The following is a 56174-nucleotide window of genomic DNA, read 5'->3' as shown; positions in this document are numbered from 1 at the left end:
TTGAAGGACCCACACCCAAGCGATTGTCGTAATACCATATAATGCAAAGGCAAAAAATAATGTTATAAGTGTAGTTTGATCGAAAAAATTCCCGCTTTTTTGAAGGGATGATGCACTTAGTTTGAAAAGAATCTGACCTGCTGCGATGCCTAATACACAGATGAGAGCTATAAGATAAGTCATAAACTCACCGCTTGGTTTCGTTATTGTGAGTAGAGTATCGTTTTTTGATGTGTAATGGTCTCCTAGGGATGGATTGTATATCATGTCCAATGAATGCCAGAATAAGTTGTGTGCCCAGTATCACTGGTAATGCTGATAGCATTACGGTCCCTGCCGAAGTAGCAATGCCGGATTGAAATGAGCTAATCCAATGTGAAATGCCAAATAAGCTACCTAGAATAATCATGATTAAGCCAATAGGTAGTTCGAGTGAAGCCAGAGACATATCTCGGAGGTAGTAATTGTAGAAAATCCTCTTTCCCATGTTTCTCATGTGTTTTAAGAAAAATTCTCCAATAATTTTGGAAATCTTTAAGTTGCTTACCTCGTCGGCATACTTCGCATCCATGGGAATGTCGACCACCACAGCTCGCAATGTATTCAATCGAAAAAGTATGTCGGTTTCGAAAAAGTATCTGCGACTGATTTTTTTCATCGGTAAGTGTTTTGCAACATCTCTATGAATGGCTGTAAAACCATTCGTAGGATCAAATAAGTCCCAATAACCAGAAGAGAGTTTCGTCATGAACGATAATACAGCGTTGCCAAATAGACGTACCTTGGGCATCTGGCGGATTTCTTCTAAATCAAAAAAACGATTCCCTTTAGTATAGTCGGCCTCTCCATTAATGATAGGCGCTACAAAAGCTGGAATCAGGCTTGGATCCATTTGTCCATCACCGTCGACCTTTACGATGATATCCATATTTTCCAGAATAGCAGCGTTATATCCGGTCATTACTGCACCGCCCACGCCTTGATTTTCTACGCACCGTACAACAGTTACACGTTGGTCAGTGCAATTGCTTTCGACAAAGTCTCCAGAGGCTTCTGGGCAGCAGTCATCTACAACATAGATCTTATCGACCTCTTGAATCATCTCGTCTATGACGTTCAGGATATGCTTTTTCACCTTGTAGCAAGGGATTACAACCGCAATTTTCTGGTTTGAAATCATATGGTGTATACCATTAAGTTAGAGTGCTTGAGCATGATCGGTAGTATTAAATTTTTACTCTGGGGGGCCAAGCCAGTCCAAAGTCTTCATGGTCAAGTGTCAGGTTTGGGTTGTATGCATAATCATTTTGTATTTCTGGCCAGCGCGCTTGAATGTAAGTAACTTCTTTCATAAAGCGCTCTTTCTTCTCAGGCGTATCTTCGAGTCCACGTGTGGCAGATTCATGGTGATACATTTCAGCAAAAGGTGTCCACACATTGATATAGCCGGCTTCTTGTACACGTAGACAAAAATCCACATCGTTAAATGCGATTTTCAGATTTTCTTCGTCCAGACCGTTTACTTTATCAAATATTGATTTTTTAATAATTAAACAAGCGGCGGTGACTGCCGATAGTTCCTGTGTCAACGCTGCCCGGCAGAAGTAGCCGTAGTCTCCTTTAGGCAAGTATTTATGCGAGTGCCCTGCTACACCGCCAATACCCACAATAACTCCACCATGTTGCAGGCGATCATCTGGGTACCACAGACGAGCGCCTACGGCCCCTACATTCGGTTGTAGAGCAATAGACACCATCTCATCAAGCCATTCCGGTGTGATGATTTCAATGTCATTGTTGATCAGTCCGATCAGTTCTCCACGTGCTTGGCGTACAGCGCCATTATTGAGCGCCGAATAGTTGAAAGGACCGTCATCGCGTACGACGCGGATATTGTCTTCCCGATCTATTTCAGTAAAATATTTCAGAGACTCGGGGTCATCGGAACCGTTGTCGATAAGAATGATTTCGTAACTAGGATAGGTGGTCAGGGTCTTGATGCTGTCGATGCATTGCTTTACCAAGCTGTGGGCGTTACGGGTCGGTATAATCAAGCTGACCATTGGTAATTGTTCAGGCAATTGATAACGAACCCGATACATTCCCATCGGCAACAGTTCGGTTTTTCCAATGTTACCTTTGCGCTGCAAGTGCTCGTCTAGCGCTTTTACGCCAGCCAAGGCTGCATAAGGTTTCTCATCGCCAGCCATGGCTGTACTGCCAGCATGAATGCGCCAGTGATACAGCACGCGCGGGATGTGGATGATTTGCTCGCGCTCCAACTGCTCGATGCAGCGCAGTGCCAGGTCATAGTCTTGTGCGCCTTCGAACCCAGGGCGGAATTGGCCTACTTTGTCCATGAGATCTCGGCGGTAAACACCCAAGTGACAGATCATATTTTGCGACCGGAACAGGAATTCATTCCAGTCAGATTTGAAGTAGGGCGAGCTTCGCTTTCCGTCGGCGTCGATCTTGTCTTCATCGGAATAGATCAGGCCTACATCCGGATTCTCGATGATAGTTCGTGCAACCCAATAGAGTGCATGTTCAGGCAGGAGATCATCATTGTCCATTAGTGCAACATATTGCCCTGTAGCCACTTCAAGTGCAGAGTTGCTTGCGCGGGAAATATGTCCGTTTTCCTGGCGAAACACTACTTTTATGCGTTTATCATCTTTTGCCAGTGACTTAAGGTACTCAAGTACTTCCGGTTGAGTTGATGCGTCATCGGCAAGGCATAACTGCCAATTGGGATACAACTGGGACTTTACACTATCAACCGCTTCACGAAGCAAGTCGATAGGAGGGTTGTAAACTGGCATGACAATCGAAATTAAAGGCTTGTGGGCATACTTTCTAATTTCTTCACTGATGCGCCAACGACCATTGTCATCGATGGTGTCGTAGTACTCGACCCATCTCGTATAATCGTGACGATCCGGTACTTCGCGGGTTTCCTGTCCGACAAATGCAAAATCACTGGAACCATTCAACCAGCGAAGGCGAGCGATCAGTCCGGCAGTACCCTGAAGCTTCCAGACAGCCAAGGTTTTTTTGGCGGTGTTTTGAATGCCGCCGCCACGTCTGATAACAGAAGGCAGTAACCGAAGCATTTTACGCAAGCGGCGCATGATCAAGATGGATTTACGCAAAGGTGCTGTGAGCTTCCAGCTGGAAGAACTCTGCATGGCAATAATTTGTAAGTTCAGATTATGAATATGCGTATCTTTCTGAACTTGTTGTAGCGTGAGTTTGCTCTCCAGTGTTTGGATATGCAGAATCTTTTCTTTAAATACGTCTTCCGAAATGCTAGATGCTTGCTGCTTTTCTAGTTCTACGTTTTTTTGAGTTAATAATTCTAGTTGCTTTTGTGTTGATTGCTGCAGCTCTGCATATTTGACACTCACTGCTTCTAATTGTTGTTCCAATGGCTTTGTCAGTTCTGCGGCAAGCTCTTTTGATGATGTTTCACTAAGCATGGCGATCTCTTGAACGATTTGCTCGTCCATAAGTAATGTCAAGTCTATTTCCAGTGTTAGCTGTTCAAGGCTTTCCAATGTTTTAAGGTCGACAGGTAAGATAAGATACGGATCGCTGGTAATGGAGAGATACAGTACGCTCTTATCTGTACGTTTGAATTTTATAACTCCGGAGTGTGACTCGTGTTCACCTTGCCATAGCCAAACGGTTTGAGTGCCGTGGGCAATTTTCATTTGGTTGATAGAAAAAGATTGTCGAGTATCGATTGGGTCAAGTCGTATTACAGAGCTACCCAAGGCGATTTTCGCCAAGGAGAAAACTATTTTTTGGGTTCCGTTTTTTACTTCCTGGCTGATAGTTTTTTGCTCAGAGAATGTGTCTGATGCGTCACTGTAATAAAGAGTGGCGCGAGGTTGCTTCAGCTGAGATGTACCAAAGGTATAAATCGTTTTATCAGGAGACCAGTCGAGAAAGTTGTTAATATTACGGCCTGTCACTTTTTCCTGGAAGCGAGCTTCCTTAGTAATATAGCGGTCTAGGTCTTCAGGTGTAATATGTAGGTTCACGCTTTCCAGAAGTCGAATGATGAATGCTTGTCTGCTCAAGGTTGAGGCGCTGGTAGAAAGAGGGTTCGCGCACGCTAACAGAAGCAAGAGCGCGCGCATCAGTAGATGGCCAAGCTCTACACCCTCGGACATTTCCCATTCAACATCGATCAGAGAGGGATTGTCTTGATCATTAATAACAATATTATGGGGAACTGCATCGATGTACCGGCCTGGCAAGAGGTCCGTTACTTTTTCAAGGTCGTGATCGAACCCCTCTTTCGCCAGCAGTATTTTCAAGTATTTTAGATAAGATGTGATAAATAGACTGAAGCTGCTCACCGTCCAATCGGTAGTAGTGGCAATTTCCAAGAAGCCCAGGCTCAGGATTTTTCCTTTGGCATAGATATCTGTTGCCGGAAGTACGTACTTAAATGTTTTATCTTGTTCGGTGGGTGTTTCATTTCCCAAACGCCGATATTGGACTTCAATCCCTTGGTCCGTTTTTACAAATAGTGACTCCTTACAGTAAGCAGCTTTTCGGCCGGTACTGTAATGATAGGCGAGCGTTGTCTCTGCAATTGGAGTTGTTCCTGCGCAAGAAGCTGTTACCAGGAACGAGTTAGCCAGATCCATACCTAGATCATTGTCGATGACTACGGGCCAGGCCTTTTCTAGGTTGAAGTGCGTTATCTCTGGCAATTGCGGGTCTTTTTTTACGTTTTGCCATGCCAGTGCTGCGGCGTCGAATTCGTTTGACGTGAATCCTGCCTCAGTGATGATTGAGTTTGGCAGCTTGTAGTCCGGGCTTGGGGACAGGAACGTCGAGGACTTGAAGCCTGCTCGTTCGATCAACCGGATGAGCTCTTTACGGCCAAAGGTTTTAGGTTGTCCGGGAACGTATCGACCTTCGATGCCATACATTGGAACGCTGAGATGATCCTCCGGCGCCCCGGCGAAATATTTCAAACCTAGCTGGTTTTCGATGGCGATAAAAAGATGGCCATCGGGTTTGAGCAAGCTGCGAATGCGTTTGAGCATGGCATATGCTGGGTCGTCGTCAGCACTGAACATGCTGGCGTATTCCAGCACACCGATGAGTGTGATTGCATCGAATTGTTCATCGGTTTTGAAATCGTCAAAGCGTTCTGCGAGAACGGTTACGTTCTTCAGGCCACGGGTACGGCTCGCGGCAATAGCGGCACGCCGTGGGCTGCCTTCTAGGCTCAGCAGTTGGGCTCCGGATTCGCCGAGGAATCGGCTGATCGCACCACATCCTGCGCCGATTTCCAGGATCTTACCTTTGAGCAGGTGTTCGAAAGGGCGTAGGATATTTCCACGAGTGGGGCTTAGATGGTAAAGCGTCGCCCAATCGGTGCAATGTTGAGGTAGCTCTTCAGACAGGACAGACACATCCTCGGCATCGCGAATAATTGCGGAAAGTTTGTTTTCGGTAACGTCACCGTCGCTGTAAGCGATACCTTGATAATCGGAGCGTACCCATACACCGGTTTGTTCGTCGCGGGTATACCCGTAGCAATCAAGTTCAAACATTTTCAGTTACCAATTTGATTTCCATGGAGGCATCTAAATCTACCAAGCCCAGCACTTGTGGGGTGGGTGCTACGACAAAATGGATAGAGTCGTAGCGTCGATCGTGAGGCAAAATATCTTCACCGGACCTTGAGGCGACCCCTACGGAAATAAAGTAATCACCTGTTGCAAGTCGGTTAACGAACTTCAAGCAGGCTGTAGCCTGGGTACCTGCTGTACCAATCGTTTGACTCGATTCGCAATCCAGCAGATATGAATTGGTACCGTAAACCGTTACCCCTTCCTTGGTCTTTATGGTAAAGCCAAGAATCGGGCTGACGACTATATGGTTAAACTGTAACGCGAGGTTCAGTACGATTTCCTCACCCGATTCAATTGTATTTGGGTACTCGCGCCCTGCCGCACTCAAATGGAAGTCCTGCAAGATGGCGGCACCGTCTCCCCAGCGATACTCATGAGGGTTGTAACCCGCCCGACCCGCGTAAGCGTTCTCCTCGAAGCTGAGCTTTACGGCTTCAGCAGATTGGGCTGGCGTAGTCTGAGGTTCGGGTGATTCTTTTTTTTCCAGACGTTTTTCACGGCCAAAAAGAATATCCATGTAGCGATTGACCACTGGCCGAGACTCGCCGATCAGTTCGATTCTGCTTTGGTTGATCAGAATCGCACGAGAGCAGTGAGTGACTACCTGTTCGCTGGCATGGGTGACTAGCAAAATGCTGGTTCCGTTGTCTTTGAGCTGTCGCAGCCGTTCAAAGCACTTGGCCTGGAATCGGGCATCGCCAACGGAAAGGGCTTCATCCACGATCAGAATGTCTGGATCAACCTGTGCCTGCACTGCAAATGCCAGTCGCACGGCCATACCACTTGAATAAGCTTTAATGGGCTGATCGATGAATTCGCCGATATCAGCGAAGCCTGCGATCGCGTCGAAACGCTCGTTCACTTCTTCCCGAGTCAGGCCCAATACTGCTGCGTTGAGATAGATGTTCTCGCGACCTGTGAACTCTGGATTGAATCCGGAGCCAAGTTCAAGGAGTGCCGCAATACGCCCTTGGGTCTCGATCGAGCCAGTTGTAGGTGTCAGAGTGCCGCAGATGATTTGCAGGAGTGTGGATTTGCCTGAGCCGTTACGACCCACGATACCGACGGTTTCACCTTTTTTAACATCAAAGCTGATGTCACGTAGTGCCCAGAACTCCTTACCGTATGTCGTGACCTTGTCCCCCGCCCAACGTTGGAGGCGTGGCATGATGGCCTGCTTCAAGCGATCCCGGGGCTTCTCGTAGGTATAAAAACACTTGGAGATATTTTGTACGCTGATCGCGATATTGTCAGAGGACATCAGCGAATCCTTTTCGTGTTTTTTGGAAGAACCAGAAACCGATGATGGCGATTAGCGCGCCAACGACCATGGCAATGCCCAGGCTGTCCCACTGTGGTGGATGACCAAAAAGCAGAACATTACGACTCTCCTCGATTATGTACGTCAACGGATTCAGTTTGAGCCAAGGCTGATAGACCTCAGGTAGCGCAGCCACTGGGTATAGCACTGGAGACAGGAATAGTAGGACAGTGGTCAACACAGCGATCACTTGTCCTACATCCCGTAGGAAGACGCCCAACGATGCCAGCAACCAACTGAAGCCCAGAGTTGCCAAAAGCAGTGGCATAAGGACCAGGGGGAACAGCAATGCGGTCCATTGCATTGTGTGTGTAAGGATCACTTGGGCAATCAGGAGCACTACCAGGCTGATGCTGCTATGGAACAGGGCTGAGCCTAGAGCGATGATGGGTAGTATTTCTAAAGGGAAGACCACTTTTTTAACATAGTTGCCGTTTGTCAGGATTAGTGACGGGGCCCGGTTCGCACATTCGGCAAACAGGCCATGAACGATCATGCCAACAAAAAGCAAAATTGCGAAACCACCTTTGCCTGGATCCATGCCGACCCAACGAGCCTGGAAAATCTCGGAGAATACGAAGGTATATACCGCAAGCATCAAAACTGGATTGAAGAAGGACCATGCCAGGCCCATGACAGAACCACGATAACGACCGATCACCTCGCGTCTGGTCATTTGCACAATCAATTGCCGATTGTGCCAGAGGCTTTTCAGCAGGCTCAGTGGCCCGCTTGTTGGTGAGAGATGGGGGTTCATTAAGCAAACACCTCGGCGTTTTCGAGCAGGGCTGCAACCTGATCTTTTGCAGACAAAGTAGGAGGGGGTTCAAATGGCCACTCGATGCCGATGTCTGGATCGTTCCATGCCAGGCTGCGCTCATGGGTTGGGGCGTAATAGTCGGTGGTCTTGTATAGGAGTTCAGCATTTTCGGACAGCACGACAAAGCCGTGTGCGAAACCTTCCGGTACCCACAATTGATGTTTGTTTTCCGCGCTTAGGTGAGCGCCTACCCACTTGCCAAAGGTTGGTGAGCTTTGGCGTAGGTCTACAGCGACATCGAAGACTTCTCCTGCGGTTACGCGCACCAGCTTGCCTTGGGCCCGTTGTATCTGGTAGTGAAGGCCTCTGAGCACACCTTTGTCCGAGCGAGAATGATTGTCTTGAACAAATTGGATGTTGCGTCCCACTGCATCCTCAAAAACCTTTTGGTTGAAGCTTTCGTAGAAAAATCCGCGACTGTCACCGAAGACTTTTGGTTCGAATAGGATGACTTCCGGGATGCTAAGCGGTGTTGCTTTCATCGTTATAGGGTCTCTACCAGAAATGAGGCGTGGTCTTTTTCTATGGCCGTGAAGCAGTGGGAGGTGACAAGGCCCTCAAAAAACTGAAGGTTGGTCTTGCGCAGGCGAAAGGTACTTTCTGACGATGCAGGAAGGCTTGGCCTTGGCTGCATGCTGAGGGGACGATGAGCGGACAGACCTAATGAATGGCTTTGTCGTTGACTGGCTGGCAGTAAGGATCATTCCATCTCGCTTCATTTTGTTCCTTTTTGTTCCTTCGATGGCAATATTAGGCCGGTATGATAGGGGGCAGACGCTGGAAAGACGAATTTATAGCGTTGGCTGCTCAAAAATCGTGAGAGAGTTTCAACTTGGGCGGGGGGGCGACGGATCTGAGATTGACAAAAGCGATCAGCAAACGTTCCAGAGGCCACGGTGGGCTCTAAAGAAAATGCTATTCAGCTACCTATTTCTCAGATTTCGCATAGGGTAACCACCCTTCGCCTTTAGCGGTCGGCACCTTACCATATGTGAGTCATGGAGGCATCTAGGGGGGAGTCCGACGTCTGTCCGAGGCTTCTTGACTTTATAGTGGAAAGGCTCTTCAGATTTTATTCAGGCACGCAGCAAGAAAAAGACTGGCATTACCTTGTGGAGTCTGGCGGTAAATTCCCGACTTTTTCATAAGATACAGCCGGCGAATAAAGGAGCTTTGACGTGCTTGCTCAAACTGCTCCATTGCCAGCTGATTTTCTGGTGCAAGCTTCTGTTTGAAGCTGTTGAGGACAAGCAGGTTTTGAGTGCTCCACTCATTAAAACGCCCCGAGCACATTCTCCCCAGGCGAATCAGGCGATCCTTCAGGCTTGCATTAGCACCAATCAGATTGCCAGCGTGTTGACGATAGTCGAGGGTTGGGGTTGAGTCGTATATGACCTTTCCTCCACAGCCGCTGACCAAAAGGTAGGTCAGCCAGTCGTGCGCGACAATCGTGGCGTCGTCTGCTGTTTCAGCCAGCAACTCTCTTGTTTGGTGATTTATAAGCATAGTGTTTGCTCCCGCGATGCTTTGAACCAGAGCATTACCAAATTCAGGCGGGGCTAAAAACAGGGGAGAAAATCCAGTTACATGACCATCAGAAGAGACCAAACGTGTTCTGGAGCAATATAGGGCAGGAATGCCTTTTATGTGAGCCAGCTTGGCGATACTTCGTTCGAGCTTGTCCTTGAACCAAATGTCATCTTGGTCGCTGAATGCAAAGTAATCAGCAACGATGGATGAATTTTTGATGAGGGATAGAAAATTTTTTGCGAAGCCTTGGCGTGGGCCTTCTAGAATGATTAAGCGATCCTCCCCCAACTTCTGCTTGTAGCGATTGAGAATCGTTAGCGTTTCGTCGTTTGATCCATCGTCTGATGCATAGATGGCCCAGTTCTTATGGGTTTGCAGCATGAATGAGTCGAGCTGTTCGCCAAGGAACGTCGAGCCATTATAAGTGCAAAGTAAGATAGCTACTTTTGCACTGTGGGCCTCTGGAGTGCCGGTCTCATCGGGGAATGTATTCAAAGTCGGAGGGTGTGGCTGCGTGTTCATTTTCTAATCTCAAGCATTCGGGAGTCGGAACACCTCTCCAGCGGCTAAGCTTCTGGCTTTACTGAGTTCGACGAGGGTGCAGATTAAACGGGTGATTTTATGGCTCAGACACAATGTGTAAAACTTGGTATGCCCTGTTGGACTCATCATGCTAACTATTTTAGGAGGGAATTTCTAAAAAATCTGTTGGCTAGGCACTTATTGCCAAAAAAGTGATCTCACTAGGCTACTGAGGTTTCGGTTTGGTTTTTTAGGCTGACCGAGCACGGGTCGTTTTCTTGATTGTCATTCTAACGACGCGTCAAGAGCTAGTAGCCGGAATTTTTGTCAGTGGTATATCCCAAGGCTATGCTTTTGAACGCTTGCAGATGTGACATTGAGATTGTTCTGTACCATCTTGGATCTATTGGTTTCTGCTGCTTTTGGAGGTCATTTGAGATGTGTCGACCCTGTTCGTATGCGTACAATACAGTCGTGCTTTTAGATGAGGGAGCAGGGCATAGTGTTGGATGACGTTATGGATAGACTCCGGGCTTTTTTGGTTGGGTTGCCGCGCCGGAAAAAACGACTGATTCAGGTCTCAACTGACGTGGTGTTGGTTTGGGCAGCTCTGTGGTTGGCCTTTATCGTCCGTCTTGGAGTGGACGATATGTACAATCCACTCAAAGTCCACCTATGGCTCTTTGCTTTTGCACCAGTGGTTGCCATCCCTCTCTTCATACGCTTCGGCATGTATCGCGCCGTCATGCGCTATTTTGGTAATGATGCGCTTATTGCCATCATCAAGGCTGTCAGTCTTTCATCACTCATTTTGGCAGTCATTGTCTATTGGTACAGCAACCACTCGGCCGTAGTCCCTCGCTCCATCATCTTCAACTACTGGTGGTTAAGCCTCGTCATCATCGGCGGCCTACGTCTCTGCATGCGCCAGTATTTTATGGGCGACTGGTTCACCGCAGCCCAACACGTGCCGTTTACCAATCGCGACGATGGTCTGACCAAGGTCGCCATTTATGGTGCTGGCGTTGCAGGCAACCAGCTGGTTGCGGCGCTGCGCATGGGGCGGGTAATGCGTCCTGTGGCTTTTGTCGATGATGATCCGAGTATCGCGGATCGCTCCATTTCCGGTTTGCAGGTTTACAAGCCCAAACACATCCAGCAGATGATTGAAGTAACCGGTGCCCAGGAGATTCTCTTGGCATTGCCGTCGTCGACTCGTGCGCGACGTCGGGAAATTCTCAACCTGCTTGAGGGCTTTCCGCTCCATGTGCGTAGTGTTCCGAACTTCACCGATTTGGCCAGCGGGCGGGTGAAGGTCGACGATATTCAGGAAGTTGATATCGCAGACTTGCTGGGGCGCGACGCTGTACCTGCTCAGCCTGACTTGCTGGCCCGTTGTATCAAGGGCAAGACGGTTCTGGTGACCGGCGCAGGTGGTTCGATCGGGGCCGAACTCTGCCGGCAGATTTTTTCGTTGGGGCCGACCACGCTCCTGTTGTTCGATCACAGTGAGTTCAATCTCTACAACATCCTGTCGGAACTCGAGCAGCGTCTCTCCCGCGAGTCGTCGCCTGTTCGGTTGCTGCCCATTCTTGGCTCGATTCGCAATCCGCATAAGCTGCTGGATGTGATGAAGACCTGGAATGTCGATACGGTTTATCACGCGGCGGCTTACAAGCATGTGCCGATGGTCGAGCACAATATCGCCGAAGGCGTGCTGAACAACGTGATGGGAACGCTCAACACTGCTCAGGCCGCATTACAGGCCGGGGTCGCCAATTTCGTGCTGATTTCCACCGACAAGGCGGTGCGCCCAACCAATGTGATGGGGAGCACCAAACGTCTCGCTGAGTTGACCCTGCAGGCTCTAAGTCGTGAAATCGCCCCGGTGTTGTTTGGGGACAAAGCCAACGTATCGCGTGTCAACAAAACCCGTTTCACCATGGTGCGTTTTGGCAATGTGCTGGGGTCTTCAGGCTCGGTAATTCCGTTGTTTCATAGCCAGATCAAATCTGGCGGCCCACTGACCGTTACCCATCCAAAGATCACTCGTTACTTCATGACCATCCCCGAGGCGGCGCAACTGGTGATTCAGGCCGGTTCCATGGGGCAGGGCGGCGATGTGTTCGTGTTGGACATGGGCGAGCCGGTGAGGATTGTCGAGCTGGCCGAGAAGATGATTCACCTCTCCGGGTTGAGTATTCGTTCGGAGAGGAACCCCCAGGGCGACATCGCCATCGAGTTCACGGGCTTGCGCCCGGGCGAAAAGCTTTACGAAGAGTTACTGATTGGCGACAACGTTTCTGCCACTCAGCATCCGATGATCATGAGCGCCAATGAGGATCATCTGCCTTGGGACTTGCTGAAAGCCAAGCTGGCGGAATTGCTGGCGGCCGTTGAGCAGGATGACTATTCCAGGGTTCGACAACTGCTGCGCGAGACTGTCAGCGGTTACACCCCGGATGGCGATATTGTCGACTGGATTTACCAGCAGCGTCGCCTCGAACCCTGAGCTTACATACGTTGTAACCCAGTCACTTTTGACTTGCCCGTGGCACCGCCTAGGTTTGGAGAGCAGCTTTGGAAAAGCTGCTTTTCCTAATCGATGTGATGGAGTGTCACTTATGCGTATCACTTATTTCCCTTCTCTGGTCTTCGCTCTGATGGCCAGTCTTTCTTCCATTACCTACGCGGCACCTGCGGTCCATGCCGAGGCCAAGGCTCCGGCAGTGGCGCAGGTGGCCTCTTCGGAGCAAGCAGGCAAGATCGATCTGAACACTGCCGATGCAGCCGCCTTGCAGCGCGAGCTGCCCGGCGTTGGTGCGGTCAAGGCGCAGGCGATCGTTAAATATCGTGAGAGCAATGGACCTTTTACCTCGGTGGACGAACTGCTCGAGGTCAAGGGAATCGGCAAGGCGATTCTGGAAAGCAACCGGGAAAAATTGAAGGTCAACTGACGCTTCAATTCAGGCACCAGGCCGATCAGTGATCGGCCTGGTGTTTTTCGGGCCCATAGTGCGCAAAGCACCATAAGCAGGATTGCGCCATTCAATGTTGTCTATCGTCTCGATAGAATTATGATCGTAATATTTTATTGGATTATGACTATAATTAAATCGCTTCCCAAGCAGCGTATCAATTCCTTGTCTTTCCCTTCTCAAGCACTTTTCTGGAGAGCCGTTATGAACTCGATTTCCCCCAAGGGGCTGGCACTTGTCACCGGTGCTTCATCTGGCATCGGTGCGGTTTATGCCGAGCGGTTGGCCGCTCGTGGTTACGATCTGTTGCTGGTTGCACGAGATGAGCAGCGCCTGCAAACCGCGGCTACCCGGCTGCGGGCCGAGCACAAAGTGCAGGTTGAAGTGTTGAAAGCCGATCTGACGCTCAAGGCCGATGTGTTGAAGGTCGAGCAGCGTTTGCGTTCCGACTCGAGTATCAGTCTGTTGCTGAATAATGCCGGTGTCGCTGCCGACGGAAGCCTGGCCGTTGCCGATACGGATCGGCTGGAGGCGATGATTCAGCTCAATGTGATCGCGGTCACTCGTTTGGCTGCCGCTGCTGCCGCCAGCTTCTCGGCAGCGGGAAGAGGGGCGATCATCAATATCGCTTCGGTGGTGGCGCTGATTCCCGAGCGTTTTAATGCGACCTACAGTGCGACCAAGGCCTATGTCCTGAGCCTGACTCAGTCGCTTGCTGCGGAACTGGACGGTAAAGGCGTGCAGGTCCAGGCGGTATTGCCCGGGGTGACCCGTACCGAGATCTGGGAGCGTTCGGGCATCGACGCCCAGGGGATTCCAGCCGAAATGGTTATGGACGCCACCGAGATGGTGGATGCGGCTCTGGCCGGTTTTGATCAGGGTGAGTTGATCACCATCCCCTCGCTACCCGACTCGGCTGATTGGGACGACTTCGTGGCTGCGCGTTTTGCCCTGGGGCCCAACCTGTCGAAAAGCAGCGCGGCTGCTCGCTACAAATAACCGTGTCGAGGTCGGAGGGTGGTGCGGTTCACTCCGCCTGCCCATCCTGCTTTTTCAGATGCTCGCGTGTTACCTCCAGTATCCGTTTGGCCAGGTCGGGGTTCTCGACACTGCGTGACAGCACCAGGGCCCCGACCAGGGTCGACATGATCACCAGGCTCTGGTCGGCGGCATTTTCTCCTTCGAGATTGGCCTCTACCTGCGCGAGTCGGGCATTGAGCACTGCATCGGTGGTGGGACTGGCTTGCCCGCGCAGGCCCAGTTCCGAAGACATGGTGGGCAGCGGGCAGCCTTGACCGGGAGAGGTCTGATGCCACTCGGACAGGTAGCTGTCGATAAAGGCCTGCAGTGGCTGTTCCTGGGCAAACAGTGTGGCGCAGTGGGCATCAAGTTCTGCGGCCGCAGCCTGCAGGGCTTTTTCGACCAGATCATCCTTGGATTTGAAATGCGAGTAGAAACCGCCATGGGTCAGGCCCAGGGCTTTCATCAGTGGTTGCAGGCCTGTCGCACCGATACCGTCGCGCCGAAAGCGCTCGGCGGCTTCCTTGATGATGCGTTGATGGGTTTGGGCTTTATGGTCTTGCGAGTAACGCATCGGGGAAGTCTCCACAGCTAGGGAGTCATCTTACCCAAGGTTGACGGGAGGGGGATTGCACTTTTAACCCCAGAAACCTCATTTTCCCTACTGAATGACTAGAAAGTCATGGTTTGCCGGCGAGCCCAGTATCAGTTGGCATAAATAGTGATTGTTGAATATCCATAGATTGTTCAACAATCGCAAGGCGATATTCATGAGCAACGTATTGTCCCTGGCTGACCAGATAACCCTGGAGTTACGTGCCGATATCATCGGCGGTCGCCTGTTGCCGGGCATGGCCCTGGTGGAAGGCGATCTGGTGTCCACCTACAACGCCTCGCGCAACACCATCCGCGAGGCCTTGCATCGTCTGGGGCAGGAAGGCCTGACGCGCTACGCACGCAACAAGGGCGTCACGGTGCGACAGTTGGGGATTGATGAGGTGCGTGACCTGTTCCAGGTGCGTCGTACCCTGGAGTTACAGGCCATTGCCTCCAGCAAACCGTTGCGCGACTACCAGTCCGATCGAATGCTCGAGGCTATCGAGGCCAGCGAACTCGCCCGCGAGCGCGAGGACTGGCGCTCGGTAGGTACCCACAGCCTGGCGTTTCATCAACACATCGTCGGGCTGATGCGCAGCCCCTTGTTCGACGAGTTCTTCACCAACGTCGTGGCGCAGCTGCGCCTGGTGTTCTGTGCCGCCCCTGACGAGCAGCGTTTCCAGTCCCCCTGGTTGGCCCGGGACCGGCAGATCCATGACTTGCTCGCCGATGGCGACAAGCAGGCCGCCGGCGAGACCCTGGCGGTTTACCTGGACGATTCCGAACGGCTGCTGCTCGACATTCTCAGCCACTCTTCCCGCCACTGATCGAGGGTTTCAACCATGTACAAGGACTATCCCGCGGCTTATCAGGTCAGCAAAGGCTCGGCCCTGCAGGTGGACACGGCCTTTTATGAGCGGGTCCGCGACAGCAAGGACCAACGCACCTTGATCGAGCAATTCGAGGTACCGATCCGCACCGGGCGGGCCTGGCATGTGCCGGCCGGACATGTGTTCCGGGTGACCACGCCGGCCGGCCCACAGGTCGGGGACTTCAACGTCTGGAATGCCAACGATCCGCGGGAGCGTTTGTGGGCGGCGCGTACCCGGCAGTTGCAGGGCGCGCATGTCAGTACCCACGATCGGCTGTGGTCGAACCTGCCGTTCCTGCGGCCGCTGGTGACCATTACCGATGACAGCCTGGCCGGTTACGGCATCGACGAGCATGGCGGGCGTTTGCACGACCTGCTCGGCACGCGCTGCGATCCCTACGTGAACCGCATGCTCACCGGGGAGGACTTCCATCACCATTGCCACTCCAACCTCACGCGCGCGGTCCTGCCCCACGGCCTGACCGAGTTCGATGTGCACGACGTGCTGAACATCTTCCAGTGCACCGGGCTCAATCACGACGACATGTATTTCATGAAGGCCTGTCCTGCGCAGAAGGGCGATTACCTGGAGTTCTTTGCCGAAATCGATCTGTTGTGTGCGCTGTCGACCTGCCCGGGCGGCGACCTGTCGTTGCCCATGTGGGGGCCGGAGGCCCAGGACCCGCTCAGTGTCTGCCGGCCATTGGGCGTGGAAATCTATCGGCTCGACGAGGCGTTGCTCGAAGGCTGGAGCCAGCCAGAGCGGGCTGCCTACAAAGGCTTGCATGGCCTGCAGATCACCAAGGCAGCCTGGGAGAAATAATGCCGTTGAGGAAATAAAAAGCCCCGCCATTGTGTGAAGGGCGGGGCTGTTCGATCGGGTTATCCAGTCAGCGGTCCTGCGCGTCCTTGGCGTCCGCTTCCGCGTTGCGCTCAGCAACGCGCTTGCGTTGCTCATCGGTCAGTTCCACCTTGTTGGCGGTGTCGCGCAACATCATCAGACCGCCGACGATCGAGCCGATTGCAACGATCAGAATCAACCAGGCATACCAGGGCATAGGGCTCTCCTTGAGGGCATACCGGCGGGCGAGGAGTTTCGCCCGTCAAGCTGCCATACCACTTCGAGTTACAGCGTTTCGCAGTGGTTCCATTGTAGGCCCGATCTGCCCCGGTAACCTCTCTTGCATCAATCTTCCGTGCGGCTACGCAAGCCAATGACAGAGGCATGCTACTCACTCAGAGCCCGGTCAGCATCGCATCCGCTGGCGCATTGGCACGCAGTTGTGCGGTCAGTTGGAAGTAGACGAAACCGGCGGCCATGAAACCGAGGAAGATCAGGCCGATCAGGCTGTTGAACCAGGCCATGGCCACCAGGCAGACCACGGCCAGCGCCAGGGCAATGGCCGGGACCAGCGGGTAGCCCGGGGCGCGAAAGGTGCGTTCCAGGTGCGGCTCGACTTTGCGCAGCTTGAACAGACTGAGCATGCTCATGATGTACATCACGATGGCGCCGAATACGGCCATGGTGATCATCGCCGCGGTCAGGGTCATGCCGCCCAGGTTGATCAGGCCATCGCTGTAGATGGCGGCGATGCCGATCAGGCCGCCGGCGATGATGGCGCGGTGTGGCGTCTGGAAGCGCGACAGCTTGGCCAGCGACGCCGGCAGATAGCCGGCGCGGGCGAGGGCGAAGAACTGCCGCGAGTAGCCAAGAATGATGCCGTGGAAGCTCGCCACCAGGCCGAACAGGCCGATCCATACCAGCATGTGCAGCCAGCCGGAGTTGTCCCCGACCACGGCTTTCATGGCCTGGGGCAGCGGGTCGTTGATGTTCGACAGGGTGCGCCAGTCGCCCACGCCGCCGGCGAAGAACATCACGCCCATGGCCAGCAGCACCAGGGTCAGAATGCCGCTGATGTAGGCCTTGGGGATGGTGCGTTTCGGATCCTTGGCTTCCTCGGCGGCCATGGCTGCGCCTTCGATGGCGAGGAAGAACCAGATGGCGAATGGAATCGCCGCGAACATCCCGGCAATCGCCGGCGCGCCGAAGGTGTCCGAACCCGCCCAGCCGTTGAGGGCGAAGTTGCTGAAGCTGAAGGCCGGCGCGACCACGCCCATGAACACCAGCAGTTCCGCCACCGCCAGTACGCAGACCACCAGCTCGAAGGTGGCGGCGAGTTTGACCCCGAGAATGTTCAGTCCCATGAACACGATATAGGCACCGACCGCCGCATGCTTCGGGTCCAGGGCGGGGAACTGCACATTCAGGTAGGCACCGATCGCCAGGGCGATGGCCGGTGGCGCGAAGACGAATTCGATCAGGGTCGCCAGTCCGGCGATCAGCCCGCCTTTTTCACCAAAGGCCCGGCGGCTGTAGGCAAAGGGCCCGCCGGCATGGGGAATGGCGGTGGTCAGCTCGGTGAAGCTGAAGATGAAACAGGTGTACATGGCCGCGACCATCAGTGAGGTCAGCAGAAAGCCCAGGGTGCCGGCGACACCCCAGCCATAACTCCAGCCGAAGTACTCCCCGGAGATCACCAGCCCGACCGCGATCCCCCATAAATGCAGCGTGCCCAGCGTTGGTTTGAGTTGTGTGTTCATGCGTGGCTCCCGGAACGGAAAGAAGTGCTCGAGGTTGCTCACTGCACCGCTCATGCCAGAGCGAAAACGGGCGTCGTAAAGCGCCAGAAGCTGTCGTATCGAGGATGTTTCCAGTTGTTTCTGGGCTGAAGGTGTCTGGATTGGTGCACAGCCGTGCAACAGAGAAGGGCGGCGTCCGGGCATGTTCTTTCATGGATTGTGCCTGCCGTTGCAGCAAGACTTCCCGCGATGGCTGCCGTCTCCTCCCCAGGTCACGCCGATTGCCGGTGTAAATCCCGCGTAAAGCCTTTCTTTACGCTTTCTTTATGCGCCGCCCACGCCCTCGATCTCGTTCCTTTACAGCCTCCCTGCGGACAATGCCCCACACGCGGCGATTGCCGTACGACGGAGAGATTCCATGAGCGTTCTGGACGGGGTGTCCCTGCTGCTGGCAGTGGGGCTGTTCATTTATCTGCTGGTTGCGCTGTTGCGCGCGGATCGGAACTAGGAGCGGCTATGCACAGTTATGACTATTGGCTGATCCTCGGCTTCTTTGCCCTGGTGCTGCTGCCAGCGCCTTTCCTGGGGCGGTTCTACTACAAGGTGATGGAGGGCCAGCGTACCTGGCTGACGCCGCTGTTGGGGTCGGTGGAGCGCGCCTGTTACCGGCTTTCGGGCGTCGATGCGCAGAGCGAGCAGAGCTGGCAGAAGTACACCCTGGCCTTGCTTGCGTTCAACCTGGCCGGCTTTCTGTTGCTGTTCACGATTCTGCTGTTCCAGGACCATTTGCCGCTCAACCCGCAGAACCTGCCGGGGCAGGAGTGGACGCTGGCGTTCAACACCGCGGTCAGCTTCATGACCAACACCAACTGGCAGTCCTACAGCGGTGAAGCCTCGCTGAGCTACCTGAGCCAGATGATCGGCCTGACCGTGCAGAACTTTGTCAGCGCCGCCACCGGCCTGGCCGTGCTGGTTGCCCTGTGCCGCGGCATCGGCCGGCGCTCGGCGCAGACCCTGGGCAACTTCTGGGTCGACATGACCCGCGCCACCCTCTACGGCCTGCTGCCGCTGTGCCTGCTGCTGGCATTGTTCCTGGTCTGGCAGGGCGTACCACAAACCTTCGCCCAGTATGTCCACGCCGTGACCTTGCAAGGCGTCGATCAGGTGATTCCACTGGGCCCGGCCGCCAGCCAGATCGCCATCAAGCAACTGGGCACCAACGGCGGGGGCTTCTTTGGCGTCAACTCGGCGCATCCGTTCGAGAACCCGACGGCCTGGAGCAACCTGTTCGAGGTGGCCTCGATCATCCTGATCCCGGTCGCCCTGGTGTTCACCTTCGGCCACTACGTCAAGGACCTGCGCCAGAGCCGGGCGATCATCGCCTGCATGCTGGCGCTGTTCCTGATCGGCGGCGCGACTTCGCTGTGGGCCGAGTACCAGCCCAACCCGACCCTGAACAATGTCGCGGTCGAGCAGACCGCGCCGCTCGAGGGCAAGGAAGCGCGCTTCGGTACCACCGCCACCGTGCTCTGGTCGGTGACCACCACCGCGGCCTCCAACGGTTCGGTCAACGGCATGCATGACAGCCTCAGCCCGCTGAGCGGCATGGTCGCGCTGATCAACATGATGGTCGGCGAAGTGATCTTCGGCGGCGTCGGCGCGGGCCTCTACGGCATGTTGCTGAACGTGCTGATCGCGGTGTTCCTCGCCGGCCTGATGATCGGGCGCACCCCGGAATACCTGGGCAAGAAGCTGCAGGCCAAGGAAGTGCAATTGCTGGTGGTGACGCTGATGGTGATGCCGGTCGGCGTGCTGGTACTGAGTGCTATCGCCGCGAGCCTGCCGGGGCCGGTGGCAGCTGTGAGCAACCCCGGTGCCCATGGTTTCAGCCAGTTGCTGTACGCCTACACCTCGGCCAGCGCCAACAACGGTTCGGCCTTCGCCGGCCTGGGCGCCAATACCCCGTTCCACAACCTGATGCTGGGCTTGGGCATGTTGATCGGCCGCTTCGGCTACATCCTGCCGGTGCTGGCCCTGGCTGGCAGCCTGGCGCTGAAAAAGACCGCGCCGATCGGCCAGAACAGCTTCCCGACCCATGGCCCGCTGTTTGTCACGCTGCTGACCATGACCATTTTGCTGGTGGGCGGGCTGACCTTTTTGCCGACCCTGGCGCTGGGCCCGATTGCCGACCACTTGAGCTTGGCTGCCTTTGGAATGAAGGGCTGAGGACTTAATGATGAATATGCCTGTTCCTGCCTCCAAGAAGGCTGTAACTGAAAAAATGCCCGGCGCTAAAACCGTGGCCTCGAAACACACGACCGACGAGCAACAGAAAACCTCGATCGCAGCCCTGTGGCGTCCGGCGCTGGTACAGGCCTTCGTCAAGCTCGACCCGCGCCAGCTGCAACGTTCGCCAGTGATGCTGGTGGTCGAGCTGACCGCGATCCTGACCACAGTACTGTGCCTTGTGCCGGACACTGCGGTGCCAACCTTCGTCGCCGCGCAGATCGCTCTCTGGCTGTGGTTCACCGTGCTGTTCGCCAACTTCGCCGAAGCGCTGGCCGAAGGGCGTGGCAAGGCCCGCGCCGACAGCCTCAAGGCCGGCAGCGAAGGCCTGAGTGCACGCCTGAAGAAAGCCGATGGCAGCTTCCAGGTGATCCCTGCCGCCAATCTGCGCAAAGGCGACGTGGTGCGTGTAGAGGCCGGGGAAATGATCCCCGGTGACGGTGAAGTCATCGAAGGCATTGCCGCGGTCAACGAAGCGGCGATCACCGGCGAGTCGGCACCGGTCATTCGCGAGTCCGGCGGCGATCGCTCGGCCGTGACCGGCAATACGCGCCTGGTGTCCGACTGGTTGCTGGTGCGCATTACCAGCAATCCGGGCGAATCGACCCTCGACCGCATGATCGCCCTGGTGGAAGGCGCCAAGCGCCAGAAGACCCCCAACGAAGTGGCCCTGGACATCCTGCTGATCGGCCTGACCCTGATCTTTCTGATTGTGGTCGTGACCCTGCAGCCGTTCGCTCACTTCGCCAATGGCAGCCTGCCGCTGGTGTTCCTGGTGGCGTTGCTGGTGACCCTGATTCCGACCACCATCGGTGGCTTGCTGTCGGCCATCGGGATCGCCGGGATGGACCGCCTGGTACGGCTGAACGTGATCGCCAAATCCGGTCGCGCGGTGGAAGCGGCGGGTGACGTGCATGTGCTGTTGCTGGACAAGACCGGCACCATCACCTTCGGCAACCGTCGTTGCGCGGCCATCCACTCGGCGCCTGGGGTCAACCACCAGGAAATGGCCGAGGCCACCTTGCTGGCCTCGCTGGCGGACGACACGGCGGAAGGCAAGTCCATCGTCGAATACCTGCGCGGGCTTTATCCACAGCCCGAGCCGGGCGCCGATGCGCTGACCGCCGTGCCGTTCAGTGCTGAAACCCGGCTGTCTGGTGTCGACTATCAGGGGCGGGTCTATCGCAAGGGCGCGGTGGATTCGGTACTGGCTTTCGTCGGTCTGCAACGTGGCGACCTGGCTCCGGCGTTGTCCCGGGAAATCGACAAGATCGCCCAGAGTGGCGGCACGCCGTTGCTGGTGTGCGCCGAGGGCAAGCTGCTTGGCGCCATTCACCTCAAGGACGTGGTCAAGCCCGGTATCCGCGAGCGTTTCGCCGAGCTGCGCAAGCTGGGGATCCGCACTGTGATGGTGACCGGCGATAACCCGCTGACCGCCGCCGCCATTGCTGCGGAGGCCGGGGTGGACGACGTGCTGGCCGAAGCCACGCCGGAGAAAAAGCTGGCGCGCATTCGCCACGAACAGAACGACGGCCGCCTGGTCGCCATGTGCGGCGACGGCGCCAACGACGCCCCGGCGCTGGCCCAGGCCGACGTCGGCATGGCGATGAACGATGGCACCCAGGCGGCGCGCGAAGCGGCGAACATGGTCGACCTCGACAGCGACCCGACCAAGCTGCTGGACGTGGTGCAGATCGGCAAGGAGCTGCTGGTGACCCGTGGCGCCCTGACCACCTTTTCCATTGCCAACGACATCGCCAAGTACTTCGCAATCCTGCCGGCGCTGTTCGCGGCGATTTATCCACAGCTCGGCGTGCTCAACGTCATGCAACTGAGCAGCCCGCAGAGCGCGATCCTCTCGGCGATCGTGTTCAACGCCCTGATCATTGTCGTGTTGATTCCGCTGGCCCTGCGCGGGGTGCGGGTGCAGGCGGCCAGCGCGGCCCATCTGCTGCGCCGCAACCTGCTGATCTATGGCCTGGGCGGGATCCTGGTGCCGTTCCTGGGCATCAAGTTGATCGACATGCTGCTGACGGCTTTGCACCTGGTGTAACCGCATCCCTGGAGGCGCGAGCCTACTGGCGAGGCGGTGTCACTGATGCACCGCCAGCAGGCCGGCTCCTGCAGCGTTTGGGGTGAACTTGTTAACCGAATCGAGGATTTGATGATGTCCACTGTATTGCGTCCGGCCCTGAGCCTGATTGTGTTGATGACCCTGATCACGGGCGTGGCCTATCCGCTGGTGGTCACCGGCGTGGCCCAGGTGGCGTTCCCGAAACAGGCCAATGGCAGCCTGGTGCTCGATGGCGTGGGCCAGGTCCGTGGTTCGGCCCTGATCGCCCAGGACTTCAGCGGCGACAGCTGGTTCCACCCGCGTCCATCGGCCGGGGCCTTTGCCACGGTGTCCAGCAGTGCGAGCAACCTGGCGCCGAGCAACCCGGCGCTGGCCACCCGTGTGATCGACGACGCCAACAAGCTGGTGGTACCAGGGCAGGGGCCGGTACCGCTGGCGTTGCTGACGACTTCGGGCAGCGGCCTGGATCCGCACTTGCCACCGGCGGCGATTAACTATCAACTGGCGCGGGTCGCGGCGGCGCGTAACCTGCCGGTCGCCACGCTGCAGCAACTGGTGGACGCTCATGTCGAGCAGCCTCTGGTCGGCCCGCCGGTGGTGAATGTGCTGGCCTTGAACATGGCGCTGGAAAAGCTCGCCCTGTAGCCAGCTGCTACAAGTCTGTATGTCGATGATTTGAGTCCAGAGAGAAAAATGCATGAGTGATTCCGGCCGCGCCGATGCCCTGTTAGCCGATCTGTCCCACGACGGCCGCGGCCGGCTCAAGGTTTTCCTCGGCGCCGCGCCGGGCGTCGGCAAGACCTACGCCATGTTGCAGGCGGCGCACACGCAATTGCGCCAGGGGGTGAAGGTTTTGGCCGGGGTGGTTGAAACCCATGGCCGGGCGGAAACCGAAGCCTTGCTCGGCGGTTTGCCGCAACAGCCGCTGGTGCGTTCCGAATACCGCGGGGTGATGCTCGAAGAGATGGACCTCGACGGTTTGCTCAAGGCCAGACCCAAGCTGGTACTGGTGGACGAGCTGGCCCACACCAACGCCCCAGGCAGCCGGCACGCCAAGCGCTGGCAGGATATCCAGGAGTTGCTGGCGGCCGGTATCGACGTCTTCACCACGGTCAACGTGCAGCACCTGGAAAGCCTCAACGATCAGGTTCGCGGCATTACCGGGGTGCAGGTCCGCGAAACCTTGCCCGACTGGGTGCTGCAGGAAGCCTACGAATTGCTGCTGGTGGACTTGCCACCACGAGAACTGCTGGAGCGCCTGCGCGAAGGCAAGGTGTATGTGCCGGAGCAGGCCCGCGCGGCGATCGATGCGTTCTTCACCCAGACCAACCTCACGGCGCTGCGCGAGTTGGCGATGCAGGCCGCGGCGGCGCAGGTCGACGACGACCTGGCCCAGGGTTATCGCAAGCTCGGGCAGGCCGCGCCAGCGGTGCGCGGGCGCTTGCTGGTAGGGGTCGACGGCGATGCCCAGGCCGAGCGCCTGGTGCGCCATGCCAGCCATGTCGCCCGGCGGCGGCATCTGCCCTGGAGCCTGGTGCATGTGGATAACGGCCGAGTTCCCGACGAGCAATCCCGCCAGCGCCTGCAAAGCGCCCAGCAACTGGCCGAGCGCCTCGGTGGCGAGGTGGTCCTGCTGCGGGCCGGCGAGGTGGCGAAAACCCTGATCCAGCATGCCGCGGAGCGGCGCGCCAGCCTGGTGCTGGTGGGGCAGTCACGCAAGCGCCTGCGTCGCCGTTTGTTCGGTGGCGGTCTGGCGGCGCGCCTGCTGCGCAACGCCCAGGGTCTGGAAATCAACGTGCTCGACAGCGAGGATGAACCCGGCCAGCCGCGCCTGCGGGTGGAACGTTCGCTGGTCTGGTTCGACTACGCCCTGGCGGTGTTGGCGACAATCCTGGCGTCGGGGCTGTCGTGGGCAGTGGCGAGTGTGCTGGCGTTGCCGAATATCTCCCTGGTGTTCCTCGCCGCGGTGCTGCTGGTGGCAGTACGCAGCAGTCTCGGGCCGGCGCTGGTGTGTGCGGCCCTGTCATTCCTGACATACGATTTCCTGTTCATTCCACCGACGTTCTCCTTCGCCATCCAGCGCGAGGAAGACGTGCTGACGCTGCTGTTCTTCCTGTTGATGGCGGCCCTGACCGGCAACCTGGCGGCGCGCCAGCGTCGGCAATTGCAGGCATTGCGCGATACCCAGGAAGAAACCAGCGAGCTGCTGGACCTGTCGCGCAAACTCACCGCCGCTACCGACCGGCAGGCGGTGGTCAGTGCCGCGGCGCAGCATCTCAATGGCTGGAAGGAATTGCAGCTGTGCCTGCTCAATCGCGACGGGCAGGGTGGCTGGAAGGTCGAGACGGGCGGGCCCTTGCAGTTTTCCGAGTCCGAGCGGGCTGCCGCCGACTGGGCCTGGCAACACGATCAACCGGCGGGGATGGGCACTGGAACCCTGCCGTTCGGCCGCTGGTGGTGGTGGCCGTTATCCGTCGATGAAGGTCCGCTGGGTTTGCTCGGGGTCTGCCCGAAGGAGGGCGAGGAACTCAACGCTCAGCGTCGACGCCTGTTGAGCGCCTTGAGCCAGCCCCTGGCCCAGGCCTTGGCCCGGGCACAGTTGGCCGAGGACCTGGAAGCGGCGCGCCTGCACGGCGAAACCGAGCAGTTGCGCAGTGCGCTGCTGGCCTCGGTGTCCCATGACTTGCGCACGCCGCTGACCTCGATGCGCGGCAGCATCGACAGCCTGCTGGCGCTGGGGGAGGCGATCCCCCTGGAAGACCGGCGTGAACTGCTCGAAGGCACGCGTGATGAGGCCGAGCGCCTGGATCGCTACATTCAGAATCTGCTGGACATGACCCGTCTCGGGCATGGGTCATTGAAGCTGGCGCGGGACTGGGTAGCGCCAGCCGATATCGTTGGCAGTGCGCTGAATCGCCTGCGGGTGGTGCTGGCGCCGCTGCGGGTCAGCACCGACCTGCCGGCCGAACTGCCGTTGCTTTTCGTGCATGCGGCGCTGATCGAACAGGCGCTGATCAATGTCCTGGAAAACGCTGCGCGTTTTTCGCCAGCCAACGGCCGCTTGCAACTGAGCGTCGGGACCAGCGACACCGAGTTGCTGTTTGCCGTGAGCGACGAAGGGCCGGGTATTCCGGTGGAGGATCGCCCGCGGATTTTCGACATGTTCTACACCGCCGCACGCGGCGATCGCGGCGGGCAGGGTACCGGCCTGGGGCTGGCGATCTGTCAGGGCATGGTCGGTGCCCATGGTGGGCGCATTACGGTGGGCGAGGGGATCGAGGGGCGTGGCACCTGCATCACCCTGTGCCTGCCGCTGCAGGCGCAACCCGAGCTTGAAGGAGAGGCCTGAGTGCCGGTAAAAAGCGTCAACCCAACGAGGCCAGGAGGGCCGCCCATGTTCTTTACAATCTACAGCGACGCCTGCGCTACTCTTGCGCCACTTATTTGCCTTGAACCGAAACCATGAGCCAGACCGCGACCATCCTGGTCATCGATGACGAACCGCAGATCCGCAAATTCCTGCGCATCAGCCTGGTGTCCCAGGGCTACAAAGTGCTTGAAGCCGGCACCGGCAACGAAGGCCTGGCCCAGGCGGCGTTGAACAAGCCGGACCTGCTGGTACTCGACCTCGGCCTGCCGGACATGGACGGCCAGCAGGTGCTGCGCGAGTTTCGCGAGTGGTCGGGTGTACCGGTGCTGGTGTTGTCGGTGCGGGCCAGCGAAGGGCAGAAGGTCGAAGCGCTGGACGGTGGCGCCAACGACTATGTGACCAAGCCCTTTGGCATCCAGGAGTTCCTGGCGCGTATTCGTGCCTTGTTGCGCCAGGCGCCCGTCGGCGAAGCGCAGGAAGCGGCCTTGAATTTCGGCCCGCTGACCGTGGACCTGGCGTATCGCCGTGTATTGCTCGACGGTGCCGAAGTGGCGCTGACGCGCAAGGAATACGCTGTGTTGGCGCAACTGGCGCGGCACCCGGGCCGGGTGATCACCCAGCAGCAACTGCTCAAGGATATCTGGGGGCCGACGCACACTGAGGACAGTCACTACCTGCGTATCGTGGTCGGCCATCTGCGGCAGAAGCTGGCGGACGATCCGACCCGGCCACGCTTTATCGTGACCGAGGCTGGCGTGGGGTACCGGTTACTGGGGGCGGAGGAGTGAGCGGGCTCGCGGCCCTCTTTCAATTCAGCTCGTTCTCGTAGCGGTCCAGGGTGTCGCTGGCAATCTCCCGTCCCAGTGCGATCAGCTCCGGAGCCTTGTAGAACTCGAAGAAGCGGCACACCCGCTTGGGCACGTTGATCAGGATGTCCGGCGGGTAGCCGGCGATCTTGTACTGCGCCAGCGAGGTCTGCATCACCTCGAAGCTCTGGTTGATCAGGTCCAGCAGGGACGCGGGGCCGACGTTATCGATAATGAACGAGCCGGTGGCCGATTTCGGGGCGCCGTCGGTTTCCGGAGCCGCGGCCGGTTGCTGGGCCTCGGGCTCGGCGGATTCGATCCAGGGGTTGCCGATGTCGGCCGCCTCGCTGCGCAGGGCTTCCTGTTCGAGCAGCAGCAGTTGTTCGGCTTGCTTGCGGCGAAAGGGCAGGTGCGAGCCCAGGGAGTTGATCAGGCTGTCGAAGCGGCTCTTGAAGGCGGCGGGGCGCTGGATCACCGGCAACTGGTAACGACGCTGGTTGGTCGAGTTGAGGTTGACGGCGATGATCAGGTCGCAGTGGCTGGAGACCACCGGGACGATCGGTAGCGGGTTGAGCAGGCCGCCGTCCACCAGCATGCGGTTGCCTTGCATGACCGGGGTGAACAGGCTGGGGATCGCCGCCGAAGCCCGCATGGCCTGGTGCAGGCAGCCTTCCTGGAACCAGATTTCCTGCTGGTTGGTCAGATCGGTGGCCACAGCGGTGTAAGGGATGCGCAGGTCTTCGATATTGATTTCGCCGACGATCTTGCGGATCTGGCCGAATACTTTCTCTCCGCGTATCGCCCCCAGGCGAAAGCTGACGTCTACCAGCCGCAGCACATCCAGATAGTCCAGGCTTTCGATCCAGCTGCGGTAGTCGTCCAGTTTGCCGGCGGCGTAGATGCCACCGACCACGGCCCCCATGGAACAACCTGCGACACAGGCAATGTCGTAACCACGTCTTTCGATTTCTTCAATCACCCCGATGTGGGCGTAACCCCGGGCACCACCAGAGCCCAGGACCAGTGCGACACGCTTCTTCATGACCCGATCCTTCGCCAGACAGGTTTCCACAATGCACCCATCGAGGGTTTCGGTTCAATCACTGATGCCTGCCCGGGCCTTGGGCAAAGGGATTTTTCCACTGTCTTGCCGCATGAGGTTATGCTCGCGCGACTATATTTTCCCTTGACGGGCCAAGGCACTTTTAGCGGCGGCGATCGTCTTAGGTTCACGATTTTTTTTTTGTTCAAGACTGTTTCCCCCCTACTTTGAGGTGTCATTGATGAAAGCCTGGATCTGTCTGCCGTTGATTGCATTGGTACTTGGTGGTTGTGCTGGCAAGACCGCCTATCGCGACAGCTGCGGTACGCAACTGGATGCGGCCTGGCATGAACTGGATCTGGCCAAGGCCGAAGGTTTTGCGGGAACGGTCAGTTATTCCAAAGCCCTGTCGCTGCTGACCGGGGCCAAGACCCAGCAGCAATTCGAAGCCTTCGAGGGCTGCACCAGAAAAGCCGAGAAGGCCCGTTTCTATATTCGTGAGTCGCGCGCCGGCCGCTGATCGCAAGGTCGCCGTTTGCCGCTAGACTGAAGAGCGCTCTTCAGTTTCCGTCTCGCAGGCGCCTTGGTCGCGCCTGCCAGTCATGCCAGGGCCCGGCCGCAGTCTTTGTGCTGCGGGCCGGGTCATTCGTTTCGGGAGTCAATGATGTCTGCCTTGGTTGATCAGTTGGTGGCTCAGGTGTTGGGGCTGGAGGTGCGCTTGCTGGCGTGCCAGGCGCGTTTGCAGGCGGTGACCGACCCCGAGGCGCTGCACGATCTGCGTACCACGGTGCGCCGCTTGCGCAGCCTGTTGCGAGCACTGCGTGGTTTGCCCGGTGTCGAGCAACTGGAAGCGGCCGCCTCGGCGGTCGGGCAATTGACAACACCGTTACGCGACCGCGAGGTCCTGGCCGCGTACCTGCATCAGCATGACTACCATCAGGCCGCGGAGCGCCGCACCACGGGCCTGGCGGACGAGTATCGGACGGTGGCGACAGGCGCTGAACTCAAGCAATTGCTGCTGGTGCTGGATGCCTTCCCACGCTTCCTGCGGGCGGCGCAACATCAGGAACTGTTGCGCGGTTTGCGCAAGCGCATTGAAAAGCGCCTGGCCAAGCAATGGAAAGCACTGGACCAGGCCCTGCATGACCCGGCTCATGACCGGCACCGTTTACGCCTGCTGATCAAACGTGTGCGCTACGCCGCCGAGGCTTACCCCGAACTTGCCGAACTGTCGCCCAAGGCGGTCTCGCATTTGAAGGCTGCACAGGGCGCGCTGGGCGACTGGCATGATTGCTGGCAATGGCTAGCCCAGGCCGAACGGCAGGCGGACCTGTTGCCTTGTGTTCCGGTCTGGCACGCCACCATGCACAAGGCCGAAGCCCGTGCCGATCGGGTACTCGACAAGCTGAGCTCTGCCTGCTTCCGGAGCTGAAAGGCGTCTGGCGGCTTATCTGTCAGTCTTTTTGGCGGGAATAAGTGCTTTACCCTTATGCGCTGCTGGTTAAGATCCTCGAATCTTTCCTTTGACCAGAGGTGTTCATGCGCTTTTCCGATTTGCTCGATGCCGTCCGCCAACATCCGTTGGAACTGTCGATTCCAACCGAGTGGGCGCAGGGGCGGGCCAGTTTCGGCGGATTGGTAGCGGCTTTGCAGTATGAAACCATGCGCGTAAAAGTCCCCGCCGAGCGTCCGGTGCGTTCGTTGGCGATCACCTTTGTCGGTCCGGTCACCCCCGATGTGCCGGTCAGCTTTGAAGTCGAGGTGCTGCGCGAGGGCAAGGCCGTCAGCCAGGTGCTGGGGCGTGCGGTGCAGGACGGTCAGGTGGTGACTCTGGTGCAGGGTAGTTTTGGTGCCTCTCGGCCGTCCGAGGTGGCGGTTGTCGCCGAGGAAGCGCCTGCCATGAAACATTGGGATGAATGCCCGGAGCTGCCTTACGTCAAGGATGTGACGCCGGAGTTCATGCGCCATCTGGCAATGCGCTGGAGCATCGGTGGCATGCCGTTCACCGGCAACAAGTCGCGAGACATGGGCGGCTGGGTGCGCCTGCGTGGCGACGTGAAGGAAGAACCCCTGACCGAAGCGCATATCCTTGCATTGGTGGACGCCTGGCCGCCGGCCCTGTTGCCGCATCTGACCAGTGTCGTTCCCGGCAGCACCCTGACCTGGACCATTGAATTCGTGCAGCCGCTGCTGGCGCTGAGCACCCTGGACTGGTGCAAGTACCGGGTGCATATCGAGCATGCCCGTGATGGTTATGGCCATGCGGCCGCGGCACTCTGGAGCGCGGAAGGTCAGTTGATCGCACTCAGCCGGCAGACGGTAACCATCTTCGGCTGACACCCTCTCAATGCCGGTGGCGTTCGCGCCAGGCACGCCACCAGGCGCCGCTGAGAACGAAGCGTGGAAAGGTCACGAATTGTTCCACCAGCAGGCGCTGGACTGCATCTTTACGGTCACTGAACGGTTCGGCGGCTTGCGCCTCCAGGCTGTGGCCGTGGCGCTGCAGGCCCAAGGCTGCAATCAGGCCAACCACGCCGATGGCGACGTTGGTGAAGCTCAAGCCGAATACCCCTGAAACCAGCAACAGGAAGCCGACGATGAACAGCGGCACCGCAATCAGGTGCAACACCAGGTTGGTCGGGTTGCGGTGGTTATGCGGGTAGGAGCGCCATTGCCAGGCGGGGAGGTTGGGGTGACGTTTACCCATGACGGTGATCCTTGATTCGTAGAAAGCTATGTATCAAGGATAGGTCTCGCGTGGGGCTTCGGCGAATCAAGGCTGGCTATGGGGGCGATAGCTTGGCAAGGGTTTCGCCGCGGCAGGGAGGCTGATCCTGCCGCAACGAAACTCGCGGTTTTAAAGTTTCAACTGACCGATGGCCTTGCTCAACTCTCCGGCCAGGGTCGCCAGTTCGTTGCTGGTGGTCGCCGAGTCGACGGTCTGTTGCACGGTGTTTTCGGTGACGTCGCGAATACTCACCACGGCGCGATTCATTTCTTCCGCCACCTGGCTTTGCTGCTCGGCCGCCACTGCAATCTGGGTATTGCTTTCACGCATCTGCGCTACGGCCGCGGTGATTTCCGCCAGCGCTGCGCCGGCTTCCTGTGCCTGCTGCACGCAATCGTCTGCCTTGAACGAGCTTTCCTGCATGAAGTCCACCGCGTCGCGGGTGCCGGCCTGCAGGGCGGAGACCATCCGGGTGATTTCGTCGGTGGAGGTCTGCACCCGTTTGGCGAGGTTGCGTACTTCATCGGCGACCACCGCAAACCCCCGGCCCATTTCACCGGCGCGCGCCGCTTCGATCGCGGCGTTGAGCGCCAGCAGGTTGGTCTGTTCGGCGATGCTGTGGATCACGTTGACCACGCCATTGATCTTCTGACTGTCCTCGGCCAGTCGCTGGATCATCTCGGCAGTCTGTTGCACACCGGTGGAGAGCCCGGCGATGGACTTCTGCACGCGTCCCACCACTTCCTGGCCACTGCCGGCCAGGGCGTCGGCGGCCTGGGAGCGATCCCGGGTAGCACCGGCGTGCTGGGCGATGTGATAGACGGTGGCGGACATTTCGTTGATCGCCGTCGCGGCCTGATCGGTTTCGCTTTGCTGGCCCAGCATGCCGTGACGCACATCGTTCATGCTCGACGCCAGGCGCGCGGCGCCGATATCCAGTTGCCGGGCAGTGTTGGCGACGGTGTTGACCACCCGCTGGTAACCGGCCTGCATCGCGTTGAAGGCATTGGCCATCTGGCCGACCTCATCGGTGCACGACAGCGGCACGCGCGCCGACAGGTCGCCGGTTTTCTCCACATGCAGCATCACATCCTTGAGGGTGTTCAGTTGGCTGAGCAGGAAACGGATCAACAGTTGCGAAGCACCGAGCATCGCCAGCATCAGAATGAACACGGCCACCGCGTATTGGCTGAAGCGTTCGCTGAACACCTGTTGCAGGCTTGGCCCATGAGCAAGCACCGCAACCCGTTGGCTATCGGCCCGGGACAGCACGTACGCGCCGATCAGCGGGTTTTCGCCGAACAGCGGCATTTCATCGAAGGCCACCCACCCATTGGCGTTGCTCAACTCTGGCAGGGAGCGTTGGTCGAGGCTGGGGATCTGGCCGGCAGCAAAGCCCAGCAGGTTTTCAGCATTGGGTAGCGCTTGTCCGGAGGGCCATGCACCGAGCAGGTTGGCCTGGGCCCTGGCGTTGTTTTGTGAGGCCTGGCTACGCGCGTGTTGCTCCAGCTGGACGGCGTACAGGACCAGTAGCAGGGTGGTCACGAAGGCGACTGCATTGACCGCCCAGAACTTGTATTTCAGTGAGATATTGCTGAGCCAGGCACCCATGGAAGGTCTTCTCTGATTAAGCGGAACAGTATTGGCAAGGTGCCATTATTGTGCCGCTATGCAGAGCGTCAAATCTTGATATGCGTCAAGCAATCTCGGGCAAGGCGAAGAAGGCTCGGGCGCTGGCGGTACTGTGGGATGCCAGCTCTTCCTGGCTCTCTCCGCGATGCAGGGCCACCTCGCGCAATACCTCTGTCAGGTAGGCCGGTTCGTTGCGACCGTTCTTCGGTTTGGGGCGCAGGCTGCGCGGCAATAGATAGGGGGCGTCGCTTTCGAGCATCAGGCGGCCGCGGGGAATCTCTCGTACCAGAGGGTGCAAGTGAGTGCCGCGGCGTTCGTCGCAGATCCACCCGGTGATGCCAATGTGCAGATCGAGGTCCAGGTAGTTGAACAGCGCGCGCTGTTCACCGGTGAAGCAATGCACCACCGCAGCCGGCAAGCGGTCTCGGAAATCGCGGACTATTTCCAGCAGGCGCTGGCTGGCGTCGCGCTCGTGGAGGAAGACCGGCAGTTGCAGTTCAACGGCCAGGGCCAAGTGTTCCTCCAGTACTTTTTCCTGTTGCGGGCGAGGGGAGAAGTCCCGATTGAAGTCCAGGCCACATTCGCCCACGGCTTTGACGCTGCTTTCCTTGAGCAGGCTGCGCAGGCGCTGGGCACTGTCGGCATTCCAGTCGCTGGCGCAATGCGGATGAATACCGGCGGTAGAGAACAGTTGGCGGCCGCTTTCGTCCAGTTGCCGCGACAGCTCGAGCGCCTGTTCGCTGCCTTCGACGCTGGTGCCGGTGAGCACCAATTGGCAGACACCGGCGGCATAGGCTCGGTCCAGTACTGCGCGATGTTTTTCGGCGAAACTCGGGTTGGTCAGGTTGACGCCGATATCGATGAGTTGCATGGTGCTATCTCCGCCTGCGGCCGGAAAGCATATCAGAGCTGTAGATTTATAAGAAAAGCCAAGAACTACAACGAGTTGGAGCTGTCTCTTGATGCCGGGAGAAAGGCCGCGGTTGGTTTGCCCGCCGAGGTTGTGCCAGTCTTTCGCATCTTGTCGGCGCTCTAGGCGCTCTGTTTCTGTCGCCCGATTTTTCGCCAGTGCTCGAAAACTCGGACAGTATTCTTCCCGGAGAGCGGATGACGCGACCCTCGGTTTTGCTAGCGTTGTGCTTGTCGTTGCTGCTGCCCTTGCCGGCGGTCGCGCGCTTGGCCGGCCCTCCGGAAGCCGCCGTAGCGGGCAAGGTCCGCGACCTGGCGGAAATTCGTAGCAGCCGAGTCCTGCGGGTGCTGGTCAACCAGAGTCGCAACAGCTCCGGTGAAGTCCAGGGCCAGGCCATCGGCGTCGAATACCACCGCCTGCGCGCCTTTGAGCAGTACCTCAATGGTCATGCCCGCGACGGGCAGGAAATCAGCCTCAAGATCATCCCCAAAGCCAAGGATCAATTGCTCGGTGCGTTGCAGCGCGGTGAGGGCGACCTGGTCGCTCCGGGAGAGTTGCTGGAGGCGCTGCCGGGGCAAGCGGTAAGCCCCAGTGAGCCGGTCGCCAGCAACGTGCCGTTGCTGCTGGTGGGAATCAAGGGTGAGCGGCGCTACACCCGACTTGAACAACTCTCCGGCAAGACCCTGGCGCTGACCACAGGCAGCGCCGCCGGGGAGGTGGTGAGCCAGATCAATCAGAAGCTGGCGCTGCATAAGCTGGCGCCGATCAAGGTCGAGTGGGTCGATCCGAGCCTGGCAGTCGAAGATGTCCTGGAAATGGTCCAGGGCGGGATCTTTCACCTGACCATCGTCGAGAAACCCATTGCCGAGCGCTGGGGCAAGGTCCTGCCGAAGCTGCGTTTCGATCGGCAACTGGTCATCAGCGAGCCAGGCGAGGAGCACTGGTTCGTGCGGCGCGACGCCTCGATGCTGCGGGCGAGCATCGATCGTTTCCTGAAGGTCTACAAGGCGCCGGCGGATCAGGACGTTGCCTTCTTGCGTATCTATCGGCGCCTGTATCAGGTGCATAACCCTTTGACCCGGGCCGACCGCCAGCGCCTGGAAAAGCTGCGCCCGGTATTACAGAAGCATGCCGATGCGCAGAGCATGGACTGGTTGAACCTGGCGGCCCTGGCCTTCAAGGAGTCGTCGTTGCAACCCACTGCCAGGAGCGGCAGCGGCCCAACCGGCCTGATGCAGATCACCCCGTCAGCCGCCCAGCGGGTAGGGGTCAATAACATTCAGACCCTCGATAACAATGTGCTGGCCGGAGCCAAGTACCTGGCGTTGATCCGGCGCAAGTTCTTCTCCAGCCCCAAGCTCAACGAGCGCGAGCGCATGGCGTTCGTCTTGGCGGCCTACAACATGGGGCCGGAGCGTGTGCAGGGTATGCGCACCGAAGCCCGGCGGCGCGGGCTGAACCCCAATCAGTGGTTTTTCCAGGTCGAGCGCATTGCCATGGAACAGGTCGGAATGGGCGCCGTCAGCTATGTTAATAGCGTCAACAAATACTATTTGGCGTTTGACCGGGAACGCGAATCGTTGGAGCCGCAAGCGCGTAAGGTCGTCTCACGAAAGCAATCGAAAAAATAGATTGTTATCTTGCTATTTTTGCACTTTTAACATGAATTTTTATGATTAATATAACGACCCAATACCCAACACCACAAAGGACTACACAGCATGAGCACACTGATCAAAACCGTACTGAGCACCCGTGCAGGCTATGGCCTGACTGTCCTGCGAGTTTTTGTCGGCATCATTTTCGCCGCACACGGCGCGCAAAAGCTTTTTGGCCTGTTTGGCGGTTACGGATTGGCAGGGACGGCACAGTGGATGGAGAGCATCGGCCTGGCGCCGGGGCATTTGATGGCGTTGCTGGCGGGCGGTACCGAGTTCTTTGGCGGTCTGGCGCTGATTATCGGTCTGTTGGCACGTCCTGCCGCACTGGGGTTGAGCTTCACCTTGCTGGTGGCGATTTTCTCCGTACACATCAGCAATGGCCTGTTCATGGCGAACAATGGTTATGAGTTCGCCCTGGCTCTGCTCGGCGGCACCATTGCGGTTCTGATCGAAGGCGCGGGCAAATTGTCACTCGATGCCGCGATTGCCAAGTAACTTCCGGCAAACACTCAAAGGCCCGCTTGTAGCGGGCCTTTTTCGTTGCTGATTTCGTTGTGGGGGATTCTTGACACTACCCGGTCGGCTTCTCTAGGATTATTGCCCATGCGCCGATTTAAACAGCTACTTGCGGGGCGCCAGGTGATTCGGAATATCACCGATAGAAGCTCTACAGGCTTCGAAATACCGCTAAAGCGCTGGTTCGGTGTTGCCTCTCACCTGCCCGGCAGAAAATTGAGGCAGAGACACGACACGATGAATGCACTCCACCCTCCCGTACGTCTTGCGCCAATCACGGCGAATCTTGTTCAGCGCAATCCAAAAATTCTTCTTGGCGGCACACACCAGCCGACACTGCTGCGTTATCTCGATGGCTGGCCACGTCGCAGCACAGGCCCTTCAGCCTTTCTGATCCAGTTCATTGAAGATGGCGAGTCCCTGGCACGTTTTGCCAACGACAGTTTTGACCTTGCGGTGATACAGGCCCCCAGTGCGGAAAATGCCGCCGAAGTCATCCGACATCTGACCCGCGTGGCTCGACAGGGGCTGATCACCCGCAGGTAAGTAGCGTAGGGGATCAATCCGGCTGTCGAGGTGGGTGTTTCCTGAGGCTTCTGAGTCCTGGCTGAAGGCTCCATCGATATCAGGGCTTCAAACGACGGAGTTGCGTTTGGCCAGCTCCGCCAGTGCTACCAGATTGGAAACGTTGAACCGTTTTAGCAGCCTGACCTTGTAGGTACTCACCGTCTTGTGGCTGATCAGCAGCGCATCCGCGATTTTCTGATTATTCAGGCCGCTTGCCAGCAGTTTCAGGACGGTGATTTCCCGGTCGGTCAGTTGGGCAATCAAGACACTTTCCTGGCAGGCGGCGTTTGTATTCTGTTGCAAGGTGCTGATCGTATCTTCGGGGAAGTAGCTATACCCCGATAGGATGGCTTTTACCGCATTAGCCAGTTCGTTCAGGTTATCGTTCTTGCACAGGAAGCCGGCTGCACCGGCCTGCAAACAGCGCAAGGCGAAATTCTTGGAGTTGCTGGAGGTCAGCACCAGCGTCTTTATCGGCAGTCCAGCGGACTTTATGTGGGAAATAACGGAAAACCCGTCGAGGTTGGGTATGTTCAAGTCCAGGATGAGCAGGTCCGGAAGATGCTTGCGTACCAACTGGACAGCGTCCGCGCCATTGTCCGCTTCGGCGACGATGTTGTGTTCATGAGGCTCCAGAACGGTTCTTATTGCGAGTCGAATCAACGGATGGTCGTCGACGATGATGATACTTCCCATGCAAGGCATCTCAATATTTAGGTGGAGGGTGCTTTTCGTATTTTATCCGAGCACTCTGAAAACTAAATCAGACGAATCTGATAGTTGTCATTGAGTGTCTAAGTTATGGTTGAGCACAGTTTTAATCTGGAAAAGACTAGCTCTCCATGCACGTTATTATCTTTAGACCGGCCCAGCTTAAAGGCTCCTGGTTATTTAATCTGCTTTTGCGTCTTGATCGTTTCATTTATTGGTTTGCCCCTTCTCTGGCTATGTTGACGGGGGCAGCTGGCATCGCGTTGTGTTTTCTAGCCTGGCAGCAGCAACTGATATTGACAGGGGTAGGTGGAGCACTCCTGATACTGATGGCAGCAGGAATAACCATGCTCTGGTCGAATTATGAGTGGTGGCTGTTTAAGCTCAGCCCGCAGAAAGGGTTGAATATTCCTCTTAAGTAAAATCTGAGCTGAAATATTGATGCAGTAATTTTATCTGTCATGTTTTTAAGATATTTCAATGTGACTCTCGTCGCTGTGTGATTCGGCGGCTTGTCGACGGTATCGGATAGTTCTACTTGAGGATCGGAAATGTCTGGTTTCCGGGTAGGTGTTGTAAGGTGTATTTTTTGCTCCTTGCGATATATATAACGGAGCCTGAGCCAGTGATGCTGCTACGAACTATTTCCATTAAAAATGCAGAGCAGGAAGTGCTGAACGGTGCGGTGCTCTGTAGCTTTGCAATTCCTATGCTGAGCCATAATTTTCTTGCTTATAGCTTGAATGAGGGGGCTGAAGTTGGAGAGTCGCGAGTTTATCTGGCGATGCTAAATAAGGCGGGGAAGAGTTATTCACTGAGCTCGATTGAGGCCGAGGAAGATTGGCGTCAGGTTATTCAAGTCTTCAAGGATATAGTCACCCATGCGAGCCTGCCTGAGGGGCGACAGCAAGGTGCTGGTAGTAGTACCGATATTCCTTACCATCTGATTGACCTTAAGGATTGTGTGATACCGACAGGAAACCTATCGGATCATCGTTCACTCACCATCAAGAAAAATCTGGTGATGAAGCTTATCTCGTCAGAAGCCTCGGTTGCTTGCCTGCCTGCAATTGACAGCGCTGAACTCGGAGTTCCTGCGCTCGATGCCTATATTTTGATGACTTCTCAATCTACTCCTGCTGCACAGGCTGTCGCGGAGTGTATAGAAGATGAGGTTTCTGATTCGAATGAGCATTGCTCGCCAGGAAGCGTTGAGGATCTTGGAGGCGATGCACTCGATGGTGCTCCATCCGGGTTCGCTTCGATTGGAAATCCAGAAGAGCTCTCTCAAAAAACAGAAGAAGCTGAGACTGAAGTAGAGAAGGTTCTTACTGATGTTTCATTATTTACCGAGAGTTTTCAACACGATATGACTGAAATGCTGACTGCGAATACCGAAAAATATGTCGACTCCTCTGAAAGTGATGCTCCCTTGTCTGGCCATTTGACGCCTGAGGTTGTCGCTGACCACTCTGCCAACTCGGAGGCCGACATTGGAAGCCTGTCCCAAGGTATACAGAGCACATTGGCTGGCTTGGCGGAGGTGGTTCGCGATTTGGCCTCGGAGGAAGAGATGAAGTTAATCCAGAGTGATGAGTTCGACCTGTCGATATCTGACAGTGTTCCAACTTTGATGGATAGGCAGGTTCAGGCTACCGCAGATATTGATCAATCCGCTCAAGTTGCTGGGGATGTAACACAGGATGAGGTGGCTGATTGCCCAATTCCCTTAGAGAGCTCATTGGATGAAGCACAGTTTCTGATGGCGACGCTTCCTGAGGCTGAAACTGCGCTTCAGGGGGCGGATACCGATCATCTACTTCTTGATGTGGAAAGCACTTTGTCGAATCTTGCACTTATGGCGCAGGAGTTGACGCAGCAAAAATTGGTTGCGGTGAAACAACAGGAAGCTTTGGAGCTTTTGAAGGAACAGTTGCAAGAGCGAGAGCGTAAACTTCATGAAAAAGATGAGCACCTGCGCCAGCTACAAAGTCAGCTTCAGCAAGAGAAGATCGCGATCGATAAGTCCGCTGAGCATAATTCCCGAGTGATTGCGGAACGCAGTGCTGCGCTTCAACAGCTGGCTGAAAGTGTTGAGTCCAGAGAGCGAAGTGTTGCCCGGCGTTCTGAACTAATGCAGCTTGAGCAGCAACGTCTTGATGAAATTTCCGCTAAGCAAAGTATCCGCGCAGCCGAACTGGAAAAGAGAGACATCGGAATCCAGCAAAAAAATGCAGAGCTGGTAGAAAGGTTAACGCAGTTGTCCAGCACCCGTAAGAAACTCAGCAATATTGTAAAAGGCTTCAATGAGACGGTGACCTTCAATAATAGCCTGCATAGCATATCCAGTACATTGCTCAGCGATGATGAGTAAAGCGCTTCTGCTGGAATTACAGTTCTCTTTTTTAGTGTGTTGGGTATTTCAATAAAGCCGTATTTGACCTGTGTGAAAAGGCGGATAGTGCAGTCAAACGGCGCAAACTGGAGAGGACTGATGGGGCGTATCCGGGTTTAGATATGTGCATTCTGATGTGGATTCGCACGTGGGTTTGATGCCCTATTGACCAAGCGCGACCGCTTTTTCGTACAACGCCCAAGCGGTAGTGTTATCGGCTTGTTCATTCTGGATAGGGTATCCCCGTGAGGAGGTGTGCTGCAGGTGGGTTTATCTCGCCTAGCATTGGTTCTCAAGGTCTCGATTCAACCATAATGCTGAACTGGCTCATAAGGCTCTGCATGGGGGATTTAACCAATTGAGTACCAAGCTCATTACGCAGGAAGGTTTCGAGGCTCTGAAAAACGAGCTGGATTACCTGTGGCGGGAGAAGCGTCCGGATGTGACGCAGAAAGTCACCTGGGCGGCCTCCCTGGGGGACAGGAGTGAAAATGCGGACTATCAATACAACAAGAAACTCCTGAGGGAAATTGACCGTCGGGTTCGCTACTTGCGCAAGCGACTCGAAGACATGAAGGTCGTGTCGTATTCGCCGGAGCAGGAGGGCCGGGTGTTCTTCGGCGCCTGGGTCGATATCGAGAACGAAGAGGGCGAAACCAAGCGCTTCCGTATCGTCGGTTATGACGAGATATACGGGCAGAAGGATTACATCTCCATCGATTCGCCCATGGCCCGGGCACTCTTGAAGAAAGAAGTCGGCGACGAGGCGATAGTGCAGACGCCCGGCGGAGAAATGTGCTGGTGGATCAATCAGATCGAATACGTGAAATGACCTGCCTGCGAGGGGCTTACCCCTCGCGAAGTACTGTCAGCGGGCTGGCATTCAATGCCCGGCGCGTTCCATAGACACCGGCACCTCCGATCAGCAGAGCTCCGATAATGGGCAGGAGCAGCAGCCAGGGATGTGGATGCCAGGGCAGGTCGAAGGCAAAGCGATAGAGCACCAGGCTCACCAATTCCGATCCCAATGCGGCCAGTAGCCCGCTGACGGCTCCCAGCAGCCCGAACTCGATACGCCGGGCCTTGACCAGTAATTGTCGTTCCGCCCCCAGCGCCCGTAGCAGGGCGCCCTGACGAATACGCTCGTCCAGGGTGGCCTGCAGTCCGGAAAACAGCACGGCCATGCCGGCGGCGAGTACGAACAACAGCACGTATTCCACGGCCAGGGTGACCTGGGCCAGGATGCTGCGCAGTTGTTCGAGCAAGGCCTCCACTTGCAGGATGGTCACTGCCGGGAAGGCCCTGGACAGCTCGACCACCTGCTGGTCGTGGCCCGCAGCCAGATAGAAGCTGGTCAGGTAAGTGGCAGGCAAATCCCGCAGCGTGCCCGGCTGAAAGATCATGAAAAAGTTGGGCTGGAAATTGTCCCAGTTGATTTCCCGCAGGCTGGTCACCCTGGCCTCGCGATTGACTCCGCCGACGCTGAACGTCATCTGGTCGCCAAGTTTGAGTTTCAGGCTTTCGGCCACTTGGGCCTCGACCGAGACGCCAGGCAAATCCCCTTCGGGCTGTTGCGCCCACCACGAGCCGCTGGTGATCTTATTGCCTTCTGGCAGATCCGCGGCCCAGGTCAGGCTCAAGTCCCGCTGTACGGCGCGGTCGCCACTGGAGTCCTTGCTGACGATTTCCCGGACCGGTTCGCCGTTGATGCTGATCAGCCGCCCTGGTACTACCGGGTACAGCGGCGCGGAAGGGGCGGAAAGCGCCACCAGCTTGTCGGTGAAGGCCTGCTTGTCCGCGGGCAGGATATTCAGGGCGAAATAGTTCGGCGCGTTTTTGGGCAACTGGTTTTGCCAGGTGTCGAGCAGTTCTCCACGCAACAGCGCAATCAGGGCCATCGATAGCAGGATCAAGCCGAAGGCCAGGGATTGTCCGGCAGCGGCCAAGGGATGCCGCAGTAACTGGCCCAAACCCAGGCGCCATGGCAGCGACGCCTTGGCCAGCAAGCGACGCAGACTTTGCAGGGCCAGCAGCAGTAATCCACCCAGAACCAGGGCGGCAATGACGCCGCCACCGAGCAAGGCGAAGGTCAAGAGCAGATCCAGGCTCAGGCGCCACATGATCAGGCCCAGGGCCAGCAGGGCGGCGCCATAAACCATCCAGGTGCTTGGGGGGATCGGCAGCAGGTCACGACGCAACACCCGCAAGGGCGGGACACGCCCCAGCGCCGCCAAGGGCGGCAGGGCGAACCCCCCAAGCGCCACCAGGCCGGTACCGATACCGGCGACGGCGGGGAGCAATCCGCCGGGAGGCACATCGGTTGGTAGCAGGTCATGCAGCAGATAAAACAGCCCAAGCTGGGCGAGCCAGCCGAGCAGCGCACCGACGATGCTGGCCAGGATGCCGAGCAGGGCCAGTTGCAAGGTGAACAGCAGCATGGTTTCCCGGCGGGACAAGCCCAGGCAGCGCAGCAGCGCGCTGGCGTCGAAGCGGCGGGAGGCGAAGCGCGCGGCGGACAGGGCAACTGCCACGCCTGCCAGCAGCACCGCCACCAGGCTGGCCATGTTCAAGTAGCGTTCCGCCTTGCCCAGGGCTCCGCCGATCTGGCGGTTGCCATCTCGGGCATCCTGCAGGCGCTGATTGGCCGCCAGGCCAGGCTTGATCAATTGGCGATAGGTTTCCAGGGCGCTTCCCGGGCCGCGCCAGAGTTCCTTGTAACTGACCCGGCTGCCGGGTTGCACCACGCCGGTGGCGTTCAGGTCGCTCAGGTTGATCAGTACCCTGGGTGTCAGGCTATAGAAGTTGCCGGCGCGATCCGGTTCGTAAGTCAGTACCCGGCTCAGGCGCAGGGTTTTCATCCCGACGTCGATGCTGTCGCCGATTTTCAGGTCCAGCGCGGTCAACAATCGGGCTTCGACCCAGGCTTCGCCTGGTTGTGGACCGCCGCCGATTTCTTCCGCCGCGTAAGGGGCCGGGGCACTTTTCAGTTGACCGCGCAGCGGGTAGGCGTCGTCCGCGGCCTTGATACTGGACAGCTGGATGCCATTGTCGGTGGCGATCACACTGGAGAACTCCACCACCTGCGCATGTTGCAGGCCCAGTTCCCGGCCGCTTTGGATCTGTTCGGTCCTTGCCGGAGAGCTGCTTTCCAGCAGCAGGTCCGCGCCGAGAAACTCCGTGGCGCGCAGCAGCATCGCGCCGTTGAGACGCGCGCCGAAATAGCCGATGGCAGTGCTGGCGGCTACCGCCACTACCAGGGCGAAGAACAATACCCGCAGTTCTCCGGCGCGGGCGTCGCGCAGAAGTTGGCGAATGGCAAGGCTGAACAGGCGCAACAGCGGCAGGCGTGCCATCAAGGCTCCAGGGGGGCGACCAGCAGGCCGGCTTCAAGGCGGATCAGGCGCCGGCAACGATGGGCCAGGCGTTCATCGTGAGTGACCAGGACCAGCGTCGTGCCGCTTTCCTTGTTCAGATCGAACAGCAGGTCGCTGATGCGCTCACCGGTGTGGCTGTCGAGGTTGCCGGTCGGCTCGTCGGCGAACAGCACGTCAGGCTCGGCGGCGAAGGCGCGGGCGATGGCTACCCGCTGTTGTTCGCCACCGGAGAGCTGGCGAGGCGAGTGGCTCAGGCGTTGCCCGAGCCCGACGCGCTGGAGCAGTTCGGTCGCACGCTCGCGGGCATCACGGCGGCCATCCAGCTCCAGGGGCAACATCACGTTCTCCAGGGCATTGAGGCTGTCGAGCAGTTGGAACGACTGGAAGACGAAGCCCACATGCTCGGCGCGGATTCGGGCGCGCTGGTCTTCGTCCAATGTGCCCAGGCTGCGGCCGGCCAGGGTGACCTCGCCGCTGCTGGGCAGGTCGAGCCCGGCCAGCAGGCCGAGCAGGGTGGATTTTCCGGAGCCGGAACTGCCGACGATGGCCAGGCTGTCGCCTTTGTTCAGTTCCAGGCTGAGTTCGTGCAGGATGGTCAGTTCACCTTCCGCGCTGGGAACCACTTTGCTAAGGTTCCGCGCAGTGAGAATGCTTGCGCCCATGGAGAATCCGATGCGTGTGTGGTTTTTGAGTGCTGGCCTGGCCTTGATGTGCATGGCCCAGAACGCAGCGGCGGGTACAGTCCTGATCGTTGGCGATAGTATCAGCGCGGCTTTCGGCCTGGATACCCGGCAGGGGTGGGTGGCATTGCTCGAGCAGCGGCTCAAGAGCGAAGGTTTCGACGATAAGGTGGTCAATGCTTCCATCAGCGGCGACACCAGTGCAGGTGGCCAGGCGCGGCTGCCGGCGCTGCTTGCAGAGCACAAGCCGGAGCTGGTGATTCTCGAATTGGGCGGCAACGATGGCCTGCGCGGGCAACTGCCCACGCAATTGCAACAAAATCTTGCTTCGATGATCGACAGCTCCAAGGCCAGTGGTGCCAAGGTGCTGTTGCTTGGCATGCAGCTGCCACCCAATTACGGCGTGCGCTACACCCAGGCGTTTGCCGAGGTGTACCGCAAGCTCGCGAATGAAAAAAACGTGGCGCTGGTGCCGTTTTTTCTGGAAGGGGTCGGCGGTAATCCCGAGCTGATGCAGGCTGATGGCATCCACCCTGCGGTCGCTGCTCAGGGCAAGTTGCTGGAAAATGTCTGGCCGACGCTAAAACCGCTGCTTTGACGCTTTTCTACCGGCAGTGTTTCGGCTAATGTGGCGCCCCCGATTTGGAGCCCCCGATGCCGCGTCCCGCCTGGTCCCTGTTTGCCTACCAACTGATCGAGCCTGACGAACAGCTCGACCTGTTCGCCTGCCAGGAAGTCCGGGTGCATCTGGTGACGCGTCAGCTGGAGTTGGGCGGCTCAGCCGATCGCACGTTGTGCGGCACCTTGCTGCCTGCGCAACCGCGCTGGTCGAGTGTCGACCGGACCATTTTCCAGGACCAGCGCCTGTGTCCGTTGTGCCGGGCAATCCTCGAATCGCAAAAGCGCGGCACGCCGCCGATCTGGCCAGAGTTGCGTTTCGAGCTGTAAGGCAGCAAGTTCTCGCCCGGCCCCCTTCTTGCGTTGATGCAGCTGTCGCTCCCGCAGCCACGGGGGCGGGTGTACAATCACTTTTTTACTCGTTGATCATGCGAAGGATTTTCCGGATGTTGCCGCGCTTTCCTGTCGTCACCCGTTGCCTGACGCTTGCCGCCTTCTGTGTGGCTGGCCCCGTTGCCGCATTGGAACTGCCTCTACCTCCACCGGGCGAAGATATCGTCGGTCAGGTACAGGTGATCAAGGCCAAGTACGAAGACACCTTTGCCGACCTGGGCACGACCTACGACCTGGGCTATTACGAGATGGTCGCGGCCAACCCGGGAGTCGATCCCTGGTTGCCGGGCGCAGGCACCGAAGTGGTGTTGCCGACGCGCTTCATTCTGCCGCCGGGACCTCGTGAAGGCATCGTGATCAACCTCGCCGAATATCGCCTCTACTACTACCCGAAAGGGCGGAACGTGGTGTACACCTTCCCCCTGGGTATCGGCCGGGAAGGTTGGGGGTCGCCGATCGCCCATACCAGCATCGTCGCCAAGACTCCGAATCCGACCTGGACGCCGCCTGCCTCGATCAAGGCCGAGCACGCGGCTGACGGTGACCCACTGCCGAACGTGGTGCCGGCGGGGCCGGACAACCCGTTGGGACCATTCAAGTTTACCCTGGGCACGCCGGGCTACCTGATCCACGGTTCGAACAAGAAGTTCGGTATCGGCATGCGAACCAGCCACGGCTGCTTCCGGATGTTCAACAACAACGTCCTGGAAATGGCCAGCATGGTGCCGGTGGGGACATCGGTGCGCATCCTCAACGATCCGTACAAGTTCGGTATCAGCGCTGGCAAAGTTTATCTGGAGGCTCATACGCCGCTCGATGACAAGGGCAATCCGTCGGTCGTGGACAAACACACCGCGGTGATCAACGCCTTGCTCAAGCGTGAAGACCTGGCCAATAACCTGCGGATGAATTGGGATGTAGTGCGCGACGTGGTGGCGGCCGAAGATGGTTTGCCAGTAGAGATCGCCATACCGACCAATGCACCGGTGGTATCGGCGGTGCCTATCGATATGCAGCAGTAACGGCTGGAACAGCAACCCGTCGATGCTTCAGGGTGTCGACGGGTTTTTTATTGCCACAAGAAAATCCGGGCAATAAAAAAGCCGACCCAATAAATGGGTCGGCTCGATAACAATCCCAAGGGATTATTACTTGCGGCTAGCTTTTTCCAGCATACGCAGAGCGCGCTCGTTAGCTTCGTCAGCAGTCTGTTGTGCTTTTTGAGCAGCAGCCAGAGCTTCATCAGCTTTACGGTAGGCTTCGTCTGCACGAGCCTGGGCACGAGCTGCTGCGTCTTCAGTTGCAGTCAGACGAGCTTCGGTTTCTTTGGATACGCTGCTGCAACCGGTAGCCAGAACTGCGGCCAGAGCCAGAGCAGAGAATTTCAGAACGTTGTTCATCGTGTTCCCCTTCAAGGACTTTCTATTAAGTAGCTATCTCATCCGAGTGATGAAATGGCCGGCGTACATACTACCCATTACTTGTAGTAAGTAAACTGACGTAGCGCAAGAAGCAAAAAAAATTCTAGGCGTTGAATCTTTTTCGAGCAACTTTTTATCGATCTGTATAAAAAATACGCAACCTTGTCACCCTGTTGGGAGCTTGCGCTTGTTAAGCGCATCTGCCGCAGAGTCCCTTTGCATGGCGCTCGAGGAGTGTAGGCTAAAGTCTATCTATATCGATTCGTCTACACTTTTGTTCAGAATCTGTGGGGCGCCTCACGCATCTTTGTCCATGTTGAGGTGACTTTAAATGGGTGGGCTCGTCTTAAATCTCAACATCCGGCGATGTTCAGGTTGTTGATCATCAGGTGGTTGGATCGAGTGCTTTGCATGTATCCGGGAACAGGTCCGGGGGGAAGCATCGACACTAAACTGGCCTGATGCCGGTAGCTTGAATGCAAGCGTCCCTTGAGCATTGGTGCCAATGGTGCCTACTATTTGAAACGTGCTCGGTCATGCGAGAGCGGCAAGCTCTGCTCGGTGTCCAGACAGGCACGGGGTGGCGTAGTTGTTCCTTCGCCGGAAAAACATCGGTAAGGTAGGGGTCAGAATCCAAGACCCGCGAGGAGTAGTGATGAGCGAGGCGTTGTCCATCCACCATGACCAGGCTGGTCATCAATTCGAGACCAATGTGGACGGTCATCGTGCCTACCTGACCTATATGGACCTGGGTAAGCAGACCCTGGATATTTATCGGACGTTCGTGCCTAACGCGCTGCGCGGCCGTGGTATTGCTGCGGCACTGACCGAGCAGGCGTTGGAATATGCTGATCGCATGGGGTACACGGTGATTCCGTCGTGCTCATATGTGGAGCGCTACATGGAGCGCCATCAGCGCCACGCCGCGAAACTCTGAGCGGGGACACCAAAAAAAACGCCGGGCTTGGCCCGGCGTTTTTGTGTCTGCGATACGGGATCAGGTGCGAACCCGTTTAGGCAGGACGTCCTTGAGCTTGGCGTGCATGCTGCGCAAGGTTTTCTCGGTGTTTTCCCAATCGATGCAGGCATCGGTGATCGACACGCCGTATTGCAGTTCGGCCAGGTCCTTGGGAATGGCCTGGCAGCCCCAGTTCAGATGGCTTTCGACCATCAGACCGATGATCGACTGGTTGCCTTCGAGAATCTGGTTGGCCACGTTCTCCATTACCAGTGGCTGCAAGGCCGGATCCTTGTTGGAGTTGGCGTGGCTGCAGTCGACCATGATGTTCGGCTTGATCTTCGCCTTGTTCAGCGCCTGCTCGCAGAGGGCGACACTGACCGAGTCATAGTTCGGCTTGCCATTGCCACCGCGCAGAACCACGTGACCGTAGGCATTGCCCTTGGTGGTGACGATGGATACGCCACCTTCCTGGTTGATGCCGAGGAAACGGTGAGGGCTGGAAACCGATTGCAGGGCATTGATGGCAACGGTCAGGCCGCCGTCGGTGCCGTTCTTGAAACCTACTGCCGAAGACAGGCCGGAAGCCATCTCGCGGTGGGTCTGGGATTCGGTGGTACGCGCACCGATCGCCGACCAGCTGATCAGGTCCTGCAGGTATTGCGGGGAGATCGGGTCCAGCGCTTCGGTGGCGGTTGGCAGGCCCATCTCGGCCAGGTCCAGCAGCAGCTGGCGACCGATGTGCAGACCGTCCTGGATCTTGAACGAGTCGTCCAGGTACGGGTCGTTGATCAAGCCTTTCCAGCCAACGGTGGTCCGTGGTTTCTCGAAGTACACGCGCATCACCAGGTAAAGGGTGTCGGAGACTTCGGCGGCCAGGACTTTCAGGCGCTCGGCATACTCGTGGGCAGCCTTGATGTCGTGGATCGAGCAAGGGCCGATGACGACGAACAGACGGTGGTCGGTGCCGTCGAGAATATTGCGGATCACTTCGCGACCCTTGGTCACGGTGCGCAGGGCGGCGTCGCTCAGCGGAATGTCGCGCTTGAGCTGGTCGGGAGTGATCAGGGTTTCGTTGGAGGCGACGTTAAGGTCGTTGATCGGTAAATCAGCCATCGTGTTACTCGTCAGGTCACGGGTGCCGGCCGCCAGCGATCCCCGCGCGGCGGTGCACAGCGGATTTAAGCGCGTCGGGGAGCCGAACCTTAGCGCGTTACACCGGGGCTCGACAATGGGCAGAGGCGGGTTTAATCCAGCGCTGGCTGCATAAAAGCCTGATGAACCCGGTCGTGGGAGAACTCGGCGGCGTGCTGTTCGACCCATTGCTGGGCCAGGGTTTCGATCTGTCGCTGCTCGGCCTGGGGCTCATGCAGGTGGCAGTAGTGGGCGATCTGGCACACCTGCTCACTCATTCGGGCACGGAACAGGGTCTGTTCGTCGATGAAGGCGATCCCCACCAGGTAGCCACGCTTGCGTCGCAGGCACCAGGCCACATAGCCGTTGTAGCGGGCGTTTTCACCCAGAGTGGGCATGCAGATTTCCAGTGCAGTGCCGCGGCGCCAGGCGCGGTGATAATTGCAAGCCATGCCGCCGAGGCTGATAGTGTGCAACCGTTGACGCGAAATGCATGCGTGCTTGCGTAAGGTCAGCTCAACCGGAACATCGTCAGGATGAGGAATGAAACGTCCCATGAACGCGGACTCCGAGTGTCGGCTATGTGACATTGTTTCCCCCAGTATAGTGGTCGAATTGGAGCTGACTGATTTCGATATCGATCAGCGGCTGTTGGCGATGAGCGGTGTTTCGCTGGTGATATTCACCAGCGTCGGCTGCGCCAGTTGTCGCTGGGCCCGGCAGCAGTTGCCCGGCTTCGATCTGCCGATCGAGCGGTTGTGCTGGATCGATGCGGGAAACAATGGCGGCGCGGTCGAGCGTTATCAGGTGTTTCACTTGCCGGCACTGTTCGTGGTGCGCGACGGTGAGTTTTATGGGGCCTTGCAGTCGCGCCTGACACCTGGCGAGCTCGGCGAGCGACTGGCACAGGCGCTGAATCGAATTCCAGAGGAGTTGCCTTGATGGAAGCAGTCCACACGCCGCGAATCGGCATTATCGGTACCGGAGCGATCGGTGGTTTCTACGGGATGCTGCTGGCGCGAGCCGGCCTGGATGTGCATTTCCTGCTGCGCAGCGAATTCGCCGCGGTCACCGAGCGGGGTTTGCAACTGCATAGCGCGGTGCATGGTGAGCTGACCCTGAACCCGGTCCAGGCCTATGCCAGTGCCGAAGACATGCCGCCCTGCGATTGGCTGCTGGTGGGAGCCAAGACCACCAGCAACGCCGAGTTGGCTCCGGCGATTCTTTGTGCGGCGGCTCCCGGCGCCAAGGTGCTGTTACTGCAGAATGGCCTGGATGTGGAGGACGGCTTGCGCGACCTGCTTCCCGACTCGCTGCATCTGTTGGGCGGCCTGTGTTTTATCTGCGTGCACCGTGCCGGGCCCGGGGTGATCGAGCATCAGGCGCTGGGCGCGGTGAACCTGGGGTATCACAGTGGCCCGGCCGCGCAGGACGAATCGCAGCGCCAGGCAATAGTGGAAGAGGGCGCCGCGCTATTCCGCAAGGCCAGTATTGATTCCCAGGCCATGGCCAACCTGCAGCAGGCGCGCTGGCAGAAACTGGTGTGGAACGTGCCGTACAACGGTTTGTCGGTATTGCTCAACGCCAGCACCACGCCGCTGATGGCCGATGCCGACAGCCGCGAGCTGATTCAGGCCTTGATGCGTGAAGTGGTGCAAGGCGCCCTGGCCTGTGGCCACAGCATGCCGGACGGCTATGCTGAGCACTTGTTCAAGGTGACCGAAAGCATGCCGGACTATTGGCCGAGCATGTACCACGACTACCGGCACAAGCGAGCGCTGGAGTTGTCGGCCATCTACGCCGCGCCATTGGCCGCGGCCAGGGCAGCGGGATGCGAGCTGCCGAAAATGGAAGCCTTGTATCGGGCGTTGAGTTTTATCGACCGGCATAACGGTTGATCGCAGCATCGGGGGGGGAAGCGATATGGCAAAGGGCTTGGGCGGCAAACTGGTGGTGGCGATTTCGTCACGGGCCCTGTTCGATCTCAGCGAAAGCCATAAGGTCTATCTGGCTGAGGGGGTCGAGGCCTACCGCAAGTATCAGATCGATCACGAGGAGGAATCCCTCGAACCGGGCGATGCTTTTCCCCTGGTGAAAAAACTCTTGAGCCTCAATGCCAGCCTCGGCCGGGCGCGGGTCGAGGTGGTGCTGGTGTCGCGTAACAGTGCCGACACGGGGCTGCGGGTCTTCAACTCGATCCAGCATTACGGCCTGGATATTTCCCGGGCCGCTTTTGTCGGTGGCCGTAGCCCTTATCCTTATCTCGCGGCTTTCGGCTGCGACCTGTTTCTTTCCACCCACGCCGAAGATGTGCGCAGTGCACTGGACGCCGGGTTTGCCGCGGCGACCATTCTTTCCGGTGGCGCCCGGCGAGCCGCCAGCGCCGAACTACGGATCGCCTTCGACGGCGACGCCGTGCTGTTTTCCGATGAGTCGGAGCGGGTCTATCAGCTCGGTGGCCTGGAAGCCTTCCAGGCCAAGGAGCGCGAGTCCGCCCGCGAGCCGTTGCGCGGGGGGCCGTTCAAAGGCTTCCTCGCCGCGCTCAATCTGCTGCAGCGCGAGTTCCCCGACGATGATTGTCCGATCCGTACCGCCTTGGTGACGGCACGTTCGGCACCGGCCCATGAGCGGGTTATTCGGACCTTGCGCGAATGGGATATTCGCCTGGACGAATCGTTGTTCCTGGGCGGTCTGGAGAAGGCTGCCTTTCTCGAAGCCTTCGCCGCCGATGTGTTCTTCGACGATCAGGCGGGCCATTGCGAACTGGCTCGCGAAGTGGTCGCCACCGGCCATGTGCCCCATGGCATCAGCAACGAAACCAAGGTTTAGCTCAATGTTCACGGGCTTGCGCGGGACGTCGTAGTCGCCTTGGCACTGCTAAGCTGAATCAATCTCCGCCATATTGGCAGTCGAGGAGGTCATATGATTCGTTCGATGCTGTATGCCACTGACCTCGGTCTGTATGCGCCCTATGTGATGCAACATGCCCTGGAGCTGGCTCGAACATTCAATGCCGACTTGCACGTGGTTCATGCGGTGGAGCCCATGGGGCTGTTTGCCGAATCGGTGTTGCAGAGTTATCTCGACGAGCAAGCCCTGAATGAGTTTCACAGTCAGGGCCTGAGCACGGTGATGGCGAATATCGAGCAACGGGTACTCGACAGCTTTCGCGAAGAGTTGGGGGAGGGCATGCAGGATCTCGCGCTGATTCAGTCGGTCCGGGTCTTTCAGGGGGACCCCTCGCAAGTCATTCTCGAACAGGCGTCGAAACTCTCTGTGGATTTGTTGATCGTAGGAAGTCACAGCCATGGGGCGGGTGGTGAAACCCCATTGGGCAGGACGGCCGCCAGGGTACTGCAACTGGCCAAGGTTCCGGTTTACCTGGTGCCCTTGGTGCAGCGTCGACGGTTCGGAGATATCTGACGCGGCTATTGGAATTTTCTTAAGAAAAGTTCTAGATTTATTCTTCGAACCATTAATATAGTTATATACCGTCGCTGATGCCCGTGGCGTCTACCTGCTTTGAGGGATTCATATGAAGCTTCAACAATTGCGCTACATCTGGGAAGTGGCGCACCACGACCTCAACGTCTCTGCTACAGCCCAAAGCCTTTATACGTCGCAACCGGGTATCAGCAAGCAGATTCGCCTGCTCGAGGACGAGCTGGGGGTCGAGGTATTCGCTCGTAGCGGCAAGCACCTGACTCGCGTCACCCCGGCTGGCGAACGCATCATCACTACCGCTGGCGAGATCCTGCGCAAGGTCGAAAGCATCAAGCAGATCGCCCAGGAATTCTCCAACGAGAAGAAGGGCACCCTGTCGATCGCCACCACCCACACCCAGGCCCGTTATGCCTTGCCGCCGGTGATCAGCAGCTTCATCAAGCAGTACCCGGATGTGGCGTTGCACATGCATCAGGGTTCGCCGATGCAGATCGCCGAAATGGCCGCCGATGGCACCGTCGACTTCGCCATCGCCACCGAAGCGCTGGAGCTGTTCGGTGACCTGGTGATGATGCCGTGCTACCGCTGGAACCGCTGCGTGGTGGTACCGCAGGGCCACCCGCTGACCAAGCTGCCGAAGTTGACCCTGGAAACCCTCGCCGAATACCCGATCGTGACTTACGTGTTCGGTTTCACCGGCCGTTCCAAGCTCGACGAAGCCTTCAGCCATCGCGGTCTGACGCCGAAGGTGGTGTTCACCGCCGCCGACGCCGACGTGATCAAGACTTACGTACGCCTGGGCCTGGGTGTGGGCATCGTCGCCAAGATGGCGGTCGATACCAAGCTTGATAGTGACCTGGTGGTACTGGATGCCAGCGAGCTGTTCGAGTCGAGCATCACCAAGATCGGTTTCCGCCGTGGCACTTTCCTGCGTGGCTTCATGTGTGACTTCATCGAGAAGTTCGCGCCGCACCTGACGCGCGAAGTGATGGCCAAGGCCATTCAGTGCCACAACAAGCAGGAACTCGAAGAGCTGTTCGACGGCGTCGAACTGCCTGTCCACTAAGTCGTCGGGCTCACTTGACCTCGGTGACCGCGAACTGTTGCCGAGCGCCCGCGACGACGATCTCCAGCTCATCCCCCTCGAACTTGCCCAGCAGGCCTTTGCCCAGCGGTGAACGAGGGGTGATGACGGTCACCGGTTGCCCCACCACCTCGACCTTCAGCCCCGCCCCATCCGGCGCCAGGAACAGCCATTGTTCGTGGCCGTTTTCGTCTTCGAGGCCCAGCAGCGCGCCGACCTGGATACCAACCTGCTCGTCGTACGGGCGCAGGGTCAGGTTCTGGCAGAGCGCCAGCGCCTGCCGGATTTCCTCGACGCGCCTGGCCTGGCCGGCGGCGAGATAGGACGCCTCCAGCCCCAGGGTGTCGTACTTGTTTTCGGCAATGTTCTCTTCGTGGGTCGCCGCCTCATAGGCGGTCTGCGCCGCACGCTGGGCGATCTCCAGATCGCCGCGGAGCTTGTCGAGAATCAGTTGGTGGACAGTAGGCTTGTGCATGGTCAGGTTCAGGCTCAATCGCAGAATTGCAGGACGTTGGCCCGGCTCTTTTCGCTCGGCGCCGTCTGGTCCTGTTGCAACCAGAACTGGCATTTCGGGTTGGACTGGTTGCGCAGGTTGCTGCGTGCATTATCCAGTGCCTGCTGTTGTTCGTTCTTGCGCAGGTTTTCCTGGTATTGCTCGAACATGCGGTTGGAGGCGGCCGACTCCGTGCTGGGCGGTTTTGTCAGCTGTTGCACGGCCTGGGCGACGGGCGCCAATTGCTGGTCGAACAGAAAACGCCAGGCCAGCCAGCAGGTCAGGGCGATTGCCAGAAAACCCAGCCACAATCCCAGGGCAATACTGCCGCTGAGCTGAAGTGCGTTTACGCTGATACGTAATGATCGACGGGGTGTCGGGCGATAGGGCATGGCAGCCTCCTGGCAGGCGGTGTCGGCAAGCCGTGATTGTCGCACGAAGATTATCGGCATTGGCTCTTCTGTCTGTGGCGATTTATGCGGACAATCGGCGCTTTTGCCAAACGGAGCCCGGAATGAAAGCCTCCTGGGATATTTTCTGCAGCGTCGTCGATAACTACGGCGATATCGGCGTGACCTGGCGGCTGGCCCGGCAACTGGTGGCCGAGCATCAGTGCGCGGTGCGGCTGTGGGTGGATGACCTGCGGGCCTTCGAGCGTTTGTGTCCACCGATCGATGTCGCCTTGCCTCAGCAATGGCAGGAGGGCGTCGATGTGCGCCACTGGCCGGCCGAGTGGTCGCCGGTGGCGGCTGCGGATGTGGTGATCGCGGCCTTTGCCTGCCAGTTGCCACCGGCTTATATGGAGGCGATGGCCGAACGGGAACATACCCCTTTGTGGCTGAACCTCGATTACCTCAGCGCCGAAGCCTGGGTGACCGGCTGCCACGGTCTGCCCTCGGTGAAGTTCAAGGGCGTGCAGAAGTACTTCTTTTTCCCTGGCTTTCAGGCCGGTACCGGCGGCTTGCTGCGCGAGGCGGGGTTGTTGGAGCGACGCAGGGCATTTCAGCAGGATCCGCGGGCTCGGCAACATTTCCTTGAAGGACTGGGCGTCTTTGCCGCACCCGACGCCCGCCTGATGTCGCTATTCGCCTATGAGAACGCCGGTCTGGCCAGTTGGCTGGACGCGCTGGCTGCCGACTCGCGGGCTACCCATCTGCTGGTTCCCGAAGGTCGGATCCTTGGTGACGTGCAACACTGGCTGGGTGTCGAGGCACTGGCGGCGGGTGCGGTGCAGGTCCGTGGGGCGTTGACGGTGCAGGTGCTGCCATTCGTCCGACAGGAGGAATACGACCAGCTCCTGTGGGCCTGCGATTTCAACGCGGTACGCGGCGAGGACTCGTTCGTGCGCGCACAGTGGACCGGCCGGCCGATGCTCTGGCACATTTATCAACAGGACGAAGACATCCACCTGGACAAGCTCGATGCCTTTCTCGAGCTTTATACACAGGGGCTGTCGCCAGAGGCCAAGGCGGCGCTGATCGACCTGTGGCGGGCCTGGAATGCCGGGGGCGAGATGGCACAGGCCTGGAAAAAACTGCTGGAACACTGGCCGGAAGTGACCGCTCACGCCGAAAAGTGGTGTCTGGAACAGGGCTCACAGCCCGATCTTGCTGCGGCGCTGGTGCAGTTTTACCTAAATTGGATATGATACGCGGCCTAGATTTTTGTAAATCCCATCCAAATTCGGATATTCGCAATGAAAACTGGTAAAGAACTCAAACCCGGTACCGTGATCCGTATCGACAACGATCCTTGGCTGGTTCAGAAAGCTGAATTCACCAAGTCCGGTCGTAACAGCGCGATCATGAAGACCAAACTGAAGAACCTGCTGACCGGTTACAAGACCGAAACCGTTTACGGTGCGGACGACAAACTGGACGACGTGATTCTGGATCGCAAAGAAGCGACCCTGTCGTTCATCAGCGGTGACACTTACACGTTCATGGACACCACCGACTACACCATGTACGAGCTGAACGCCGAAGACATCGAAGCCGTTCTGCCGTTCATCGAAGAAGGCATGACCGACGTTTGCGAAGCCGTGTTCTTCGAAGACCGTCTGGTTTCCGTTGACCTGCCGACCACCATCGTGCGCCAGGTTGACTACACCGAAGGTTCCGCTCGCGGCGACACTTCGGGCAAGGTGATGAAGCCTGCCAAACTGAAGAACGGTACCGAGCTGTCGGTTGCTGACTTTATCGAAATCGGCGACATGATCGAGATCGATACTCGCGAAGGCGGTTCCTACAAAGGCCGCGCCAAGGTTTAAGCTTCTGCTTGAATTCTCGCGTACGAAAAAGCCCGACCATCGAGTCGGGCTTTTTTGTGGCCGAAGATCAGTGACAGCCTTACTTCAGGTGTTGCTTGAGCTCTTCACTGGCCTGCAGCAGCGCCGAGCGCACTGCGGGTACCTGGCTGACCACGTTGAGCAGGCCATAGTCATGGATCATCCCGTTGTAGCGCACCGAGGTCACGGTCACGCCGGCTTCGTCCAGCTTGCGGGCATAGGCTTCGCCTTCGTCGCGCAGCACATCGGCACCGGCCGTCTGGATCAGCGCGGGCGGCAGGCCCTTGAGCTGGGCGCTGGTGGCGCGCAGCGGCGAGGCGTAGATCTCGTTACGCTGCCGGGCGTCGGTGGTGTAGTTGTCCCAGAACCACTTCATCATGTTTTTGCTGAGGAAGTGCCCCTCGGCATACTGGTTGTACGACGCCGTCTCGAAATTCGCGTCGGTCACCGGCCACAGCAGTAGCTGGAACCGAATCGCCGGCGTGCCCTTGTCCTTGGCCATCAGGCTGACCACGGCCGCCATGTTGCCGCCGACGCTGTTGCCGGCAACCGCCAGGCGCTTGCCGTCGACGTTGATTTCCTGGCCATGCTCGGCCACCCACTTGGTTGCCGCGTAAGCCTGATTGATCGCCACCGGGTAATGAGCTTCCGGAGACGGCGTGTAATTGACGAACACCGCCGCCGCCCCGGAGCCCACCACCAGGTCCCGCACCAGCCGTTCATGGGTCGGGAAGTCGCCCAGCACCCAGCCGCCGCCGTGGAAAAACATAAACACCGGCAACGTGCCTTTCACCCCGGCCGGCCTGACGATGGTCAGGCTGATGTCTTGGCCGTCGACCTTGATGGTCTTCTGGCTGACATCCGCCTTGGGCAGCGTCAGCTTGACCCCGGCCTGGGCACCGACCAGCACGGCCCGGGCCTCTTTTGGCGTCATCTGTTCCATCGGCTTGCCGCTGCCGGCGTTCAAGGCGTCGAGGAACGCCTGGGTGTTGTGTTCGACCCCGCCTTCGGCGAAGGCCGTGTTGATGGACAGGGCGAGAAGGCTACCGGTCAAGACCTTGCTGAAAGTGTTCATGTTCGTCTCCTGGGCGGTGCGGGCGCTGGTGCGCAGTTGGGTTAGACAGTCACGTGCAGACGTACGTCGACGTTGCCGCGGGTGGCGTTGGAGTAAGGGCAGACCTGGTGAGCCGCTTCGACCAGGGATTGCGCATCGCTCTGTTCAAGACCTGGCAGGCTGATGTGCAGGTCGATGTCCAGGCCGAAGCCGCCAGGAATCTGGCCGATGCCGACATGGGCGGTGATCGAGGCGTTGTCCGGGATCTTGCGTTTGCTCTGGCTGGCGACGAATTTCAGGGCGCCGATAAAGCAGGCGGAGTAGCCGGCGGCGAAGAGTTGTTCAGGGTTGGTCGCCTGGCCGCCGGCACCACCGAGTTCTTTGGGGGTGGAGAGTTTGACGTCGAGGATGTTGTCGCTGGAGACGGCGCGACCATCACGGCCACCGGTTGCGGTTGCGACTGCGGTATAGAGAGTTTGCATGGTGTGAGCCTCTTGGGTTTCGAATTTTTGCGCTAAATGTTTGCGCGCTAAGTAAGTGCGAAATAAATGTATCGCTCAAATATTTAGTGCGCAAGACAATTTTTTGAAAAAAACTCGAAAATGCTTGCCAGAAGCCCATATCTTTTAGCTAAGCG

Annotated in this window: 55 protein-coding genes (1 of these 55 running past the window's edge); 31 read left to right on the top strand and 24 right to left on the bottom strand. The window is 57.9% G+C overall.

What is annotated here, in order from left to right:
• The 7 genes from PVZ78_RS03375 to PVZ78_RS03345 form a co-directional block, all read right to left on the bottom strand.
• Positions 1-183 carry the 5' portion of an EamA family transporter gene (locus PVZ78_RS03375; RefSeq protein ID WP_273828215.1) on the bottom strand. Its footprint begins 156 nt before the window's first position, so only the first 183 of its 339 coding nucleotides appear in the window; it begins with the start codon at positions 181-183; its stop codon lies off the left edge, out of view.
• Between the two features lie 4 nt (positions 184-187).
• Complete coding sequence (locus PVZ78_RS03370; RefSeq protein WP_273828214.1) at positions 188-1180, bottom strand: glycosyltransferase family 2 protein; 993 nt, start codon at positions 1178-1180, stop codon at positions 188-190.
• Between the two features lie 46 nt (positions 1181-1226).
• Entirely contained in the window at positions 1227-5579 is a 4353-nt protein-coding gene (locus tag PVZ78_RS03365) for a glycosyltransferase (protein WP_273828213.1), read from the bottom strand.
• Positions 5572-6921, bottom strand: a complete 1350-nt coding sequence (locus PVZ78_RS03360; protein ID WP_273828212.1) for an ABC transporter ATP-binding protein — start codon at positions 6919-6921, stop codon at positions 5572-5574. Before PVZ78_RS03360 ends, PVZ78_RS03365 begins: the two co-directional genes overlap by 8 nt.
• A complete protein-coding gene (locus tag PVZ78_RS03355) occupies positions 6911-7738 on the bottom strand; it encodes an ABC transporter permease (protein ID WP_273828211.1) in 828 nt (275 codons plus the stop codon). Before PVZ78_RS03355 ends, PVZ78_RS03360 begins: the two co-directional genes overlap by 11 nt.
• The gene (gene rfbC, locus PVZ78_RS03350; protein WP_273828210.1) at positions 7738-8283 is read right to left on the bottom strand and encodes a dTDP-4-dehydrorhamnose 3,5-epimerase; all 546 of its coding nucleotides are present in this window, start codon (positions 8281-8283) and stop codon (positions 7738-7740) included. Before rfbC ends, PVZ78_RS03355 begins: the two co-directional genes overlap by 1 nt.
• A 583-nt stretch (positions 8284-8866) precedes the next feature.
• Positions 8867-9853, bottom strand: coding sequence for a glycosyltransferase family 2 protein (locus PVZ78_RS03345; RefSeq protein ID WP_273828209.1), 987 nt, complete (start codon positions 9851-9853; stop codon positions 8867-8869).
• A gap of 484 nt (positions 9854-10337) precedes the next feature.
• On the opposite strand from PVZ78_RS03345, the gene PVZ78_RS03340 reads away from it, so the two are divergent.
• The 3 genes from PVZ78_RS03340 (at position 10338) to PVZ78_RS03330 (ending at position 13830) form a co-directional block, all read left to right on the top strand.
• A complete protein-coding gene (locus tag PVZ78_RS03340) occupies positions 10338-12365 on the top strand; it encodes a polysaccharide biosynthesis protein (protein ID WP_273828208.1) in 2028 nt (675 codons plus the stop codon).
• A 112-nt stretch (positions 12366-12477) separates the two neighbouring features.
• Positions 12478-12810, top strand: a complete 333-nt coding sequence (locus PVZ78_RS03335) for a ComEA family DNA-binding protein (RefSeq protein WP_028683082.1) — start codon at positions 12478-12480, stop codon at positions 12808-12810.
• Between the two features lie 225 nt (positions 12811-13035).
• Positions 13036-13830, top strand: coding sequence for an SDR family NAD(P)-dependent oxidoreductase (locus PVZ78_RS03330; RefSeq protein WP_124340595.1), 795 nt, complete (start codon positions 13036-13038; stop codon positions 13828-13830).
• Between the two features lie 28 nt (positions 13831-13858).
• Here PVZ78_RS03330 and PVZ78_RS03325 read toward each other — a convergent pair whose 3' ends face one another.
• Positions 13859-14425: a TetR/AcrR family transcriptional regulator gene (locus PVZ78_RS03325; protein WP_016704356.1), complete on the bottom strand. Its 567-nt coding sequence runs from the start codon at positions 14423-14425 to the stop codon at positions 13859-13861.
• 196 nt (positions 14426-14621) lie between these two features.
• On the opposite strand from PVZ78_RS03325, the gene PVZ78_RS03320 reads away from it, so the two are divergent.
• Together PVZ78_RS03320 and PVZ78_RS03315 are read left to right on the top strand one after the other, a co-directional pair.
• A complete protein-coding gene (locus PVZ78_RS03320) occupies positions 14622-15275 on the top strand; it encodes a GntR family transcriptional regulator (protein ID WP_009050157.1) in 654 nt (217 codons plus the stop codon).
• A gap of 15 nt (positions 15276-15290) precedes the next feature.
• Complete coding sequence (locus PVZ78_RS03315; RefSeq protein ID WP_028683080.1) at positions 15291-16142, top strand: urea carboxylase-associated family protein; 852 nt, start codon at positions 15291-15293, stop codon at positions 16140-16142.
• Between the two features lie 67 nt (positions 16143-16209).
• On the opposite strand, the gene PVZ78_RS03310 is transcribed toward PVZ78_RS03315, so the two are convergent.
• Both PVZ78_RS03310 and eat read right to left on the bottom strand, forming a co-directional pair.
• Entirely contained in the window at positions 16210-16377 is a 168-nt protein-coding gene (locus PVZ78_RS03310; protein WP_009050155.1) for a DUF2897 family protein, read from the bottom strand.
• 178 nt (positions 16378-16555) lie between these two features.
• A complete protein-coding gene (eat, locus tag PVZ78_RS03305) occupies positions 16556-17920 on the bottom strand; it encodes an ethanolamine permease (RefSeq protein ID WP_028683079.1) in 1365 nt (454 codons plus the stop codon).
• Positions 17921-18317: 397 nt separating this feature from the next.
• Between eat and kdpF the strand changes: the two genes are divergently transcribed.
• The 6 genes from kdpF to PVZ78_RS03275 all read left to right on the top strand — a co-directional run bounded on the left by kdpF (position 18318) and on the right by PVZ78_RS03275 (position 26417).
• Positions 18318-18407: a K(+)-transporting ATPase subunit F gene (gene kdpF / locus PVZ78_RS03300; protein ID WP_007899818.1), complete on the top strand. Its 90-nt coding sequence runs from the start codon at positions 18318-18320 to the stop codon at positions 18405-18407.
• Between the two features lie 8 nt (positions 18408-18415).
• Positions 18416-20125, top strand: a complete 1710-nt coding sequence (kdpA, locus tag PVZ78_RS03295; protein WP_273828207.1) for a potassium-transporting ATPase subunit KdpA — start codon at positions 18416-18418, stop codon at positions 20123-20125.
• Positions 20126-20180: 55 nt separating this feature from the next.
• Entirely contained in the window at positions 20181-22238 is a 2058-nt protein-coding gene (kdpB, locus tag PVZ78_RS03290; RefSeq protein ID WP_016704353.1) for a potassium-transporting ATPase subunit KdpB, read from the top strand.
• Between the two features lie 114 nt (positions 22239-22352).
• Positions 22353-22904 (top strand): potassium-transporting ATPase subunit KdpC, encoded by a 552-nt coding sequence (gene kdpC / locus PVZ78_RS03285; protein ID WP_029527096.1) that lies wholly within the window; start codon positions 22353-22355, stop codon positions 22902-22904.
• Between the two features lie 52 nt (positions 22905-22956).
• Entirely contained in the window at positions 22957-25608 is a 2652-nt protein-coding gene (locus PVZ78_RS03280; RefSeq protein WP_016704351.1) for a sensor histidine kinase, read from the top strand.
• 113 nt (positions 25609-25721) lie between these two features.
• Positions 25722-26417, top strand: coding sequence for a response regulator (locus PVZ78_RS03275; RefSeq protein WP_009050149.1), 696 nt, complete (start codon positions 25722-25724; stop codon positions 26415-26417).
• Between the two features lie 19 nt (positions 26418-26436).
• Here PVZ78_RS03275 and PVZ78_RS03270 read toward each other — a convergent pair whose 3' ends face one another.
• Entirely contained in the window at positions 26437-27477 is a 1041-nt protein-coding gene (locus tag PVZ78_RS03270; protein WP_007931359.1) for a patatin-like phospholipase family protein, read from the bottom strand.
• 241 nt (positions 27478-27718) lie between these two features.
• On the opposite strand from PVZ78_RS03270, the gene PVZ78_RS03265 reads away from it, so the two are divergent.
• The 3 genes from PVZ78_RS03265 to PVZ78_RS03255 all read left to right on the top strand — a co-directional run bounded on the left by PVZ78_RS03265 (position 27719) and on the right by PVZ78_RS03255 (position 29814).
• A complete protein-coding gene (locus tag PVZ78_RS03265; RefSeq protein ID WP_009050148.1) occupies positions 27719-27997 on the top strand; it encodes a hypothetical protein in 279 nt (92 codons plus the stop codon).
• A gap of 144 nt (positions 27998-28141) precedes the next feature.
• Entirely contained in the window at positions 28142-28909 is a 768-nt protein-coding gene (locus PVZ78_RS03260) for a CHAD domain-containing protein (protein ID WP_009050147.1), read from the top strand.
• 107 nt (positions 28910-29016) lie between these two features.
• A complete protein-coding gene (locus PVZ78_RS03255) occupies positions 29017-29814 on the top strand; it encodes an acyl-CoA thioesterase (protein ID WP_038634144.1) in 798 nt (265 codons plus the stop codon).
• 7 nt (positions 29815-29821) lie between these two features.
• Here the strand turns inward: PVZ78_RS03255 and PVZ78_RS03250 are convergent, their stop codons facing one another.
• From PVZ78_RS03250 to PVZ78_RS03240, 3 genes are all read right to left on the bottom strand, one after another.
• Positions 29822-30184, bottom strand: a complete 363-nt coding sequence (locus PVZ78_RS03250) for an Mpo1-like protein (RefSeq protein ID WP_009050145.1) — start codon at positions 30182-30184, stop codon at positions 29822-29824.
• Positions 30185-30334: 150 nt separating this feature from the next.
• Positions 30335-31816, bottom strand: coding sequence for a methyl-accepting chemotaxis protein (locus PVZ78_RS03245; RefSeq protein ID WP_028683073.1), 1482 nt, complete (start codon positions 31814-31816; stop codon positions 30335-30337).
• An 85-nt stretch (positions 31817-31901) separates the two neighbouring features.
• Positions 31902-32708 carry a TatD family hydrolase gene (locus PVZ78_RS03240; protein ID WP_028683072.1) on the bottom strand — a complete coding sequence of 269 codons (807 nt, stop codon included), beginning with the start codon at positions 32706-32708 and terminating at the stop codon, positions 31902-31904.
• Between the two features lie 236 nt (positions 32709-32944).
• On the opposite strand from PVZ78_RS03240, the gene PVZ78_RS03235 reads away from it, so the two are divergent.
• From PVZ78_RS03235 to PVZ78_RS03225, 3 genes are all read left to right on the top strand, one after another.
• Positions 32945-34378 (top strand): transglycosylase SLT domain-containing protein, encoded by a 1434-nt coding sequence (locus tag PVZ78_RS03235; RefSeq protein WP_273828206.1) that lies wholly within the window; start codon positions 32945-32947, stop codon positions 34376-34378.
• 90 nt (positions 34379-34468) lie between these two features.
• On the top strand, positions 34469-34903 hold the full coding sequence (locus PVZ78_RS03230) for a DoxX family protein (protein ID WP_038577146.1): 435 nt from the start codon (positions 34469-34471) through the stop codon (positions 34901-34903).
• A 258-nt stretch (positions 34904-35161) separates the two neighbouring features.
• The gene (locus PVZ78_RS03225; RefSeq protein ID WP_009050140.1) at positions 35162-35470 is read left to right on the top strand and encodes a hypothetical protein; all 309 of its coding nucleotides are present in this window, start codon (positions 35162-35164) and stop codon (positions 35468-35470) included.
• A gap of 87 nt (positions 35471-35557) precedes the next feature.
• Here the strand turns inward: PVZ78_RS03225 and PVZ78_RS03220 are convergent, their stop codons facing one another.
• On the bottom strand, positions 35558-36187 hold the full coding sequence (locus PVZ78_RS03220; protein ID WP_007931372.1) for a response regulator transcription factor: 630 nt from the start codon (positions 36185-36187) through the stop codon (positions 35558-35560).
• A 146-nt stretch (positions 36188-36333) separates the two neighbouring features.
• Here PVZ78_RS03220 and PVZ78_RS03215 point away from each other — a divergent pair, with 146 nt between their 5' ends.
• From PVZ78_RS03215 to greB, 3 genes are all read left to right on the top strand, one after another.
• Positions 36334-36624, top strand: a complete 291-nt coding sequence (locus tag PVZ78_RS03215; protein ID WP_016704342.1) for a hypothetical protein — start codon at positions 36334-36336, stop codon at positions 36622-36624.
• Between the two features lie 206 nt (positions 36625-36830).
• A complete protein-coding gene (locus PVZ78_RS03210) occupies positions 36831-38576 on the top strand; it encodes a hypothetical protein (RefSeq protein WP_273828229.1) in 1746 nt (581 codons plus the stop codon).
• Positions 38577-38955: 379 nt separating this feature from the next.
• Positions 38956-39429 carry a transcription elongation factor GreB gene (greB, locus tag PVZ78_RS03205; protein WP_009044968.1) on the top strand — a complete coding sequence of 158 codons (474 nt, stop codon included), beginning with the start codon at positions 38956-38958 and terminating at the stop codon, positions 39427-39429.
• A 16-nt stretch (positions 39430-39445) separates the two neighbouring features.
• Here the strand turns inward: greB and PVZ78_RS03200 are convergent, their stop codons facing one another.
• Both PVZ78_RS03200 and PVZ78_RS03195 read right to left on the bottom strand, forming a co-directional pair.
• Complete coding sequence (locus tag PVZ78_RS03200) at positions 39446-41950, bottom strand: ABC transporter permease (RefSeq protein WP_124340587.1); 2505 nt, start codon at positions 41948-41950, stop codon at positions 39446-39448.
• Positions 41950-42633 carry an ABC transporter ATP-binding protein gene (locus tag PVZ78_RS03195; protein ID WP_009050136.1) on the bottom strand — a complete coding sequence of 228 codons (684 nt, stop codon included), beginning with the start codon at positions 42631-42633 and terminating at the stop codon, positions 41950-41952. Before PVZ78_RS03195 ends, PVZ78_RS03200 begins: the two co-directional genes overlap by 1 nt.
• 10 nt (positions 42634-42643) lie before the next feature.
• Here PVZ78_RS03195 and PVZ78_RS03190 point away from each other — a divergent pair, with 10 nt between their 5' ends.
• The 3 genes from PVZ78_RS03190 (at position 42644) to PVZ78_RS03180 (ending at position 44684) form a co-directional block, all read left to right on the top strand.
• Positions 42644-43249, top strand: a complete 606-nt coding sequence (locus tag PVZ78_RS03190; RefSeq protein ID WP_028683068.1) for an arylesterase — start codon at positions 42644-42646, stop codon at positions 43247-43249.
• 56 nt (positions 43250-43305) lie between these two features.
• Positions 43306-43599: a hypothetical protein gene (locus PVZ78_RS03185; RefSeq protein WP_007931378.1), complete on the top strand. Its 294-nt coding sequence runs from the start codon at positions 43306-43308 to the stop codon at positions 43597-43599.
• 116 nt (positions 43600-43715) lie between these two features.
• Positions 43716-44684, top strand: a complete 969-nt coding sequence (locus PVZ78_RS03180) for a L,D-transpeptidase family protein (protein WP_009044964.1) — start codon at positions 43716-43718, stop codon at positions 44682-44684.
• Positions 44685-44810: 126 nt separating this feature from the next.
• Here PVZ78_RS03180 and oprI read toward each other — a convergent pair whose 3' ends face one another.
• Positions 44811-45062, bottom strand: coding sequence for an outer membrane lipoprotei OprI (gene oprI, locus PVZ78_RS03175; protein WP_003448337.1), 252 nt, complete (start codon positions 45060-45062; stop codon positions 44811-44813).
• A 676-nt stretch (positions 45063-45738) separates the two neighbouring features.
• Between oprI and PVZ78_RS03170 the strand changes: the two genes are divergently transcribed.
• Positions 45739-46020, top strand: coding sequence for a GNAT family N-acetyltransferase (locus PVZ78_RS03170; protein ID WP_007931380.1), 282 nt, complete (start codon positions 45739-45741; stop codon positions 46018-46020).
• 60 nt (positions 46021-46080) lie between these two features.
• Here PVZ78_RS03170 and PVZ78_RS03165 read toward each other — a convergent pair whose 3' ends face one another.
• Both PVZ78_RS03165 and PVZ78_RS03160 read right to left on the bottom strand, forming a co-directional pair.
• Positions 46081-47157, bottom strand: a complete 1077-nt coding sequence (locus tag PVZ78_RS03165) for a 3-deoxy-7-phosphoheptulonate synthase (RefSeq protein WP_041987669.1) — start codon at positions 47155-47157, stop codon at positions 46081-46083.
• A gap of 131 nt (positions 47158-47288) precedes the next feature.
• Positions 47289-47732, bottom strand: a complete 444-nt coding sequence (locus tag PVZ78_RS03160) for a PilZ domain-containing protein (RefSeq protein ID WP_009050134.1) — start codon at positions 47730-47732, stop codon at positions 47289-47291.
• Here PVZ78_RS03160 and PVZ78_RS03155 point away from each other — a divergent pair.
• From PVZ78_RS03155 to cysB, 5 genes are all read left to right on the top strand, one after another.
• Positions 47731-48117, top strand: a complete 387-nt coding sequence (locus PVZ78_RS03155) for a thioredoxin family protein (RefSeq protein ID WP_009050133.1) — start codon at positions 47731-47733, stop codon at positions 48115-48117. The genes PVZ78_RS03160 and PVZ78_RS03155 overlap by 2 nt on opposite strands.
• Complete coding sequence (locus PVZ78_RS03150) at positions 48117-49073, top strand: putative 2-dehydropantoate 2-reductase (protein ID WP_273828205.1); 957 nt, start codon at positions 48117-48119, stop codon at positions 49071-49073. The genes PVZ78_RS03155 and PVZ78_RS03150 overlap by 1 nt, the downstream gene beginning before the upstream one ends.
• 25 nt (positions 49074-49098) lie before the next feature.
• Positions 49099-50004, top strand: coding sequence for a 5'-nucleotidase (locus PVZ78_RS03145; RefSeq protein ID WP_016704334.1), 906 nt, complete (start codon positions 49099-49101; stop codon positions 50002-50004).
• 93 nt (positions 50005-50097) lie between these two features.
• Positions 50098-50598, top strand: a complete 501-nt coding sequence (locus tag PVZ78_RS03140) for a universal stress protein (RefSeq protein WP_009050130.1) — start codon at positions 50098-50100, stop codon at positions 50596-50598.
• Between the two features lie 112 nt (positions 50599-50710).
• Positions 50711-51685, top strand: coding sequence for an HTH-type transcriptional regulator CysB (gene cysB, locus PVZ78_RS03135; protein ID WP_007931387.1), 975 nt, complete (start codon positions 50711-50713; stop codon positions 51683-51685).
• Between the two features lie 10 nt (positions 51686-51695).
• Here the strand turns inward: cysB and PVZ78_RS03130 are convergent, their stop codons facing one another.
• Positions 51696-52178: a GreA/GreB family elongation factor gene (locus tag PVZ78_RS03130; RefSeq protein ID WP_009050129.1), complete on the bottom strand. Its 483-nt coding sequence runs from the start codon at positions 52176-52178 to the stop codon at positions 51696-51698.
• A gap of 14 nt (positions 52179-52192) precedes the next feature.
• On the bottom strand, positions 52193-52588 hold the full coding sequence (locus tag PVZ78_RS03125; RefSeq protein WP_016704332.1) for a hypothetical protein: 396 nt from the start codon (positions 52586-52588) through the stop codon (positions 52193-52195).
• A 122-nt stretch (positions 52589-52710) separates the two neighbouring features.
• Here PVZ78_RS03125 and earP point away from each other — a divergent pair, with 122 nt between their 5' ends.
• Positions 52711-53844 carry an elongation factor P maturation arginine rhamnosyltransferase EarP gene (earP, locus tag PVZ78_RS03120; RefSeq protein ID WP_273828228.1) on the top strand — a complete coding sequence of 378 codons (1134 nt, stop codon included), beginning with the start codon at positions 52711-52713 and terminating at the stop codon, positions 53842-53844.
• A gap of 48 nt (positions 53845-53892) precedes the next feature.
• Positions 53893-54465: an elongation factor P gene (locus PVZ78_RS03115; protein WP_007931398.1), complete on the top strand. Its 573-nt coding sequence runs from the start codon at positions 53893-53895 to the stop codon at positions 54463-54465.
• A 79-nt stretch (positions 54466-54544) separates the two neighbouring features.
• Here PVZ78_RS03115 and PVZ78_RS03110 read toward each other — a convergent pair whose 3' ends face one another.
• Complete coding sequence (locus PVZ78_RS03110) at positions 54545-55558, bottom strand: alpha/beta hydrolase (RefSeq protein ID WP_016704330.1); 1014 nt, start codon at positions 55556-55558, stop codon at positions 54545-54547.
• Between the two features lie 41 nt (positions 55559-55599).
• Positions 55600-56019 (bottom strand): organic hydroperoxide resistance protein, encoded by a 420-nt coding sequence (locus tag PVZ78_RS03105; protein WP_009044954.1) that lies wholly within the window; start codon positions 56017-56019, stop codon positions 55600-55602.
• Between the last annotated feature and the right edge of the window lie 155 nt (positions 56020-56174).

This window comes from Pseudomonas sp. SBT1-2 (assembly GCF_028640875.1).
GTDB classification, from domain to species: Bacteria; Pseudomonadota; Gammaproteobacteria; order Pseudomonadales; family Pseudomonadaceae; genus Aquipseudomonas; species Aquipseudomonas chlororaphis_I.
The sequence above is the reverse complement of the archived record's forward strand: the minus strand, read 5'-3'. Positions and strand labels throughout refer to the sequence as shown.

Coding starts and splice junctions, on each gene's coding strand:
- PVZ78_RS03370 (WP_273828214.1), bottom strand. CDS start 1,180: ATGATTTCAAACCAGAAAATTGCGGTTGTAATCCCTTGCTACAAGGTG.
- PVZ78_RS03365 (WP_273828213.1), bottom strand. CDS start 5,579: ATGTTTGAACTTGATTGCTACGGGTATACCCGCGACGAACAAACCGGT.
- PVZ78_RS03360 (WP_273828212.1), bottom strand. CDS start 6,921: ATGTCCTCTGACAATATCGCGATCAGCGTACAAAATATCTCCAAGTGT.
- PVZ78_RS03355 (WP_273828211.1), bottom strand. CDS start 7,738: ATGAACCCCCATCTCTCACCAACAAGCGGGCCACTGAGCCTGCTGAAA.
- rfbC (WP_273828210.1), bottom strand. CDS start 8,283: ATGAAAGCAACACCGCTTAGCATCCCGGAAGTCATCCTATTCGAACCA.
- PVZ78_RS03345 (WP_273828209.1), bottom strand. CDS start 9,853: ATGAACACGCAGCCACACCCTCCGACTTTGAATACATTCCCCGATGAG.
- PVZ78_RS03340 (WP_273828208.1), top strand. CDS start 10,338: ATGAGGGAGCAGGGCATAGTGTTGGATGACGTTATGGATAGACTCCGG.
- PVZ78_RS03335 (WP_028683082.1), top strand. CDS start 12,478: ATGCGTATCACTTATTTCCCTTCTCTGGTCTTCGCTCTGATGGCCAGT.
- PVZ78_RS03330 (WP_124340595.1), top strand. CDS start 13,036: ATGAACTCGATTTCCCCCAAGGGGCTGGCACTTGTCACCGGTGCTTCA.
- PVZ78_RS03325 (WP_016704356.1), bottom strand. CDS start 14,425: ATGCGTTACTCGCAAGACCATAAAGCCCAAACCCATCAACGCATCATC.
- PVZ78_RS03320 (WP_009050157.1), top strand. CDS start 14,622: ATGAGCAACGTATTGTCCCTGGCTGACCAGATAACCCTGGAGTTACGT.
- PVZ78_RS03315 (WP_028683080.1), top strand. CDS start 15,291: ATGTACAAGGACTATCCCGCGGCTTATCAGGTCAGCAAAGGCTCGGCC.
- PVZ78_RS03310 (WP_009050155.1), bottom strand. CDS start 16,377: ATGCCCTGGTATGCCTGGTTGATTCTGATCGTTGCAATCGGCTCGATC.
- eat (WP_028683079.1), bottom strand. CDS start 17,920: ATGAACACACAACTCAAACCAACGCTGGGCACGCTGCATTTATGGGGG.
- kdpF (WP_007899818.1), top strand. CDS start 18,318: ATGAGCGTTCTGGACGGGGTGTCCCTGCTGCTGGCAGTGGGGCTGTTC.
- kdpA (WP_273828207.1), top strand. CDS start 18,416: ATGCACAGTTATGACTATTGGCTGATCCTCGGCTTCTTTGCCCTGGTG.
- kdpB (WP_016704353.1), top strand. CDS start 20,181: ATGCCCGGCGCTAAAACCGTGGCCTCGAAACACACGACCGACGAGCAA.
- kdpC (WP_029527096.1), top strand. CDS start 22,353: ATGTCCACTGTATTGCGTCCGGCCCTGAGCCTGATTGTGTTGATGACC.
- PVZ78_RS03280 (WP_016704351.1), top strand. CDS start 22,957: ATGAGTGATTCCGGCCGCGCCGATGCCCTGTTAGCCGATCTGTCCCAC.
- PVZ78_RS03275 (WP_009050149.1), top strand. CDS start 25,722: ATGAGCCAGACCGCGACCATCCTGGTCATCGATGACGAACCGCAGATC.
- PVZ78_RS03270 (WP_007931359.1), bottom strand. CDS start 27,477: ATGAAGAAGCGTGTCGCACTGGTCCTGGGCTCTGGTGGTGCCCGGGGT.
- PVZ78_RS03265 (WP_009050148.1), top strand. CDS start 27,719: ATGAAAGCCTGGATCTGTCTGCCGTTGATTGCATTGGTACTTGGTGGT.
- PVZ78_RS03260 (WP_009050147.1), top strand. CDS start 28,142: ATGTCTGCCTTGGTTGATCAGTTGGTGGCTCAGGTGTTGGGGCTGGAG.
- PVZ78_RS03255 (WP_038634144.1), top strand. CDS start 29,017: ATGCGCTTTTCCGATTTGCTCGATGCCGTCCGCCAACATCCGTTGGAA.
- PVZ78_RS03250 (WP_009050145.1), bottom strand. CDS start 30,184: ATGGGTAAACGTCACCCCAACCTCCCCGCCTGGCAATGGCGCTCCTAC.
- PVZ78_RS03245 (WP_028683073.1), bottom strand. CDS start 31,816: ATGGGTGCCTGGCTCAGCAATATCTCACTGAAATACAAGTTCTGGGCG.
- PVZ78_RS03240 (WP_028683072.1), bottom strand. CDS start 32,708: ATGCAACTCATCGATATCGGCGTCAACCTGACCAACCCGAGTTTCGCC.
- PVZ78_RS03235 (WP_273828206.1), top strand. CDS start 32,945: ATGACGCGACCCTCGGTTTTGCTAGCGTTGTGCTTGTCGTTGCTGCTG.
- PVZ78_RS03230 (WP_038577146.1), top strand. CDS start 34,469: ATGAGCACACTGATCAAAACCGTACTGAGCACCCGTGCAGGCTATGGC.
- PVZ78_RS03225 (WP_009050140.1), top strand. CDS start 35,162: ATGAATGCACTCCACCCTCCCGTACGTCTTGCGCCAATCACGGCGAAT.
- PVZ78_RS03220 (WP_007931372.1), bottom strand. CDS start 36,187: ATGGGAAGTATCATCATCGTCGACGACCATCCGTTGATTCGACTCGCA.
- PVZ78_RS03215 (WP_016704342.1), top strand. CDS start 36,334: ATGCACGTTATTATCTTTAGACCGGCCCAGCTTAAAGGCTCCTGGTTA.
- PVZ78_RS03210 (WP_273828229.1), top strand. CDS start 36,831: ATGCTGCTACGAACTATTTCCATTAAAAATGCAGAGCAGGAAGTGCTG.
- PVZ78_RS03200 (WP_124340587.1), bottom strand. CDS start 41,950: ATGGCACGCCTGCCGCTGTTGCGCCTGTTCAGCCTTGCCATTCGCCAA.
- PVZ78_RS03195 (WP_009050136.1), bottom strand. CDS start 42,633: ATGGGCGCAAGCATTCTCACTGCGCGGAACCTTAGCAAAGTGGTTCCC.
- PVZ78_RS03190 (WP_028683068.1), top strand. CDS start 42,644: ATGCGTGTGTGGTTTTTGAGTGCTGGCCTGGCCTTGATGTGCATGGCC.
- PVZ78_RS03185 (WP_007931378.1), top strand. CDS start 43,306: ATGCCGCGTCCCGCCTGGTCCCTGTTTGCCTACCAACTGATCGAGCCT.
- PVZ78_RS03180 (WP_009044964.1), top strand. CDS start 43,716: ATGTTGCCGCGCTTTCCTGTCGTCACCCGTTGCCTGACGCTTGCCGCC.
- oprI (WP_003448337.1), bottom strand. CDS start 45,062: ATGAACAACGTTCTGAAATTCTCTGCTCTGGCTCTGGCCGCAGTTCTG.
- PVZ78_RS03170 (WP_007931380.1), top strand. CDS start 45,739: ATGAGCGAGGCGTTGTCCATCCACCATGACCAGGCTGGTCATCAATTC.
- PVZ78_RS03165 (WP_041987669.1), bottom strand. CDS start 47,157: ATGGCTGATTTACCGATCAACGACCTTAACGTCGCCTCCAACGAAACC.
- PVZ78_RS03155 (WP_009050133.1), top strand. CDS start 47,731: ATGAACGCGGACTCCGAGTGTCGGCTATGTGACATTGTTTCCCCCAGT.
- PVZ78_RS03160 (WP_009050134.1), bottom strand. CDS start 47,732: ATGGGACGTTTCATTCCTCATCCTGACGATGTTCCGGTTGAGCTGACC.
- PVZ78_RS03150 (WP_273828205.1), top strand. CDS start 48,117: ATGGAAGCAGTCCACACGCCGCGAATCGGCATTATCGGTACCGGAGCG.
- PVZ78_RS03145 (WP_016704334.1), top strand. CDS start 49,099: ATGGCAAAGGGCTTGGGCGGCAAACTGGTGGTGGCGATTTCGTCACGG.
- PVZ78_RS03140 (WP_009050130.1), top strand. CDS start 50,098: ATGATTCGTTCGATGCTGTATGCCACTGACCTCGGTCTGTATGCGCCC.
- cysB (WP_007931387.1), top strand. CDS start 50,711: ATGAAGCTTCAACAATTGCGCTACATCTGGGAAGTGGCGCACCACGAC.
- PVZ78_RS03130 (WP_009050129.1), bottom strand. CDS start 52,178: ATGCACAAGCCTACTGTCCACCAACTGATTCTCGACAAGCTCCGCGGC.
- PVZ78_RS03125 (WP_016704332.1), bottom strand. CDS start 52,588: ATGCCCTATCGCCCGACACCCCGTCGATCATTACGTATCAGCGTAAAC.
- earP (WP_273828228.1), top strand. CDS start 52,711: ATGAAAGCCTCCTGGGATATTTTCTGCAGCGTCGTCGATAACTACGGC.
- PVZ78_RS03115 (WP_007931398.1), top strand. CDS start 53,893: ATGAAAACTGGTAAAGAACTCAAACCCGGTACCGTGATCCGTATCGAC.
- PVZ78_RS03110 (WP_016704330.1), bottom strand. CDS start 55,558: ATGAACACTTTCAGCAAGGTCTTGACCGGTAGCCTTCTCGCCCTGTCC.
- PVZ78_RS03105 (WP_009044954.1), bottom strand. CDS start 56,019: ATGCAAACTCTCTATACCGCAGTCGCAACCGCAACCGGTGGCCGTGAT.